50 protein-coding genes and 1 pseudogene (1 of these 51 only partly in view) are annotated in these 56,676 nt (G+C 71.9%); 32 read left to right on the forward strand and 19 right to left on the reverse strand.

Annotated elements, in window-relative coordinates; all coding sequences use genetic code 11:
* Window positions 1-91 precede the first annotated feature (91 nt).
* From ABT158_RS39850 to sucC, 3 genes are all read right to left on the reverse strand, one after another.
* Window positions 92-1,729, reverse strand: a complete 1,638-nt coding sequence (locus ABT158_RS39850) for a cell division protein PerM (RefSeq protein ID WP_352362699.1) — start codon at window positions 1,727-1,729, stop codon at window positions 92-94.
* A gap of 201 nt (window positions 1,730-1,930) precedes the next feature.
* Entirely contained in the window at window positions 1,931-2,806 is an 876-nt protein-coding gene (gene sucD / locus ABT158_RS39855; RefSeq protein ID WP_125644468.1) for a succinate--CoA ligase subunit alpha, read from the reverse strand.
* Window positions 2,807-2,809: 3 nt separating this feature from the next.
* On the reverse strand, window positions 2,810-3,991 hold the full coding sequence (gene sucC / locus ABT158_RS39860) for an ADP-forming succinate--CoA ligase subunit beta (RefSeq protein WP_352323902.1): 1,182 nt from the start codon (window positions 3,989-3,991) through the stop codon (window positions 2,810-2,812).
* 353 nt (window positions 3,992-4,344) lie between these two features.
* Between sucC and ABT158_RS39865 the strand changes: the two genes are divergently transcribed.
* Genes ABT158_RS39865 through ABT158_RS39875 form a run of 3 tightly spaced genes read left to right on the forward strand, consistent with a single transcriptional unit; the run spans window position 4,345 to window position 6,880 of the window.
* On the forward strand, window positions 4,345-5,160 hold the full coding sequence (locus ABT158_RS39865; protein WP_352362701.1) for a hypothetical protein: 816 nt from the start codon (window positions 4,345-4,347) through the stop codon (window positions 5,158-5,160).
* 19 nt (window positions 5,161-5,179) lie between these two features.
* Window positions 5,180-5,947 carry a hypothetical protein gene (locus ABT158_RS39870; protein WP_352362703.1) on the forward strand — a complete coding sequence of 256 codons (768 nt, stop codon included), beginning with the start codon at window positions 5,180-5,182 and terminating at the stop codon, window positions 5,945-5,947.
* Window positions 5,948-5,995: 48 nt separating this feature from the next.
* Window positions 5,996-6,880 carry a hypothetical protein gene (locus ABT158_RS39875; RefSeq protein ID WP_352362705.1) on the forward strand — a complete coding sequence of 295 codons (885 nt, stop codon included), beginning with the start codon at window positions 5,996-5,998 and terminating at the stop codon, window positions 6,878-6,880.
* A gap of 75 nt (window positions 6,881-6,955) precedes the next feature.
* Here the strand turns inward: ABT158_RS39875 and galE are convergent, their stop codons facing one another.
* Window positions 6,956-7,933 (reverse strand): UDP-glucose 4-epimerase GalE, encoded by a 978-nt coding sequence (gene galE, locus ABT158_RS39880; protein ID WP_352362707.1) that lies wholly within the window; start codon window positions 7,931-7,933, stop codon window positions 6,956-6,958.
* A gap of 192 nt (window positions 7,934-8,125) precedes the next feature.
* Here galE and ABT158_RS39885 point away from each other — a divergent pair, with 192 nt between their 5' ends.
* From ABT158_RS39885 to ABT158_RS39910, 6 genes are all read left to right on the forward strand, one after another.
* Window positions 8,126-9,526 (forward strand): glutamate-cysteine ligase family protein, encoded by a 1,401-nt coding sequence (locus ABT158_RS39885; protein ID WP_352362709.1) that lies wholly within the window; start codon window positions 8,126-8,128, stop codon window positions 9,524-9,526.
* Entirely contained in the window at window positions 9,523-10,170 is a 648-nt protein-coding gene (locus ABT158_RS39890) for a neutral zinc metallopeptidase (protein WP_352362711.1), read from the forward strand. The genes ABT158_RS39885 and ABT158_RS39890 overlap by 4 nt, the downstream gene beginning before the upstream one ends.
* Window positions 10,171-10,236: 66 nt before the next feature.
* On the forward strand, window positions 10,237-10,494 hold the full coding sequence (locus tag ABT158_RS39895) for a WhiB family transcriptional regulator (RefSeq protein WP_352362713.1): 258 nt from the start codon (window positions 10,237-10,239) through the stop codon (window positions 10,492-10,494).
* Window positions 10,495-10,560: 66 nt separating this feature from the next.
* A complete protein-coding gene (locus ABT158_RS39900; protein ID WP_352362715.1) occupies window positions 10,561-11,274 on the forward strand; it encodes a CPBP family glutamic-type intramembrane protease in 714 nt (237 codons plus the stop codon).
* Between the two features lie 183 nt (window positions 11,275-11,457).
* Window positions 11,458-11,682 carry a type II toxin-antitoxin system VapB family antitoxin gene (locus tag ABT158_RS39905; protein WP_352362717.1) on the forward strand — a complete coding sequence of 75 codons (225 nt, stop codon included), beginning with the start codon at window positions 11,458-11,460 and terminating at the stop codon, window positions 11,680-11,682.
* Window positions 11,664-12,092 (forward strand): PIN domain-containing protein, encoded by a 429-nt coding sequence (locus ABT158_RS39910; protein WP_352362719.1) that lies wholly within the window; start codon window positions 11,664-11,666, stop codon window positions 12,090-12,092. The genes ABT158_RS39905 and ABT158_RS39910 overlap by 19 nt, the downstream gene beginning before the upstream one ends.
* Window positions 12,093-12,113: 21 nt before the next feature.
* Here ABT158_RS39910 and ABT158_RS39915 read toward each other — a convergent pair whose 3' ends face one another.
* Window positions 12,114-12,833 (reverse strand): PIG-L deacetylase family protein, encoded by a 720-nt coding sequence (locus tag ABT158_RS39915; RefSeq protein WP_352362720.1) that lies wholly within the window; start codon window positions 12,831-12,833, stop codon window positions 12,114-12,116.
* A 95-nt stretch (window positions 12,834-12,928) separates the two neighbouring features.
* On the opposite strand from ABT158_RS39915, the gene pcrA reads away from it, so the two are divergent.
* Window positions 12,929-15,181, forward strand: coding sequence for a DNA helicase PcrA (gene pcrA, locus ABT158_RS39920; RefSeq protein ID WP_502911607.1), 2,253 nt, complete (start codon window positions 12,929-12,931; stop codon window positions 15,179-15,181).
* 140 nt (window positions 15,182-15,321) lie between these two features.
* Here pcrA and ABT158_RS39925 read toward each other — a convergent pair whose 3' ends face one another.
* The 3 genes from ABT158_RS39925 to ABT158_RS39935 form a co-directional block, all read right to left on the reverse strand.
* On the reverse strand, window positions 15,322-16,212 hold the full coding sequence (locus ABT158_RS39925; protein ID WP_352362722.1) for a L,D-transpeptidase: 891 nt from the start codon (window positions 16,210-16,212) through the stop codon (window positions 15,322-15,324).
* A gap of 176 nt (window positions 16,213-16,388) precedes the next feature.
* The gene (locus ABT158_RS39930) at window positions 16,389-17,021 is read right to left on the reverse strand and encodes a response regulator (protein ID WP_352323887.1); all 633 of its coding nucleotides are present in this window, start codon (window positions 17,019-17,021) and stop codon (window positions 16,389-16,391) included.
* Entirely contained in the window at window positions 17,018-18,226 is a 1,209-nt protein-coding gene (locus ABT158_RS39935; RefSeq protein WP_352362724.1) for an ATP-binding protein, read from the reverse strand. Before ABT158_RS39935 ends, ABT158_RS39930 begins: the two co-directional genes overlap by 4 nt.
* Window positions 18,227-18,340: 114 nt before the next feature.
* Here ABT158_RS39935 and ABT158_RS39940 point away from each other — a divergent pair, with 114 nt between their 5' ends.
* The 8 genes from ABT158_RS39940 to ABT158_RS39975 all read left to right on the forward strand — a co-directional run bounded on the left by ABT158_RS39940 (window position 18,341) and on the right by ABT158_RS39975 (window position 28,621).
* Window positions 18,341-20,074 carry a PspC domain-containing protein gene (locus ABT158_RS39940; RefSeq protein ID WP_352362726.1) on the forward strand — a complete coding sequence of 578 codons (1,734 nt, stop codon included), beginning with the start codon at window positions 18,341-18,343 and terminating at the stop codon, window positions 20,072-20,074.
* The gene (locus tag ABT158_RS39945) at window positions 20,064-20,267 is read left to right on the forward strand and encodes a hypothetical protein (protein ID WP_352362728.1); all 204 of its coding nucleotides are present in this window, start codon (window positions 20,064-20,066) and stop codon (window positions 20,265-20,267) included. The genes ABT158_RS39940 and ABT158_RS39945 overlap by 11 nt, the downstream gene beginning before the upstream one ends.
* Before the next feature lie 72 nt (window positions 20,268-20,339).
* On the forward strand, window positions 20,340-20,822 hold the full coding sequence (locus ABT158_RS39950) for a (2Fe-2S)-binding protein (RefSeq protein WP_352362730.1): 483 nt from the start codon (window positions 20,340-20,342) through the stop codon (window positions 20,820-20,822).
* 50 nt (window positions 20,823-20,872) lie between these two features.
* Window positions 20,873-23,218, forward strand: coding sequence for a xanthine dehydrogenase family protein molybdopterin-binding subunit (locus tag ABT158_RS39955; RefSeq protein WP_352362913.1), 2,346 nt, complete (start codon window positions 20,873-20,875; stop codon window positions 23,216-23,218).
* Window positions 23,215-24,069: an FAD binding domain-containing protein gene (locus ABT158_RS39960; protein WP_352362732.1), complete on the forward strand. Its 855-nt coding sequence runs from the start codon at window positions 23,215-23,217 to the stop codon at window positions 24,067-24,069. Before ABT158_RS39955 ends, ABT158_RS39960 begins: the two co-directional genes overlap by 4 nt.
* 75 nt (window positions 24,070-24,144) lie before the next feature.
* On the forward strand, window positions 24,145-24,840 hold the full coding sequence (locus ABT158_RS39965) for an SRPBCC family protein (RefSeq protein ID WP_352362734.1): 696 nt from the start codon (window positions 24,145-24,147) through the stop codon (window positions 24,838-24,840).
* An 89-nt stretch (window positions 24,841-24,929) separates the two neighbouring features.
* Complete coding sequence (locus tag ABT158_RS39970) at window positions 24,930-27,563, forward strand: bifunctional glycosyltransferase/CDP-glycerol:glycerophosphate glycerophosphotransferase (protein WP_352362736.1); 2,634 nt, start codon at window positions 24,930-24,932, stop codon at window positions 27,561-27,563.
* A complete protein-coding gene (locus ABT158_RS39975) occupies window positions 27,560-28,621 on the forward strand; it encodes a glycosyltransferase (protein WP_352362738.1) in 1,062 nt (353 codons plus the stop codon). Before ABT158_RS39970 ends, ABT158_RS39975 begins: the two co-directional genes overlap by 4 nt.
* Here ABT158_RS39975 and ABT158_RS39980 read toward each other — a convergent pair.
* The 3 genes and pseudogenes from ABT158_RS39980 to ABT158_RS39990 form a co-directional block, all read right to left on the reverse strand.
* On the reverse strand, window positions 28,618-29,649 hold the full coding sequence (locus tag ABT158_RS39980; RefSeq protein ID WP_352362740.1) for a sulfotransferase family protein: 1,032 nt from the start codon (window positions 29,647-29,649) through the stop codon (window positions 28,618-28,620). The two genes, ABT158_RS39975 and ABT158_RS39980, sit on opposite strands and share 4 nt — an antisense overlap.
* A gap of 21 nt (window positions 29,650-29,670) precedes the next feature.
* Complete coding sequence (locus tag ABT158_RS39985) at window positions 29,671-30,528, reverse strand: CDP-alcohol phosphatidyltransferase family protein (RefSeq protein ID WP_352362742.1); 858 nt, start codon at window positions 30,526-30,528, stop codon at window positions 29,671-29,673.
* Between the two features lie 48 nt (window positions 30,529-30,576).
* A pseudogene (locus ABT158_RS39990) lies at window positions 30,577-32,046 on the reverse strand (glycosyltransferase family 2 protein); the annotation flags it as partial.
* A 127-nt stretch (window positions 32,047-32,173) separates the two neighbouring features.
* On the opposite strand from ABT158_RS39990, the gene ABT158_RS39995 reads away from it, so the two are divergent.
* The gene (locus ABT158_RS39995; protein ID WP_352362746.1) at window positions 32,174-32,683 is read left to right on the forward strand and encodes a GNAT family N-acetyltransferase; all 510 of its coding nucleotides are present in this window, start codon (window positions 32,174-32,176) and stop codon (window positions 32,681-32,683) included.
* Window positions 32,680-33,723 carry a pseudaminic acid synthase gene (pseI, locus tag ABT158_RS40000; RefSeq protein ID WP_352362748.1) on the forward strand — a complete coding sequence of 348 codons (1,044 nt, stop codon included), beginning with the start codon at window positions 32,680-32,682 and terminating at the stop codon, window positions 33,721-33,723. Before ABT158_RS39995 ends, pseI begins: the two co-directional genes overlap by 4 nt.
* On the opposite strand, the gene ABT158_RS40005 is transcribed toward pseI, so the two are convergent.
* Window positions 33,716-34,690: a PseG/SpsG family protein gene (locus ABT158_RS40005; protein ID WP_352362750.1), complete on the reverse strand. Its 975-nt coding sequence runs from the start codon at window positions 34,688-34,690 to the stop codon at window positions 33,716-33,718. The two genes, pseI and ABT158_RS40005, sit on opposite strands and share 8 nt — an antisense overlap.
* Complete coding sequence (locus ABT158_RS40010) at window positions 34,687-35,415, reverse strand: cytidylyltransferase domain-containing protein (RefSeq protein WP_352362751.1); 729 nt, start codon at window positions 35,413-35,415, stop codon at window positions 34,687-34,689. Before ABT158_RS40010 ends, ABT158_RS40005 begins: the two co-directional genes overlap by 4 nt.
* A gap of 105 nt (window positions 35,416-35,520) precedes the next feature.
* Between ABT158_RS40010 and pseB the strand changes: the two genes are divergently transcribed.
* Window positions 35,521-36,498 (forward strand): UDP-N-acetylglucosamine 4,6-dehydratase (inverting), encoded by a 978-nt coding sequence (pseB, locus tag ABT158_RS40015; protein WP_352362753.1) that lies wholly within the window; start codon window positions 35,521-35,523, stop codon window positions 36,496-36,498.
* Complete coding sequence (locus ABT158_RS40020) at window positions 36,498-37,625, forward strand: DegT/DnrJ/EryC1/StrS family aminotransferase (protein ID WP_352362755.1); 1,128 nt, start codon at window positions 36,498-36,500, stop codon at window positions 37,623-37,625. The genes pseB and ABT158_RS40020 overlap by 1 nt, the downstream gene beginning before the upstream one ends.
* Window positions 37,626-37,634: 9 nt before the next feature.
* Here the strand turns inward: ABT158_RS40020 and ABT158_RS40025 are convergent, their stop codons facing one another.
* The 3 genes from ABT158_RS40025 to ABT158_RS40035 are packed head-to-tail and all read right to left on the reverse strand — an operon-like array spanning window position 37,635 to window position 42,141.
* Entirely contained in the window at window positions 37,635-39,515 is a 1,881-nt protein-coding gene (locus tag ABT158_RS40025) for a glycosyltransferase (protein ID WP_352362757.1), read from the reverse strand.
* A 29-nt stretch (window positions 39,516-39,544) separates the two neighbouring features.
* On the reverse strand, window positions 39,545-41,209 hold the full coding sequence (locus ABT158_RS40030; RefSeq protein ID WP_352362759.1) for a hypothetical protein: 1,665 nt from the start codon (window positions 41,207-41,209) through the stop codon (window positions 39,545-39,547).
* Window positions 41,206-42,141 (reverse strand): hypothetical protein, encoded by a 936-nt coding sequence (locus ABT158_RS40035; protein WP_352362761.1) that lies wholly within the window; start codon window positions 42,139-42,141, stop codon window positions 41,206-41,208. Before ABT158_RS40035 ends, ABT158_RS40030 begins: the two co-directional genes overlap by 4 nt.
* 162 nt (window positions 42,142-42,303) lie before the next feature.
* Between ABT158_RS40035 and ABT158_RS40040 the strand changes: the two genes are divergently transcribed.
* The 10 genes from ABT158_RS40040 (at window position 42,304) to ABT158_RS40085 (ending at window position 53,424) form a co-directional block, all read left to right on the forward strand.
* On the forward strand, window positions 42,304-42,552 hold the full coding sequence (locus ABT158_RS40040) for an acyl carrier protein (protein WP_352362763.1): 249 nt from the start codon (window positions 42,304-42,306) through the stop codon (window positions 42,550-42,552).
* Window positions 42,527-43,285, forward strand: a complete 759-nt coding sequence (locus tag ABT158_RS40045) for an SDR family NAD(P)-dependent oxidoreductase (protein WP_352362765.1) — start codon at window positions 42,527-42,529, stop codon at window positions 43,283-43,285. The genes ABT158_RS40040 and ABT158_RS40045 overlap by 26 nt, the downstream gene beginning before the upstream one ends.
* Window positions 43,285-44,604, forward strand: coding sequence for an AMP-binding protein (locus ABT158_RS40050; protein WP_352362767.1), 1,320 nt, complete (start codon window positions 43,285-43,287; stop codon window positions 44,602-44,604). Before ABT158_RS40045 ends, ABT158_RS40050 begins: the two co-directional genes overlap by 1 nt.
* Window positions 44,601-45,629, forward strand: coding sequence for a LuxE/PaaK family acyltransferase (locus ABT158_RS40055; RefSeq protein ID WP_352362769.1), 1,029 nt, complete (start codon window positions 44,601-44,603; stop codon window positions 45,627-45,629). Before ABT158_RS40050 ends, ABT158_RS40055 begins: the two co-directional genes overlap by 4 nt.
* Entirely contained in the window at window positions 45,629-46,897 is a 1,269-nt protein-coding gene (locus ABT158_RS40060; RefSeq protein ID WP_352362771.1) for an acyl-CoA reductase, read from the forward strand. The genes ABT158_RS40055 and ABT158_RS40060 overlap by 1 nt, the downstream gene beginning before the upstream one ends.
* A gap of 43 nt (window positions 46,898-46,940) precedes the next feature.
* Window positions 46,941-49,115, forward strand: coding sequence for a hypothetical protein (locus ABT158_RS40065; RefSeq protein WP_352362773.1), 2,175 nt, complete (start codon window positions 46,941-46,943; stop codon window positions 49,113-49,115).
* A gap of 106 nt (window positions 49,116-49,221) precedes the next feature.
* On the forward strand, window positions 49,222-50,472 hold the full coding sequence (locus ABT158_RS40070) for a glycosyltransferase (RefSeq protein ID WP_352362775.1): 1,251 nt from the start codon (window positions 49,222-49,224) through the stop codon (window positions 50,470-50,472).
* The gene (locus tag ABT158_RS40075; RefSeq protein WP_352362777.1) at window positions 50,459-51,157 is read left to right on the forward strand and encodes a class I SAM-dependent methyltransferase; all 699 of its coding nucleotides are present in this window, start codon (window positions 50,459-50,461) and stop codon (window positions 51,155-51,157) included. The genes ABT158_RS40070 and ABT158_RS40075 overlap by 14 nt, the downstream gene beginning before the upstream one ends.
* An 85-nt stretch (window positions 51,158-51,242) precedes the next feature.
* Window positions 51,243-51,917, forward strand: coding sequence for a polysaccharide deacetylase family protein (locus ABT158_RS40080; RefSeq protein WP_352362779.1), 675 nt, complete (start codon window positions 51,243-51,245; stop codon window positions 51,915-51,917).
* 28 nt (window positions 51,918-51,945) lie between these two features.
* Window positions 51,946-53,424: a hypothetical protein gene (locus ABT158_RS40085; RefSeq protein WP_352362781.1), complete on the forward strand. Its 1,479-nt coding sequence runs from the start codon at window positions 51,946-51,948 to the stop codon at window positions 53,422-53,424.
* On the opposite strand, the gene ABT158_RS40090 is transcribed toward ABT158_RS40085, so the two are convergent.
* The 3 genes in view from ABT158_RS40090 to ABT158_RS40100 are tightly spaced (each overlapping or abutting the next) and all read right to left on the reverse strand, a layout consistent with a single transcriptional unit that may run on beyond the window.
* Window positions 53,421-53,885 carry a response regulator gene (locus ABT158_RS40090; RefSeq protein WP_352318742.1) on the reverse strand — a complete coding sequence of 155 codons (465 nt, stop codon included), beginning with the start codon at window positions 53,883-53,885 and terminating at the stop codon, window positions 53,421-53,423. The two genes, ABT158_RS40085 and ABT158_RS40090, sit on opposite strands and share 4 nt — an antisense overlap.
* Window positions 53,882-55,504, reverse strand: coding sequence for a sensor histidine kinase (locus tag ABT158_RS40095; RefSeq protein ID WP_352362783.1), 1,623 nt, complete (start codon window positions 55,502-55,504; stop codon window positions 53,882-53,884). Before ABT158_RS40095 ends, ABT158_RS40090 begins: the two co-directional genes overlap by 4 nt.
* Window positions 55,501-56,676, reverse strand: partial view of a PP2C family protein-serine/threonine phosphatase gene (locus tag ABT158_RS40100; RefSeq protein WP_352362785.1) — the 3' portion only. It continues 3 nt past the right edge of the window; only the last 1,176 of its 1,179 coding nucleotides appear in the window; the start codon falls outside the window, past its right edge; it ends in the stop codon at window positions 55,501-55,503. The genes ABT158_RS40095 and ABT158_RS40100 overlap by 4 nt, the downstream gene beginning before the upstream one ends.

Below are 56,676 nucleotides of genomic sequence, written 5' to 3' on the forward strand. Positions count from 1 at the left end.
CAACCCGCTACGACAAGCTCGCCGTACGCTACGAAGCCGTCGTCATCATCGCCGCGATCAACCAGTGGCTCAAAGCCTTATGAAACACGGCCTAGTCGCGGTCCCAGGCGTAGGGGTCGACGTAGATGACGTGACCGCCGCGGTCGTCGGACTCGTCCACGATGTCCCTGCGCGGCGGGCGGGCCGGGCCGTCCGAGGGCTCGGCCGCGCGTGGGCGGGCCTGGGCCAGGGTCTCGGCCTCGGCGGAGGCGTGCTCGTCCTGCCAGTCGTCCCTGATGACCGGGATCTCCTGGGTGTCGGCCTCGGTGGCGTCCATCCAGTGGCCGGGCAGCGGGCGCGGGTCGGACTCGGCCAGGCCCACCTTGCTGGCCGCCTTGGCGATGGCCGCCCCCGCCTTGCGGACCGGGGCGGCGGCCATGTCGAGCGGCGCGCGGGCCTTCTTGTTGAGCAGCAGCAGGTTGGCCACGCCCGCCGAGATGCCGGCCGCCACGCCCACCTCCAGGGCCACCGACAGGGCCACCTCCCAGGGGGACGGGCCGATCGCCGACAGCCGGCCGCCGCCGATGGGCCCGCCGGACAGCGCGGCCAGCAGGCCGGCGACCAGGCCGGTGGAGACGCCGGTCAGGAAGCCCCACAGGGGGGCGGCCTCGTACGAATGCGAGGGCGAGATCCGGGCCACGAACACGCCCGCCACCGCGCCCGCCGCGAACGGCAGCGCGATCACCGCCATCATCCACGCGGGCACGGGCCCGCTCTCGGGCAGCGCGCCCAGCAACGGCAGGCTCGGCACCGTGCCGAGCTCGACGCCGGTCGGGGCGACCAGCGTGTCCGCGCCGATGGCGAAGCCGGGGCCGGCGATGTAGGAGGAGGCCCAGATCACGGCGTTGAGCAGGTAGAGGAGCTGGAGCAGCAACAGCAGCACGCCGCCGACGAAGCCCGGCGCGAGCACGTTCGACAGGTCTCTGACCTGGCCGAAGTTCAGCGCGACCGCGACCAGCACCAGCCCCAGCCCGGACGCCAGCAGCGCCGTGGTGGCGACCGCCGTGCCGACCGTGACCGCCCGCAGCCGCTCGGGCAGCAGCTTGAGCATGATCCGCCACGGGCCGATCATGCGCGCGGTGGCCAGCGAGCCCGCCAGGAAGGCCAGCACGAAGTGGCTGAGCAGCGCCTCGCCGATGAACGGCTGGGTGATCTCGTTGCTCGCCACCAGTGCGATCAGCCCGGCCAGCAGCGCGTAGGGGGCCGCCAGCGAGACCCCGGCCTGGCCGACCAGGACGAGCTGCGCGCGGCGGCGGGCGTTGGCCTGCTCGCGCGGGCTGTTCTTGGGCAGCCGGGCGGGCAGGCGCAGCCGCAGGTCGGCGTCGCGGGCCATCCACCGGCCGGCCCGGTAGAGCAGGAAGGCGGGCAGCACCATCAGGCCGAGGGGCAGCAGCCCGACCCGGCCGCCGGGCATCGCGAACCCCGCGTGGTGCGCGGCCAGCCAGAGCTGCGCCGCCGCGCGGAACACGCCGGGCAGGCCCGCGCCGAGCGTGCCGCGCGGCGCGGCGATCCAGCCGACGAGGGTGAGCGTGGTGAGCACGGCCAGGCCGACGCCGAGCGTGCAGGCGGCGGCGAGCATGCCCGACACGGGTAGCGGCCGCCTCGTCTCGTCGTCGTCGGTCGAGACCCCGGGGAGCTTGCCGAGCACCGACTTGGGGGCGGTACGCAACTGGTCGAGAATGGCCGTCACAGATGCGATTTTCTCAATCTTTCCCAACCATCGCTTGGTTGACGCGCCGCAGTGGGTCCACTTTGTCGCTGTGAGACCCCCGCGAACGCCCCTCGCGCCCCTTTCCCCGCCCTTTACGCGCCGCCCGGCGGGCCCTGGGACGCCCCGCGGCATGGAAAAGCCCCGCATGGCGGCGGCCAGGCGGGGCTTTTCCACGCGTGACTAGCGGGACTGCATGATCTCGCGCATCAGGCGGGCCGTCTCGGAGGGGGTCTTGCCGACGCGGACGCCGACCTTCTCCAGAGCCTCCTTCTTGGCCTGGGCGGTGCCGGCCGAGCCGGAGACGATGGCGCCGGCGTGGCCCATCGTCTTGCCCTCGGGGGCGGTGAAGCCCGCGACGTAGGCCACGACCGGCTTGGTGACGTGCTGCTCGATGTAGGCCGCGGCCCGCTCCTCGGCGTCGCCGCCGATCTCACCGATCATCACGATCGCGTCGGTGTCGGGGTCGTCCTGGAAGGCCTGGAGCGCGTCGATGTGCGTGGTGCCGATGACCGGGTCGCCGCCGATGCCGACCGCGGTCGAGAAACCGAAGTCGCGCAGCTCGTACATGAGCTGGTAGGTCAGCGTGCCGGACTTCGAGACCAGGCCGATGCGGCCGGCGGTGGTGATGTCGGCGGGGATGATGCCGGCGTTGGACGCGCCGGGCGAGGCAATGCCGGGGCAGTTGGGCCCGATGATGCGGGTCTTGTTGCCCTTGGCCACCGCGTACGCCCAGAACTCGGTCGAGTCGTGGACCGGGATGCCCTCGGTGATCACGACGCAGAGCGGGATCTCGGCGTCGACGGCCTCCTTGACGGCGGCCTTGGTGTGGGCCGGCGGCACGAAGACGACCGACACGTCGGCGCCGGTCTGCTCCATGGCCTCCTTCACCGTGCCGAACACGGGCAGGCCCTCGTGCGTGATGCCCGCCTTGCGGGCGTTGACGCCGCCGACGACCTTCGCGCCGGAGGCGAGCATGCGGCGGGTGTGCTTGGTGCCCTCACCGCCGGTCATGCCCTGAACAATGATCTTGCTGTTCTCGGTCAGCCAGATAGCCATGACTCACGCACCTACCGCAGCGAGCTCGGCGGCCCGCTTGGCCGCGTCGTCCATCGTGTCAACCAGCTCGACCCGCGGGAGCGCGGCGTCGGCCAGGATCTGCCGCCCGAGCTGGGCGTTGTTGCCGTCGAGGCGGACCACCAGCGGGTGCGTCACGGCCTCGCCGCGGCTCTCCAGCAGCTTGAACGCCGAGACGATGCCGTTGGCCACGGCGTCGCAGGCGGTGATGCCACCGAAGACGTTCACGAAGATCGACTTGACGCTCGGGTCGGAGAGGATGATCTCCAGGCCCGCGGCCATGACCTCCGCCGAGGCGCCGCCGCCGATGTCGAGGAAGTTCGCCGGGGACGGCTTGCCGGGGAACGCCTCGCCCGCGTAGGCCACCACGTCGAGGGTGGACATGACCAGGCCCGCGCCGTTGCCGATGATGCCGACGTTGCCGTCGAGCTTGACGTAGTTGAGGTCCTTCTCCTTGGCCTTGGCCTCCAGAGGGTCCTCGGCGGCCTTGTCGGCCAGCGCCTCGTGGTCGGCCTGGCGGAAGCCGGCGTTCTCGTCGAGGGTGACCTTGCCGTCGAGGGCCTTCACCTGGCCGTCGGCCGACAGGATCATCGGGTTGACCTCGACCAGCGTGGCGTCCTCGTCGACGAAGCAGTGCCACAGCTTCTCGATGAGCTCGGCGGCGCCGTCGAGCGACTTCTCGGGCAGCCCGCCGGCCACCGCGATCTCGCGGGCCTTGGCGCGGTCGATGCCGTCGAGGGCCGAGACCGGCACCTTGGCGACCTTCTCGGGCGTGCTGTGGGCGACCTCTTCGATGTCCATGCCGCCGGCGGCGGAGCAGATCGCGAGGAAGGTACGGTTGGCGCGGTCGAGCAGGAAGGAGAAGTAGTACTCCTCCGCGATCGCGCTGGCCTCCTCCACGAGCACCTTGTGGACCGTGTGGCCCTTGATGTCCATGCCGAGGATGGCGGTGGCCTTCTCGACCGCGTCGGCGGCGTCGTCGGCCACCTTCACGCCGCCGGCCTTGCCGCGACCGCCGGTCTTGACCTGGGCCTTGACGACAACGCGGCCGGTCAGCTCCTCAGCCGCCGCCCGCACCTCCTCCACGGTGTTGGCGACGATGCCGCGTGGCACCGGGATGCCGTAGTCAGCGAAGAGCTCCTTCGCCTGATGTTCGAACAGGTCCACGAGGGTCCGTCCTTGCTTATCCGACTGATGTTCGACGGCCCGGGCAACTGCGCTGACGGTCGCGTCCGCTCGCCGCTCGTGTCGGCTTCGTGCCTCGCTCTCTCACGGCGAGCTCCTACGCTCAGGGGTGCGTGCCGGGCGTTTCCGCCAGTGAAGCCTAGCCCCAAGCTTGACCTGCACAGGTCATCGGGGCACGGTTCTTCCGCTATGTGACGGTGATCTCACTTCACCATGTCCCTCTCTGCACCGAAAGTGCACCAATTCGCTGCCTTATGCGGTGTCTGTCGATATATGGTCGTGATCTTCAATTGGCAGGATTCCTGCTCCCCTCATTCTTGATCTGAAGGAATCGGATGAAGCGAATTATCGCGGGCCTGGCCCTGGCCTCCGCAGCGGCGCTCGTGACCGCGACCCCGGCCCAGGCCGCGCCCGCGGATCCGGCGAAGGCGCTGAAGAAGCAGTACGTCGCCGGACACGGCGTACGGTTCACCGAGACGTCCCGCTCCTCGATGGACGGCAAGAGCACCGGAACGATGAAGACGTCCGGCGTTCTGGAGTTCGGCAGGTCCGGAATCGTCGCCTCGGACGTACGCAATCGCAGCACCGGCAAGAACGCCGACCTGTACGCGTCGCTGATGCCGTCGCGGACCATCACCGTGGGCAAGCACGCATATGCGCAGGGCGGCCTTTACAGCGAGGGCCTGCCCGAGGGCAAGAAGTGGGTCCGCTACCCCAACACCGGCCCGCGGATGAGCACCTCCAACCAGATGCTGGACGTCTTCGAGCCCAAGGTGCTGAAGATCCTCCTCTCCCACGCCGCGAGCACCAAGGGCGGGATCTACCGCGGCTCGGTCACGGTGAAGGAACTCGGCAAGATCTACGGCCAGAGCGTCGACAAGAAGGTCGCCAAGGTCAAGGTCTCGTACCTGCTCGCCGTGAACTCCAAGGGCCTGGTCACCAGGGTCGTCAGCGACTGGACCCTCGACTTCGGCATCCTCGGCGCCAGCCACAGCACGACCGAGACCCGCTTCACCGGCTGGGGCGCCAAGGTCAAGGTCAAGGCCCCGCCGGCCGACCAGGTGGCCGACATCGCCGACCTCGGCGACGACAGCGCCGTTCCGCAGGACATCCCGGACGGCTCCCTCAACTCCCTGGGCAGCATCAGGTAGCCCCCTCCTAAGGACACTCATGAAGCGATTGCTCGCGGCCGCGGTGACGGCCGCGGCACTCATCCCGGCCGTCCCCGCACAGGCGGCCGTGGACCCGGTCACCGCACTGAAGCGGCAGTTCGTCCCCGGCCACGGGGTGACGATCTCCGAGACCGCGCGGACCGAGTCGAAGCGCCCGCGCGACGGCGAGGTCACCCGCATGGCCGGCTCCGTGGAGTTCGGCGCGTCCGGGCCCGTCGCGGCCGACGTCGTGTTCAGGACGATCGGCGACGACGACAGCCGGCAACGCTGGATCAGCGTCGGCGGCAAGGTCTACGTGCAGGCGGCCGACCTGGCCGACGACCTGCCCCTGGGCAGGACGTGGGTGCTCATGGAGCACCTCAAGGGCAAGGTGATCACCTCGGCCCAGCCGGTCGACGTGCTGGCGCCCAGGACGGTCAAGGCCCTGGTCTCGCATGCCGGCCTCAAGGACGGCCTCCGCCAGGGCGCGCTGACCCTCGCGCAGGCGCGCGGGGCCGGCGCGCACGAAGGGTTCCGCTACCAGCTGGGCCTGAACGCCCAGGCGTTGCCCGACCGCGTCGTCACCGGCCAGAGCCTCACCCCGGGCTCGCGGAGCGTCGTCGAGACCCGGCTCTCGGGCTGGGGCGCGAAGGTCAGCGTCAAGGCCCCTCCGGTGGACGAGGTCATCACCTACAAGGAGCTGATGGCCGAGAAGCGGGCGAGAGCCGAGAAACTCCGCCAGGCCATCCCCGACGGTTCCACCAGCTCGCTCGGCCTGTTCGACTGAGCCGCCGAGCTGTCGACAATCCCCCTCGAAACAAGGACACAACCGCACATGAAGCGAACCCTCACCGGCGTCGCGCTGGCGACGGCCGCCGCCCTGGTGGCCGCCACCCCCGCGCTGCTCGCGGCGCCGGCCCAGGCGGCCGCGCCCAAGAACCCCGTGACCGCCGTGAAGAAGCAGCTCGTCCCCGGCAAGGGGGTGAAGTTCAGCGAGCGCATCAGCGTCACCGACGGCACGCGCAGCGAGGTCTTCATCCGGCGCACGGGAACCTTCCAGTTCAGCAGGTCGGGTGTCGCCGCCTCGGACATCACGGGCAAGTTCGCCCTCAACATGTCCGACCTGGGCGACGAGCCCTCGGAGGAGCTCAAGGCCCTCGCCACGCCCGAGCGCACGATCCGGATCGGCACGACGTCGTACCTGTCCGGCGGCATGTGGACCACGGTCCTGCCCGAGGGCGAGACCTGGTTCAAGGCCCCGCACGGCCCGACGGGCGGCATCACCGGCACGTTCGGCCAGCCGGTGAACGTCGCCGAGCAGGCCACGCTCAAGACCCTGCTCAAGACCGCCAAGCCTGTGAGCGGCGGCTACGCCGGCACGATCACCGTCCGCGACCTGCGGAAGGTCTCGCCCTGGTACCGGGCGACCGCGATCGACCCGCGGCCCACGGCCAAGGCGCTGAAGAGCGTCATCAGCTGGAAGCTCACCCTTGACGCGGCCGGCCTGCCGGTGCGCCTGGTGGCCACGTTCCCGCAGACCGCGATCACCGGCTCCGGTTCCAAGAAGGACGGCGTGCGGGTCGACACCCGCTTCACCGGCTGGGGCGGCGCCGTGTCGATCAAGGCTCCGACGGCTGAGGACGTCTCCAGCGAGTTCGAGAACGGCAAGGACGACATCTCCTCCCTCGACCTGCCGTTCGGCGTGAGCGTCGCCAAGTAGCACCCGCCCGTGCCCGTCCCGTCGCCGCTCGGCGGGACAGGCGCGGTGCCCGGCCCGCGCCCGACCGGGCGCGGGTCAGGCGAGGCGGGAGTCGCGCAGGGCGGCCCACTCCAGGGAGTGCCTGATGCCCTCCTCGACGGTGAACCTGGTCTCCCAGCCGAGCAGCCGCCGCGCCCGGTCGCTGCGCGTGTACGCCCCCGCCACGTCACCGGGCCGGGCGGGCGCCTCGACCACGTCGATCGGCCGGTCGACGACCCGGTTGAACGCCTCGGCCAGCTCGCGGACCGTCGTGCCCGCGCCGGTGCCGAGGTTGATCACGTCGGCGTCCAGGGAGTCGAACCGGCGCAGCGCCGCCACGTGCGCGGCGGCCAGGTCCCAGACGTGGACGTAGTCGCGGATGCCCGTGCCGTCGCTCGTCGGGTAGCCGGTGCCGGTGATCGCGAACGGCACGCCGTCCTCGTACGCCTCGATCATCTTGCCCAGGGCGTGGCTGGGACGGCGCAGTTGCAGGCCCGTGCGCATCGCCGGGTCGGCGCCGATCGGGTTGAAGTAGCGCAACGACAGGATGCGGATCGGCCGGGTGGCGGCGATGTCGGCGAACATGGCCTCGCAGACCGCCTTGGTCCGGGCGTACGGGCTCTGCGGGGCGAGCGGCGAGCTCTCGTCCACGGTGTGGTCCGCGCCGGCCTGGTAGATCGACGCGGACGAGCTGAAGATCATCCGTTCGCAGCCGTTGCGCAGCAGGTGGTCGGCGAACTCCAGGCTCTTGGCGACGTTCGCGCGGTAGTAGCCGACCGGGTCCGCGACGGAGTCGGGCACGACGATCAGGGCCGCGCAGTGGACGACGGCCTCGATGTCGGGGTGCTCGGCGAAGATCTTGTCGACGAGGGCGCCGTCGCCGATGTCGCCCTCGTAGAAGACCCGTCCGTCGGCGAACTCCCTGCGGCCCGTCACGAGGCTGTCGAGGATCACGGGCTCGATGCCGGCGTCGAGGCACGCCGACCCGATCGTGCTGCCGATATAGCCCGCCCCACCGGTAATCAATACGCGCATGCCCGAACCCTACGGGGATGTCACGGGGGTCGCGCGCGGTCTGGATGATCTTCGCGTGGTCCGGCCCGCGGGGACATCGTGTCGATCTCCGGCTGGTCATGTCGGCCCAGCCGTGCGACATTTCCTGGTATGGGCAGGGACGTGCCAGTCGTCGTGTTCAGCCGGGACGATCGCCGGAAATATCGGGAAAAGGTGCGTCGATGTCTCGACGTCTTCGCCCAGATGTTGCGCGAGTCCCGCTTCGAGTTCGACCGCCCCCAGGCCGGCCTGGAGATCGAGCTCAACATCGTGGACGCCCGTGGCGAGGCCGCCATGCGCAACGCCCAGGTGCTGGCCGCGATCGAGCAGCCGGACTGGGCCACCGAGCTGGGCCAGTTCAACATCGAGATCAACGTCGAGCCCCGGGAGCTGACCGGCGACGGCCCGCTCCACCTGGAGGCGGACGTACGAAGGCGGCTCAACCACGCCGAGGAGCGCGCCCGCTCCCAGGACGGGCACCTGGTGCTGGTCGGCATCCTGCCCACGCTGCGCGAGCAGGACATCAGCGAGGGCACCCTGTCGGCCAACCCCCGCTACCGCCTGCTCAACGAGCAGATCTTCGCCGCCCGCGGCGAGGACCTGCACCTGTGCATCGAGGGCGTGGAACGCCTCGACACCCACGCCGACAGCGTCGCGCCCGAGGCCGCGTGCACCAGCGTCCAGCTCCACCTCCAGGTCAGCCCGGAGGCGTTCGCGCCGCACTGGAACGCCGCCCCGATCATCGCGGGCCCCCAGGTCGCCGTCGCGGCCAACTCCCCCTACCTGTTCGGCAAGGAGCTGCACCGCGAGACCAGGATCGCGCTGTTCGAGCAGGCCACCGACACGCGTCCGGCCGAGCTGAAGACGCAGGGCGTGCGGCCGCGGGTGTGGTTCGGGGAACGCTGGATCACCAGCGTCTTCGACCTGTTCGAGGAGAACGTCAGCTACTACCCGGCGCTGCTGCCGCTGTGCGAGGAGGAGGACCCGCGGGCCGAGCTGGACCAGGGGCGCATCCCCCAGCTGCACGAGCTGACCCTGCACAACGGCACCATCTACCGCTGGAACCGGCCCGTCTACGCGGTCGTGGACGGCGTGCCGCACCTGCGCGTGGAGAACCGCGTCCTGCCCGCCGGGCCCACGGTGGCCGACATCGCCGCGAACGCCGCGTTCTACTACGGCCTGATGCGCGTGCTCCCGTCGGCCGAGCGGCCGATCTGGAGCCAGATGTCCTTCCGCACCGCCGAGGACAACCTCGCCGCCGCGGCCCGGCACGGTCTGGACGCCCGGCTGTACTGGCCGGGGCTGGGCGAGGTGCCGGCGGCCGAGCTGATCCTGCGCCGGCTGCTGCCCATGGCACGCGAGGGCCTGGCCGCGTGGGGGGTGCACACGCCGGTCGCCGACCGGCTGCTCGGCATCATCGAGGGACGCTGCCTGACCGGCCGCACGGGCGCGACCTGGCAGGTCGAACGGGTGCGCGCGCAGGGCGGCGACCGCCACGAGGCGTTACGCGCCATGACGTTGGACTACATCGACCGCATGCACGGCAACGATCCGGTGCACACTTGGGACGTGTGAACCTCGTGCGACCCCGCCTCCTCGTCCTGGCCCTCGTCCTGCTGCTGGCCGGCTGCGGCCTCACCCGGCCCGCGTCCAGGGACGTCCAGGGGGCCGACACGTTCGAGGACGACATCCGGGCCGCGCGCACGCTCACCGAGTCGTTCTGGACGGAGTTCTTCGACCAGCAGGGGATGACTTATCGGCCTATCGCCGACTTCATCCCTTACTCCGGGAGTTCGGGGCCTTCCTGCGGCGGCGAGCCGTCCGTGCCGAACAACGCCTTCTACTGCCCCGAGGGCCATTTCATCGCCTACGACCAGGCCTGGATGGAGTCGCTGTGGAACGACATGGGCGACGGCTCGGTGTACGTGATCATCCCCCACGAGTTCGGGCACGCCGTCCAGGCCCAGCTCAGGACCGGTTTCGAGCTGAACGTCCAGGCCGAGCTGCAGGCCGACTGCTACGCCGGCGGGACGCTGGCGGCCCTGGTCGGCTCAGGCTCCCTGCGCGCCCAGCCCGGTGACGAGGACGAGCTCATGACCAGCCTGGAGGCCGCCGGCGACCCCACGGACGACTGGCTGAACCCCGCCGCCCACGGCACCGCCGAGCAACGCCAGGCCTCCTTCGCCGGCGGCTACGAGGACGGCGTGCGCGCCTGCTGAGGGTGTACGCGCGGGTCAACCCAGAGGATGATGTGTCTGATCATGACCTGCCTCTACGGTGGAGGCATGCCACTGGAGGAGATCGGCTGGCTGCGCAGAGGCGCGTGCAGGTCCAGCGACCCTGACCTCTTCTTCCCGCTCGCGCCCTCACCGTTGCAGGAGTCCCGCGCGAAGGCGGTCTGCGCCCGCTGCCCGGTCATCGACGAGTGCCGCTCCTACGCCTTACGCGAGGGCGAGACGGAAGGCATCTGGGGCGGCCTCACCCCCCAGGAACGCCGCCGCACCCGCTTCCCCGCCGGCTGGCGCAACTCCGCCGCCTCCTGACCCACCCACCGACCACCCCGCCCCCACCGGACGCCGACGTTCCGCGGTGCGACGTAGCCTGCAAGGGTGCTGTTGCGCTCGATCGCCGTCCTCACCGCCGCCAACGTCCTCAACAACAAGATCGCTCCCAGGCTCGCCCCCCTGACGTCCGCCGCCGCCACCGCCGCGCTCGTGGCCATGGCACGCGGGCACGGGGTGTCGTGGCGTGAGCTGGGGTTCGAGAAGGCGTCCCGTGGAGCGGCCGTCGGCGGCGCGCTGGCGACGGCCGTGGCCGCCGTCTACACCGTGGGCATCGCCGTGCCCCGCACCAGGCCGCTCTTCCACGACGAGCGCGCCCTGTCGCTCTCGCGCGCCCGCGCCCTGGAGGAGGCCCTGCTCCAGGTCCCCCTGGGCACGGTCCTGCTGGAGGAGGTCGGGTTCCGCGGCGCGCTGCACGGCATGCTGGCCCGCCGGCACGGCCCGGCCGCCGCCACGGCGCTCTCCTCGGCCCTGTTCGGGCTCTGGCACATCCTCCCGGCGATCGACATGGCCCGCGCCAACCCGGCGCTCGGCGCGCTGACCGCGGGCGAGTCGCCCGCCCGTCTCGACGTCGCGCGGGTGGTGGCGGGCAGCGTGGTGTCCACCGCGGCGGCGGGGGTGCTCTTCTGCGAGCTCCGGCGGCGCGGCGGGCTGCTGGCGCCGTCGATGCTGCACCTGGCGACCAACTCGCTCGGTTACCTTTTCGCGAGGATCTCGGTGAAGGCCGGGCGCGACGGCCGGAGGAAGACTTCCTCCGGCTGAGGATGAGATTTCCACCTCGGAAGATGAGAATTCTTCCTCTGTCCTTGGAACGGTCCAGGAAGTTCGCCTCGATGCCTTTACCTTCACCCCAGACGGGCATCGCGGGAGCTCTCGTGGCTCCCTGAATGCGTACATCAAGATCAGAAGCCCTGATATGCGGTGGAGGTACGGAGGTGGTGCTGCATGCGTACGGTGATCGACATCGACACGGAGCTGCTGGAGACCGCGCAGGCCAGGCTGGGCTCGCCGACCGTGAAGGAGACGGTGCGCGCCGCGTTGCAGGCGGTCGTCGACCGGGGCCGGGAATGGGCCGGCGCAGTCGAGGCATTCGAGTTCTGGCGTACGGAGGGGAGCCCGGATCTTCCGGACCCGGAGATCCGGCAGCATGTGTGGCGACCACAGGACTGACGTACCTGCTCGACAAGAGCGCCCTCACCCGCATCCGGACGAGCGACGTGGTCGCCAGGGCCCTTCACCCGCTCTATGCGGCGCGGGTCGTCGCGACCTGCGCCGTCATCGATCTGGAGGTGCTCCACGGCGCCCGTGACCTCGCCCATCACCAGCGCATCCTGCGTGCGCAGCGCCAGTGCGTCAGCCTGCCGCTGAACCAGGAGGTGCAGTCGCGGGCCATCGCGGTGCAGCGGCAACTGGTCGGGATCTCCCGCCACCGTGGCATCGGGCCGGGCAACCTGCTGATCGCCGCCTGTGCCGAGGTGCATCAGGCGACGATCCTGCACTACGACCGGGACTTCGACCTCATCTCCGAGGTCACCGGGCAGCCCGCGCTCTGGGTGGTGCCGCCGGGCTCGATCCCCTGAGCCGGGAGCGGAACAACCGGGTCAGGCCGTGGGCACGACCTGGAAGCCCTCCGCGTAGTGGCCCTCGCCGAAGCCGGCCTGCTCGGCCCAGGCGGCGAAGCGGCCACGGACGAAGTCGACGAAGCCCTCGACGTGGGCGACCTGGCTGACGTGCGACTGCAAGGCCGCGAGCTTGCGGTCCATGACCGCGGTGACGTCCACCCAGTGGTTGGGGGTGGGGCCGCCGTTCAGCCAGACCTCCCTGACCGTCCACGCCTCCAGGCCCTCCTCGCGCAGCAGCTCGGGGAAGGCGTAGGGGTTGCGGGCGTCGGGGTAGACCGCGTCGAGCGCGGCCCCGCCCACGGCCCGGTGGTCGGGGTGGCTGGGGGCGACGAACTGGTAGTTGCGGTCGGGGTGGTGGGTGATGACCAGGTCGGGGCGTACCTGGCGGATCACCCGGGCGATGTCGCGCCGGAGGTCGAGCGAGGGCACCACCCGGCCGTCGGAGTAGCCGAGGAAGCGCACGTCCGTCACGCCGACGGCCTTGGCCGCGGCCAGCTGCTCGGTCCTGCGGAGCTCGGCCATGCCGGAGTTGTCCAGGGTGCGCTCGTTGCCGCCGGCGTCACCGTCGGTGACGAGCAGGTACGTGACCTCCACGCCCCGCTCCACGAACAGCGCCACGCTTCCCGCCGCCGCGAAGTCGACGTCGTCGGGATGCGCGGTCACGACAAGTACCCGGTTGATCTCGGCTTCCGGCAGCATGGCTTCCCTTCCTGGACCCTGTACGGAGGACAACCGGCACCCCGTCGGAGGCATTCCGGGCGCCGTTTGTCGGTGGCGCGTCTTAACCTAGGTGGGTGCCGACCCAAGTCTCTGTTGACCACCCCTTGCTCGACGGCCTCAACCCCCAGCAGCGCGAGGCCGTGATCCATCATGGCAGCCCCCTGCTCATCGTGGCGGGGGCGGGGTCGGGGAAGACGCGGGTGCTCACCCACCGCATCGCCTACCTGCTGGCCGAGCGCAACGCGCATCCGGGCGAGATCCTGGCCATCACCTTCACCAACAAGGCCGCCCGGGAGATGAAGGAGCGCATCGACAAGCTCGTCGGGCCGCGTTCCAAGGCGATGTGGGTGATGACGTTCCACAGCGCCTGCATGCGCATCCTGCGGCGCGAGGCCAAGCGGCTGGGCTTCCCGTCCAGCTTCTCGATCTACGACCAGGCCGACTCCCAGCGGCTGATGGCGATGGTCTGCAGGGAGATGGAGCTCGACCCGAAGCGCTACCCGCCGCGTTCGTTCTCGGCGCAGGTCAGCAACTTCAAGAACGAGCTGGTCGACTACGAGACCGCGCTCGATCGGACGGGCTCGCACCTGGAGAAGACGCTCGCGCAGGCGTACAAGGCCTATCAGCTCAAGCTGACCGAGGCCGGCGCGATGGACTTCGACGACATCATCATGAACACGGTGACGTTGTTCCAGCTCTTCCCCGAGGTGGCCGAGCACTACCGGATGCGCTTCAGGCACGTGCTGGTCGACGAGTACCAGGACACCAACCACGCCCAGTACATCCTGATCCGCGAGCTGGTGGGCCATCCCGAGCTGCGCACCGCCGACGGCGACGTCGTGCGTTCGGGCGCCGACATGTCCGAGCTGTGCGTGGTGGGCGACGCCGACCAGTCGATCTACGCCTTCCGCGGCGCCACGATCCGCAACATCCTGGAGTTCGAGCGCGACTACCCCGACGCCCGCACGATCCTGCTGGAGCAGAACTACCGCTCCACCCAGAACATCCTGGCCGCGGCCAACGCGGTGATCGCGCGCAACGAGGGCCGCAAGCCGAAGAACCTCTGGTCCGACCAGGGCGACGGTCCCAAGATCGTGGGCTACGTCGCCGACAACGAGCACGACGAGGCCATGTTCGTGGCCCAGGAGGTCGACCGGCTCAGCGACGAGGAGGGCGTCAAGCCGAGCGAGGTCGCGGTGTTCTACCGCACCAACGCCGCCTCGCGCGTGTTCGAGGAGATCTTCATCCGCACCGGGCTGCCGTACAAGGTGGTCGGGGGCGTGCGCTTCTACGAGCGCAAGGAGGTCAAAGACCTGCTGGCCTACCTGCGGGTGCTGGCCAACCCGGCCGACGTCGTGTCGATGCGGCGCATCCTCAACGTGCCCAAGCGCGGCATCGGCGAGCGGGCCGAGGCCATGATCGAGGCGCTGTCCTCGCGCGAGCGCATCTCGTTCTGGGACGCGCTGCGCCGGGCCGACGAGGCGTACGGCATGGCGACGCGCTCGCTCAACGCGGTGCGCGAGTTCGTGGCGATGCTGGAGGAGCTGATCGCCAAGGCCGAGGGCGTGCCGCCGTCGACGCTGGCCGAGGAGATCCTGGTGGCCACCGGCTACCGCGCCGAGCTGGAGGCCTCGGAAGACCCCCAGGACGAGTCCCGCCTGGAGAACCTCAACGAGCTCGTCTCGGTGGCCTCGGAGTTCGAGGAGGCCAACCCGGAAGGCACGCTGGTGGAGTTCCTGGAGCAGGTGTCGCTGGTCGCCGACGCCGACCAGATCCCCGACGCCGACGGCGGGCAGGGCGTCGTCACGCTGATGACGCTGCACACGGCCAAGGGGCTGGAGTTCCCGGTCGTGTTCCTGACCGCGATGGAGGACGGCGTGTTCCCGCACGTCCGGTCGCTGGGCGAGCCGAAGGAGCTGGAGGAGGAGCGGCGGCTGGCCTACGTCGGCATCACCCGGGCGCAGAAGCGGCTCTACCTCACGCGGGCGGCGGTGCGCAGCTCGTGGGGGTCGCCGTCGTTCAACCCGGCCTCGCGGTTCGTCAACGAGGTGCCGGGGCAGCTCATCGACTGGCGTACCGACCCCGAGAAGTCGGCGTGGAGCGCGGCGACGCGGCGGGAGCCGGCTGCGCGGCCGGCGCCCAGGAGCGGCGGGTCGCGGCAGATGTTGTCGCTGACGCCCGGCGATCGGGTGACGCACGACAAGTGGGGGCTCGGCACGGTGGTGGCCGTGGACGGGGTGGCGGAGAAGACCAAGGTCAAGATCGACTTCGGCGCCGACGGGGAGAAGACGCTGCTGCTGGCGTACGCCCCCCTGGAGAAGCTCTGACCCCTGAGGGTCAACGGGCGCCCACCTCTCGACGGAGGCCGGGCGCCCGACGGCGCGGGGCGGATCAGGGGGGTGGCGCATCTGGTTTGCGGCGGTGAGGGCAGGGCGCCTGGAGGCGGCCCTGCCGCTCTGCTTCCGGGTCAGGGCTTGAGGGCGCTGCCCTGCTTCCACTGGGTCCAGTTGAGCTGCCAGTAGCTCCAGCCGTTGCGCCAGTCGAGCTTGCGCTTGGTGCCGGTGATCTTGACGACGTCACCGCGCTGGGCGATGCCGTAGAACCACTTGGCGCCCTGCGGGGTGGCCCGCACGCAGCCGTGGCTCTGGTTGGAGCGGCCGAGGTACTGGTAGTAGCCGGCGCTCTGGTGCACGTACTCGCCGCTGTCGGAGATGCGCACCGCCCAAGGGATCTCCTCCTTGTAGTAGCGCGGGTCCTTGGGGTCGGTCACCCCCATCCAGGACGACGTCATCGTCTCGACGGACTTCTTGCCCATGGTGAGGTGCACGCCGCTGGTGGTGAGGTAGACGTCCACGCCGTTGCGCATGAGCCCGCCGCGGCCGGCGCTGATCGCGATCTTCTTGGCGATCCTGCCGTCCCGGTAGACCTTCATCTGGTGCCTGCGGGTGTCGACGACCGAGATGTTCGCGGTGCCGACGGCGAAGCGGCGGGTGACGTCCTCGGCCTTGTTGCCGGGCAGCTGGCTGAGGCGCGCGGTGAACAGCACCTTCTGGTGCGGCTTCCAGTACGTCTTCGTCCGGTAGATGACCTTGCGGGCCGACACCCAGCGCCAGGCGCCCTCGACCGGTTTGTCGGCCTGGACCTCCAGCAGCGCCTCCACGGCGGCCTTGTCCTTCACATCCCGGTCGAACGTGACGATGATCGGGAAACCGACACCGACTTTCTCCGCCGTCTCCGCCATGGGCGTGATGTCGGCGATGTCGAGCTTGACCTTCTTGGCCGGAGCCGCGACGTGGGCAGCCGCGGCGACGCCCACGGAGGCGGTCGTCCGGACCGCCGGGGCCTGCGAGGCTGGCACGCCTTCTGCCGAACAGGCCGCAGCCGAGACCAGTGCGACCATGGCAAGCAACCGGGGGACGCGATTCAAGGGGGTTACTCCTGGATTATGTGCTTCTCCTTCCATGTGTGACTACTGAGACGCCTGATTCGTCTACCGATCGCCGTAACGACCTTGTAACGGTCCAGAGGGCAAGGTCAGACGAGGCGGCGCGCGGTGGCCCAGCGGGACAGCTCGTGCCGGTTGGAGAGCTGGAGCTTGCGCAGCACGGACGACACGTGCGTCTCCACGGTCTTGACCGAGATGAACAGCTCCTTGGCGATCTCCTTGTACGCGTAGCCGCGGGCGATCAGCCGCAGCACCTCGCGCTCGCGCTGGGTCAGCGAGTCGAGCTCGGGATCGATCGAGGGCGCCTCGGAGGAGGCGAAGGCGTCGAGGACGAACCCGGCCAGCCGCGGCGAGAAGACCGCGTCGCCATCGGCCACCCGGCGGATGGCGTCGGTGAGCTCCTTGCCGCTGATGTTCTTGGTGACGTAGCCGCGCGCGCCGCCCCTGATGACGCCGATGACGTCCTCGGCGGCGTCGGAGACCGACAGCGCGAGGAAGCGCACCTGCGAGCCGGTGCTGAGGACGCGGCGCAGCACCTCCTGGCCGCCGCCGCCGGGCATGTGCACGTCGAGCAGGACCACGTCGGGCTGGTGCTCGGCGATGGCCTTGACCGCCGTCTCGACGTCCTCCGCCTCGCCCACGACCTCGATCGAGTCGCCCAGCTCCGCGCGTACGCCGGATCTGAACAGCCGGTGGTCGTCGACGATCAACACGCGTGTCATTGCTTGTCCACCTTCATCGTCAGCATCACTTCCGTGCCCTCGCCGGGCTCGGTGCGGACCCTGGCCGTGCCGCCGTGACGTTCCATTCTCCCGATGATGGACTCCCTGATGCCCATTCTGTCGAGGGGCACCGACTCAAGGTCGAAGCCCTTGCCGCGGTCCTTCACGAAGATGGTCACCTCCAAGCCCTCCACCTCCGCGTAGACGGAGATGGCCGGGCTCTCAGAATATTTCGCCGCGTTGACCATCGCCTGCCTGGACGCCGCGAGCATCGCCGCCAGCTTGCCCTGCGGGTCGAGGTCGATGTCGCCGACGCAGACGACCTCGATGGGCACGCCGTGCGAGTCCTCCTCCTCGGCCGCGATCCGGCGGACGGCGGCGGCCACGGTGGCGTCGGCGTCCTGGGCGGGCTGGTAGAGCCAGTTGCGCAGCTCGCGCTCCTGGGAGCGGGCCAGCCGGGTGACCTCGCGGGGGTCGTGGGAGACGCGCTGGATGAGGGTGAGGGTGTGCAGCACCGAGTCGTGCACCATGGCGGCCACCTCGGCGCGTTCCTCCTGCCGGATGCGCTCGCGCCGTTCGAGCTGCAGCTCCTTCCACAGGCCGGCCAGCCAGGGCGCGGCGATGACCGCGATGCCGCCGACCACGACGACGGTGAACAGCAGACCGGGCCTGGCCTGGGCCAGCTCGCCCTGGGCGTACAGGAAGCCGGCCGCGCCGATGACGACCAGCGTCACGCCGAGCAGCGTGCGCACCCGGTTGGTCCGGATGCTCTTGGTGGCGCCGCTGACCCAGTTCTTGCGGCGTTCCGGGTCGGCCTGCTGCCACAGGATGAGCGCGCCGATGCCGCCGACGGCGAACGGCAACATGCCGATCCCGCCCTTCGAGGCCCCGGTCAGCCAGCCGAACGCGGCCAGCGCCACGCCGATCGCGCTGAACGCGGCCAGCTGGCTCCAGTCGCGCTGCGGCGGCGGCCCCTCGTACGGCTCCCGCGGAGTGATCATCCACAGCACGGCGTACGCCACCATGCCGACCCCGTCCACGACGCTGAGCAGCACGAACATCAGCCTGATCACGACGGGATCGAGGGAGAGCTGCGCCGCCAGCCCCTGGGCCACGCCGCCGAGCAGGCGGCCCTCCATGGGGCGGAGCATCCGGCGATAGGGTCGATCGCCGGTGGGCTCGGCAAGTGTCTTCTGGTCTGCCATAACATCGCCATCGTCACATGTCGCGGGCACTTCGGGCATCAGGGAACAACCCCCAGGGTCGAGTCAGGGGTCTCCCGGATGCGGCCACCCCGCCCGACGGTCCACGATGGTTCCATGACAGAAGCTCCGCCCAGGCAACCCGCCGCCCCGCCCCGGGAGCTGCGACGCAGCAGCGAGGGGCGCTTCCTCATGGGTGTCTGCGCCGGTCTCGGGCGGCACACCGGCATCGACCCCGTGGTGTTCCGCGTGGCGTTCGCCGTGCTCCTGCTCGGTTCGGGCATCGGGATCTTCCTGTACATCGCGGCCTACCTGCTGATGAAGGAGCCCAACGGCGGGCCGGGGATCATCGAGCAGTGGACCCGCCGCGACCTCGACGCCGAGGCCGTGATGGCGCTGCTCACGGCGGTGCTCGGGTTCGGCCTCGCGCTCAACCTCGCGACCGTCTGGCTCGACACCGGCACGCTGGTGGTCGGCGTGCTGCTGGCCGTCTCGCTGCTCGCGGCCCACTCCAGAGGCGTCGACCTGCTGGGGCTGGCCCGCTCGATGCCCGAGCGGCTCGGTCGCCGGCGCTCCCCCGACGCGGAGCCGTCCGCGCCGCCCTACGCGCCGCCCGCGTCCGCACCTCGGGTGCGTCCCGCCGAACCCGGCTGGTCCGGCCTCGGCGACACCGTGGCGGCCCACCCCGAGTCCCCGGCCCCGGCCCCGGCCCCGGCCCCCAGGCTGACGGCCGCCGCGCACGCCGAGGCCGTGGCCGCGCGGCTGCGGGCGATGTCGGCCGGCCGGCAGGCCGAGACGCCCCGTACGGACCGGCCCGAGACCCCTGAGGCGGGACAGGCGGAGGCCGGCCGGGCCGAGATGTCGAAGATCGAGGCCGCACAGGCGATGGAGTCCGCCGGCGCCGTGACGGCGGAGCACCAGCTCCCCCGCGACGCGACCCGCCAGGAGCGGACGCCCGGCACAGAGGCCCCTGAGGCCCCTGAGGCCCCGAAGACGCAGGTCGAGGCCCCGCAGCCGCAGCCGCGGCCGCAAGCTGAGGCCCAGGCGGCGTCGCGGCAGGAGCCGCCCGCCTACCGCCCCCAGCCCAGGACCGCGATCGACTACAGCGGCTACGGCGAGCCCTTCGCCCCGAAGGGTCCCTACCGCCCGCTCGACCCGGCCAGGCGGCCCGGCCAGTCGCCCTACGACCCCGCACTGTACGGCCGCCCGGCCCCCGCCCCGGCACCCCGGGCCCGACGCCCCAAGTCGTTCATCGGCGTCATCACCATCTTGCTCGCGATCATAGTGGGAGGGATCGTCGTGGCGGTCCAGGCCAGGTCGGCCGCGGGCGTGAGCCCGACCATCGTCGGCGGCGCCGTGCTCATCACCATCGGCGCCGGGCTGCTCATCGCCGCCTGGTGGGGCCGCGGCGCCGGTCTCGTCGCGGCGGGCACCACGGTCGCGCTGCTGATCGGCGTGGGGCTGATGCTGGGCGGCCTGCCGCGCAACTTCGGCGACTCCACCTGGTACCTGACCAAGCCGTCGGAGGCGGGCAAGGTCTACGACGTCGGCGTCGGCGACGGCCGGCTGGACCTGACGGAGCTGAAGGCGCTGCCGGGGACGAGCCTGACGTTCGACGCCCGGGTCTCCGTGGGCGAGCTGACGGTGATCGTGCCGCCGACGGCCAGGGTCGAGGTGCACGCGATGAACAAGGTCGGCGACATCAAGGTCGACCAGTCGATCAGGGGCGGCGTGGACGTCAAGTTCGACAAGGTGCTGGAGCCCGAGGTCAGGTCCGGGGACGAGGAGTTCACGATCGTGCTGAACCTGCGGGGCGGCCTCGGCGACATGGAGGTGCGGCGTGGCGCGTGACGTCGAGCGGGTCCGGCGCCTGCACCGGACCGACTGGATGGCCCTGCTGAGCGGCACGTTGTTCGTGGTGCTCGGCATCCTGGTGGTGACCCGCGTGCTCACGGACGCGCTGGTCCTGGTGGGGCTGACCGTGGTGGGGCTGGCCTTCGCGGGGGTGGTGGCGATCATCGCTCGGGTGGTCCGCGGCAAGTAACCCTTGACCGGGAAAAACACCGGCGTAGTTTCGGGTGTGTCCGCCTTTCCCCCTGCTCCTGAGGGAGGACGTATGCCCCGAATCACCGTCACCGTCGACGGGATCAAGTACGAGGAGGACGTCGAGCCGCGGCTCCTCCTCGTCCATCTACTACGTGAGCGGCTCGGCCGGACCGGCACCCCGGTCGGCTGCGACACCAGCAACTGCGGCGCCTGCACGGTGCTGCTCGACGGCAAGAGCGTGAAGAGCTGCTCCGTGCTCGCCGTGCAGGCCGACGGCGGCGACGTCGTCACCGTCGAGGGCCTGGGCGCGAACGGGTCGATGCACCCGATGCAGCGGGCCTTCCACGAAGAGCACGCGTTGCAGTGCGGCTACTGCACCCCCGGCATGGTCATGGCCGCGATCGACCTGGTCCGTGAGGACCCGGAGCCGTCGGAGGAGTCGATCAGGCACGGCCTGGAGGGCAACCTGTGCCGCTGCACCGGCTACTGCAACATCGTGCGCGCGGTGAAGCGCGGCGCGCAGGAGATGGGGCAGGCGGTGAGGACGCAGTGAGCGAGCTGAGCCCCGAGGCCGTCGCCGGGCAGATCGCCGGCAGCGGCCAGATCAACGAGCCGGCCGGCGTGCACGAGGTGGGCCGGCCGCGCCGGCGCAAGGAGGACGCCAGGCTGCTGACGGGGCGTACGCGCTGGACGGACAACCTCTCCAGGCCCGGCACGCTGCACGTGATGTTCCTGCGCAGCCCGATGGCCCACGCCCGGATCACCCGCGTGGACGTGTCGGCGGCCCGCGGCCTGCCCGGCGTGGTGGCCGCGTTCAGCGGCCAGGACTTCGCCGCCGAGCAGGGCAGCCTGCCGTGCGCGTGGCCGGTGACCGACGACGTCGTCATCCCCGACCACCCGCCGATGGCCACCTCCGAGGTCCGGTACGTCGGCGAGGCCGTGGCCTGCGTGGTCGCGACCGACCGGTACCGGGCGGCCGACGCGCTGGAGGCCATCGAGGTCGACTACGAGCCGCTGCCCGCGGTGCTCGACATGACCGAGGCGCTGTCGCCGGACAGCCCGAAGGTGCACGAGGCGGGCAACCAGGCGTTCTCCATGAAGATCACCTCGGGTGACATCGACGCGGCGTTCGAGGGCGCCGCCGTCGTCGTGGACCGGACGTACGTGCAGCAGCGGCTCATCCCGACGGCGATGGAGCCGCGGGCGGTGCTGGTGGACACCGACGGCGACTCGTTCACGATGTGGACCTCCACCCAGATCCCGCACATCCTGCGCGTCATGCTCGCGGTGGTGACCGGCATCCCCGAACACGACCTGCGGGTGATCGCCCCCGACGTGGGCGGCGGGTTCGGCTCGAAGTTGCAGGTCACCGCCGAGGAGGTGCTCTGCCTGCTGATGGCGCGCCGGCTGGGCCGCCCGGTCAAGTGGACGGAGTCCCGCTCCGAAGGCAACCTGACCGTGCACCACGGCCGCGACCAGCTCCAGCACATCCGGCTCGCGGCCGACGCCGACGGGCGCATCCGGGGCCTCCAGGTCGACCTGCTGGCCGACATGGGCGCGTACCTGATGCTCGTGACGCCGGGGGTGCCGCTGCTCGGGGCGTCCATGTTCAACGCGATCTACAAGATGGACGCCTACGAGTTCGGCTGCCGGGGCGTGTTCACCACCAAGATGCCCACGGACGCCTACCGGGGCGCGGGCCGTCCTGAGGCGACGTTCGGCATCGAGCGGACGATGGACGAGCTCGCCGCCGAGCTGGGCCTGGACCCGCTGGAGGTGCGCCGGCGCAACTGGATCAGGCACGAGGAGTTCCCGTACACGACGATCTCGGGGCTGACCTACGACTCGGGCAACTACGAGGCGGCCACGGAGCGGGCGCTGTCGCTGTTCGGCTACGACAAGCTGCGGGCCGAGCAGGCCGACCGGCGGGACCGGGGCGATCCGGTGCAGCTCGGGATCGGGGTCAGCACGTACACGGAGATGTGCGGGCTGGCGCCGTCGAGGCTGCTCGGGGCGGCCAGGTTCGGGGCGGGCGGCTGGGAGCACGGCTCGGTGCGCATGCTGCCGACCGGCAAGGTCGAGGTCATCACCGGCACGTCCCCGCACGGCCAGGGGCACGTGACGGCGTGGAGCCAGATCGTGGCCGACGCGCTGGGCGTGCCGTTCGAGGACGTGCGGGTGCTGCACGGCGACACGGCCGTCGCGCACAAGGGCATGGACACCTACGGCTCGCGCTCGCTGGTCGTGGGCGGCATCGCCGTGCTCCAGGCGTGCGAGAAGGTCAGGGAGAAGGCCAGGAGGCTGGCCGCCCACATGCTGGAGTGCTCGCCCGACGACCTGGAGTTCGACGGCGGCGTGTTCAAGGTGCGCGGCACCGGGTCGGGCCGCACGATCCAGGAGCTGGCCTACGCCGCGTTCCAGGCGCACGACCTGCCCGACGGCGTGGAGGCGCGGCTGGACTCCGAGGCCACCTTCGACCCGGACAACTACTCCTTCCCGCACGGCACGCACCTGTGCGCGATGGAGGTGGACACCGAGACGGGCATGACCAGGATCCGCTCGTACGTGGCCGTGGACGACGTCGGCAAGGTGGTCAACCCGCTGATCGTCGAGGGCCAGGTGCACGGCGGCATCGCGCAGGGCGTGGCGCAGGCGCTGTTCGAGGAGGCCGTCTACGACTCCGAGGGCAACCTGCTGACCACGACCATGGCCGACTACCTGCTGCCGTCGGCGGCGGACCTGCCGTCGTTCACCACGGACCGCACCGAGACCCCCGCGACCGGCAACCCGCTGGGCGTCAAGGGCGTCGGCGAGGCGGGCACGATCGCCTCCACCCCGGCGGTGGTGAACGCGATCGTGGACGCGCTGCGGCCCTACGGCGTCGGCGACATCCGGATGCCGTGCACGCCCGAGCGTGTCTGGCGAGCGCTGGAAGGAGCGCGGCGATGATCCCCGCACCGTTCGACTACGTGCGTCCCGACTCGCTCTCGGCGGCCTGCGCGGAGCTCGCCGCCGACGAGGACGCCAAGGCGCTGGCCGGTGGGCAGTCGTTGCTGCCGTTGTTGCGGTTGCGGCTGGCGTATCCGTCCAAGCTGGTGGACCTCGGGCGGCTGCCCGGCCTGAACGGCGTGCACGACCGGGGCGACCACGTCTTCATCGGCGCGCTGGCCACGCACGACGAGGTCATGCGGTCGCCGGTGGTGAACGCCGGCGCCCCGCTGGTGGCGCTGGCCACGGCCAGGGTGGCCGACCGCGCGATCAGGCACCGGGGCACGTTCGGCGGCTCGCTGGCGCACGCCGACCCGGCCGGTGACCTGCCGGCCGTGGTGCTGGCGCTGGACGGCGTGATCGTGGCCGCGTCGGCGGGGGGCGAGCGGGAGATCCCGGCCGCCGAGTTCTTCGTCGACTACCTGGAGACGTCGCTGCGCGCCGGGGAGATCCTGGTCGGCGTGAAGCTGCCGAAGCTGGGCGAGGGCTGGGGCTTCCACTACGAGAAGTTCCACCGGACCGCGCAGTCGTGGGCGATCGTCGGCGTGGCGGCCGCGGTCAGGCGGGCCAACGGCTCGATCGCCGAGGCCAGGGTCGCGCTGACGAACATGGGCCCGACCCCGGTGCGCGCCCGCGCGACCGAGAACGCGTTGCGCGGCGTCGAGCTCGGCGACCGGGTGCGGCAGGCGTGCGAGGAGGCGGCGGAGGGCACCTCGCCCCCCGCCGACCTGCACGCCCAGCCCGACTACCGCCGTCACCTGGCCCGGGTGCTGACCCATCGGGCAGTGCGCACGGCCGCCGGGACCCCCTGAGTGAGGCGGGGGCGCCTCTTCCGGGCGCCCCCGCCCCGACGTAGTGTCGCAACCAACCTCGGAAGGAGCGGATCGATGGCGATGCGGTTCGAGCACGAGTTCACTGTCCCGGTTCCGGTCGAGCAGGCGTGGGCGGTGCTGCTCGACGTCGAGCGGGTCGCGCCGTGCCTGCCCGGGGCGACGCTCGACATCTTCGAGGGCGACGAGTTCACCGGCCGGATGAAGGTCAAGGTCGGCCCGATCACCGTCACCTACCGGGGCTCGGCCAGGTTCGAGGACGTCGACAAGGATTCCCACACGCTGGCCATCCAGGCGTCGGGCAAGGAGGCCAGGGGCTCCGGCACGGCCTCGGCCACGGTCAGGGCGCGCATGACGCCGGCCGAGGGCGGCACGTCGGTGGCCGTGGAGACGACGTTCAACGTGACCGGGCGGCCGGCGCAGTTCGGGCGCGGGGTCATGGCCGAGGTCGGGGCCAAGCTGATCGACCGGTTCGCCGGCAACCTTGCCCAGCTGCTCTCCGAGCCCATGGTGGAGCCGGTCGCACCCCAGGAACAGCCCCAGGAGGAGGAGCGGCACCTGAGCGCGGTGACCGTCCCCGAGCCGGACGTGCGGCCCGCGGGCACGCTGCGGACCTCGCGCACGCCCGACGAGGAGGCGCTCGACCTGATGGAGATCGCCGGGCAGCCGCTGCTCAGGCGGCTTGCGCCGATCGCGGGCGGCCTGCTGGCGCTCACGATCCTCATCTGGGTGGTTCGTCGCCTTATGCGCTGATTTTCAGCAAAAACAGCATAAAGTCCGGTCACTCCCCGCTATCGGGGGGAAGTGCCATTCCCGCAGGTCATTTCTGGGGGGACATGGGCATGCCGGACTGCAGCGTCGTCGTGATCTCGTACAACGACGCGGCCCGCCTGCCCAGGGCCGTGCGTTCGGTGCTGCGGCAGACGTTGCGCGACCTGGAAGTGATCATCTCCGACGACGCGAGCACGGACGGCACGCCCGAGGTGGCCGCGCGGCTCATGGCCGAGGACCCACGGGTGCGCTACCTGCGCAGGCAGAGCAACAGCGGCGGCTGCGGAGCCCCGCGCAACGACGGCATCGACGCGGCCAGGGCGCCGTACGCCATGTTCCTCGACAGCGACGACGAGCTGCCCAGGCACGCGTGCAAGAGCCTGCTCACCGAGATCGAGCGCACCGGCGCCGACTTCGTGTCGGGGCAGATCTCCCGGCTGTTCGAGCGGGACGGACGGCTGCGCCCGTACTATCCGTCGTTGTTCGCCCGGCGGCGGGTGGTCGAGGGCATCCGCGCGGAGCCCGAGCTCTTCCTCGACTCCTTCAGCACCAACAAGCTCTACAACGTCGCCTGGCTGCGCGACAACGTGCTGCGCTTCCCCGAGGACATCTACTACGAGGACCACGTCTTCGCCACCGAGCTGTACGCGCTGGCCCGCCGGTTCGCGATCGTGCCGTGGGTGGTCTACCACTGGCACCGGGCGAGCTCGAACGAGTCGATCTCCCTGAGCATCGACGAGATGGACAACGTGCGGCAGCGGGTGATCGCGGCCCGGCTGAGCGACGACATCCTGCGCGGCTACGGCGCCCACGACCTGGTGCCGCACCGGCAGTACCGGTTCCTGCGGCAGGACCTGCGGGTCTACCTCAATCCGCTGCCCGCGCGCGACCTGGTGTGGGTCAAGGAGTTCGCCTCGGTCGTGCGGCCGTACCTGGAGGAGATTCCCGGCGCGGTGTTCGACCGGATCGAGCCGATGGACCGGGTCTGCTGCCGGCTCATCCTGGACGACCGGATCGAGGACCTGCGCGTGGCGGCCGGCTCGCTGACCGGCCCGCGGGCCGCGCCGCGGGCGGCAGTGCAGGTGGACGGCCGCACGTACTGGGGCACCACGGCCGCGCCGGGGCTGGACATCACCGCGCTGCGCCTGGCCGAGCTGCCCTACACCGACTCCCGGCTGCGGCACGAGGTGACCGGCCTGGCCACGAACGGCGAGCGGGTGCGGATGACCGTGCGCACCTACGACCCGTTCGGCGTGCTGCCGGCCGAGTGGGACGCCTTCCTGGAGGCGGGCCGGGAACGGGTGCCGATCCAGCCGGTCCCCTCGGACGACGGCGGCTACGTCAGCGAGGTCGTCTTCGCGCCCTGCGGCAGGAGCGACCCGCGCATCGGCTTCCGGCGCCGCTCCGACGGCCACGTCACCACCGACCGGCTGATCGTGGACCCCAACCTGGAGCCGATCGAGCTGCCCGGCTGCACGGTGAAGGCCGAGGGCTACGCCGCCTACCTGTGCGTGCGCACGCATTCGCGCACCCGCTCGGCGCTGCGGCGGGCGCGGCGGCTGCTGCTCAGCAAGCTCAACACGCCGCGCGCCAAGCTGTGCGCGTACAAGCTGCTGATCAGGGTGGTGCCGCGGCGCGACGACCTCGCCCTGTTCGAGTCGGACGTCGGCAAGGGCTACAACGGCAGCCCCCGCGCCATCTACGAGGAGGTGCGGCGGCGCGGCCTGCCGATCGAGGCGGTCTGGTCGGTCGCCAAGGGCCGCAAGAACTTCCCCGCCGACGTGCGGCTGGTCCGCCGGGGCAGCTGGCGCTACCTGTGGACGATGGCCCGCGCCGGGATCTGGGTGGACAGCCACGGCTTCCCGCTGGACTACCCCAAGCCGCCCGGCACCCGCTACCTGCAGACCTGGCACGGGCAGGGCATCAAGTCGATCGGCTTCGACGCGCCCGACCTGCGCGGCGACTTCGACCGGCCGCGCGAGCAGTGGCGGGCCGCCGTCGCCCGGTGGGACGCGCTGGTCTCACCGAGCGCCGAGTTCTCACGGGTGTTCCTGCCCTCCAACGGCTACGACGGCAAGGTCTACCGGTGCGGCACCCCGCGCTGCGACGCGCTGGTGCGGGCGGAGGCGGCCGGCGACGTGCGGGCCCGGCTGGAGATCCCGCCGGGGCGCAAGGTCCTGCTCTACGCGCCCACCTACCGCGACCGGGACAGGACGAGCGGCCGTTCGGTACGCGCCGACCTGGACCTCATGGCCGCGGAGCTGGCCGGCGAGTGGGTGGTGGTGCTGCGCACGCATCCGGTCGAGAAGTACGACCCGCCCGAACGGCTCAGGCACTTCGTGCGGCCGGCCGCGTCCTATCCGGAGATCAACGACCTGATGCTGGCCTCCGACGCGCTGCTGACCGACTACTCGTCGGTGATGTGCGACTACGCGCTGACCGGCCGGCCGATGGTGTTCCTCATCGACGACTGGGACGACTACCGGCTCTCCGAGCGCGGCGTCTACCACGACCTGCCCGCCATCGCCCCGGGCCCGTGCGTGACGACCACGGCGGAGCTGGTGGACGTGCTGCGGAACCTGCCCGAGGTGCACGCCGCCTTCGCCGCCAAGTACGCCGCCTTCCGCGCCCTGTGGTGCGCCGACGAGCACGGCGACGCCTCCGCCCGCATCGTGGACGACTTCTTCGAAGGGCGCACGCGATGACCGTCGTCTTCGCCTGCCTGGACGCCGACACGCTCGGCGGCGTCCAGCAGGTCACCCACACCCTGGCCCAGGGCCTGGCGGAACGCGGCCACGAGGTGCACGTCGTCGGCCTGCACCGCGCCGCCGCGCCCTTCCGCTACGTGGACCGGCCGCTCTACCGGCAGCACGTCGTGGGCGGCCCGCCCGGCGAGCAGGGCCCGCTGGCCAGGCGGGTGGCCGACCGCAGGGTGAAGGAGCTGCTGCGCGGCGTGCGCCCCGGGTACGCGGTGCTGACGTCGCCGTCGGTGGTGGCCAGGCTGTCGGGGCTGCTGCCCGCCGGGTTCCGCTCGATCGGCCAGTACCACGGCTCCTACGGCCACGCCCGCGACTGCTGGCACCTGGCCTCGATCAAGAAGCACTACCCCGACCTCGACCAGGCGCTCTTCCTCAGCGACGACGACGCCTGGGCCTTCGCCGAGCACGCCCTGCTGCCCAACGCCTGGACGCTGCCCAACCCGCTGGGCGCCTGGCCGCGGGAGACGTCGGCGCTGGACGTGCCGCGGGTGCTGGGCGTGGGGCGGCTGGAGGGCGTCAAGCGGTTCGACCGGCTGATCAGCGCGTTCGCGCGGGCCGAGGCGCCGCCGTCCTGGGAGCTGCACCTGATCGGCGACGGCGCGGAACGGGAGCGGCTGCGGGCGCACGCGGCCCGGGAGGGCGTCGCGGACCGGGTGGTCTTCCGCGGCCTGGTGCCCGCTCGTCGGATGCGGGAGGAGTACCTGAACGCCTCGCTGGTGGCACTGACCAGCGAGCACGAGGGCCTGCCGGTCGTGCTGCTGGAGGCGTGCGCCCACGGGGTGCCGTCGGTGGCCTTCGACGTGTCGGGCGGCGTGCGCTCGGCGGGCCCGGTACGGGTGCCGCCGGGGGACGTGGACGCGTTCGCCGCCGAGCTGGCCGCGCTGATGGGGTCGGCGCCGGAGCGGCGGCGGCTGGGGGCCGCCGCCCGGGCACGGGCCGAGGCGTTCCGCCTCGACCACGTGCTGGACCGCTGGGAGCGGCTGTTCGCCCACATCGAGCGCTAGACGGTCACCTCGGGACGCTGCTGCGGGATGCCGGCCAGCGACTTCTGCGTGGAGGTGAGCAGCGCGCCGACCGGGCTGGGCTCGCGCAACCGGTTGAAGCGGTCCCGCATGGCCTTGCGCGACCGGCTGGCCTTGCGCTTCTGCATGGTCTTCTGGCAGGCCGTCACGTGCTCCTTGGCCGGCCTGGGCGCGCCGGTCAGCTCGTACCCGTTGGCCTGGAGACGCTCGCCGAGGACGTGCTCGCAGAGCGCGATCTCCCAGTCGTCCAGGCGGTTGGCCCAGCTCCCGACGCGGCTGCGGGTGACCTCGCGGTGGGTGTTGCTGTGCCAGACCTTGTGCTGCGGTACGGCCTGGACGGCGGCCTCGCGGGGGGAGATCATCGACGGCGCGAAGTCCTCCTCCAGGAAGTGGCAGAGCTTCTTCATCTCGGTCATCGGGTCGTCGGTGAGGTCTTCGTAGCGCAGCTCGTAGTAGGTGTCGTCGGGCAACGTGCGCCGCAGCCGCTCGCCGGCGTCGATGGCCTCGGCCCAGGTGGAGATCGCGTGGAAGGAGTCCAGCGTGTACCAGGGCATCTCCTTCAGCGAGGCCACGCAGTCGCGGCCGTCCCTGATCAGGTGGATGAACTGGGCGTCGGGGAAGAGGCGCAGCAGCAGGTCGGTCTGCTTGACGTAGCTGGGCCTCTTGTCGCCCCAGCGGGCCTTGTCGAAGCGGTCGGCGTACATGCGGAAGGCGGTGCCGATGACCGAGCCGAGCGAGCCCGGCCCCTCCACGGCCTGCCGGATGAACTCGTCCTTGTCGATCTTGAGCTCGCGGAACTTCGTGCTGCGGTCGGTCGCGATCCACTGCGCCAGTGCCTTGCGCCGCTGGGGGACCCGCAGGTCGCCCCATGTGCGGCGCCGGTAATAAGCGGGAACGAGGAAGCGCGTCTCCGGCGGCACCGCCATGCGCGGGTGCGAGTGGAGCATGAGCTGGAGCATCGTGGTGCCGGATCGCGGGCATCCAATGACGAAGACTGGCCGGTCGGACATTTCGTACTAACCCCCGAAAACTTAGACGAGAACGTGCTCTCGGCTCTCCTGGGAGGGCACGCTGTGCCTGCGCGTGAAGAGCCACATCCGGTAGACAAGGAAGATCTCGTTGGCCAGGAGCAGGACGCCGGCGGCCATGGCGAGCGGGATCAGCGCCCACGCCCCCGCGAGCGGCGCCACCACGAAGACCGCGGCGTGGAACTCGATGCCGCTGATCAGGTGCGAACGCACCCGGTGCCTGGCCAGGAACCTGTTGAGGCGCCTGAAGAAGGAAGGCAGCCGCCGCCTGCGGCCGCCGGGGCGCGGACCGCGCTCCACGAGCAGGTGCAGGTCGAGGTCCGCGGGCGCACACTCCAGCGGGACGGTGTCCTCGCCGGGCAGCTCCGGCTCGCCCCGCTCCTCCCTGACCGCCTCGCGCACCCGCTTCATCTGCGGGGCGTTGACGTACCTGAACAGGTCGAGCACGGCCACCGCCGCGCCGAGCACCACGTAGCGGACATCGCCCGTCAGGACGTACTGCCCGTACGCCAGCCCCCCGGCACACAGGACGACCCTGACCCGGTCCCCCACGTAGTCCAGCCAGAGGCCGAAGGGCGTCCCCGTGCCCTTGAGCCGGGCTATCTTGCCGTCCACGCAGTCGATGGTGAAGCTCAGGTAGAACATCAGGGCGCCGGCGACGAGCTGGTCCAGCGCGAAGCAGGCCGCCGACACCATGCCGAGGACCAGCGAGAACACCGTGAGCCCGTTGGGCGTGATCCGGGTGCGGTTGGCGACGGGAAGGGCGACCCGGCAGGCGACCGGATCTACGAAATACACGGTCCACCAGGAGTCTCTCCGCTTGCGTGTCTCGTAGACGTCATCCAGCGAATAGGTCCTCATGGATCCCAGCATGGCTACGGACCGCCGTCTGACGATTACTGTCTGGAACTACTGGGGGATGTCCATGCCGCTTCTTGACCAACCCTGCAGGGAAAACCGCCACGCACCGTGCGCGTCTCCATCCCGGAACGAGCCCTTGAGCACCAGCCCCCGGGTCTCGGCCTTGACCAGGAGCCGCCAGGTCGGGCCGCCGCCTTCGAGCGCCCTGGGGTCGATGTCGGCCACCACGCCGTGGCGGCCGGTGCGCCGGACCTCCAGGGGCACCCGGCGGCGGCCGTCGCTCAGCCACACGTTGACCTTGCCCACCTTGCGCTCGACCCGGTGGATGGCCACCTCGCCGCGCAGGCGGTAGGCGGCGCCCGTCCAGGAGCAGTCGTCCACCCTGGCGATCAGCTTGAGCTCGTCGCGGGCGTCGTAGACGTCGTCGGGGATGCCGAGCCGCCGTCGCCGCCGGAAGTAGGGGTAGTCGCCGTACCAGTTGACGGTGCGGAAGCCGCGGGGGCGCACCCGGGTGCCGTCCGCGCGGCTGCGGCGGAAGTCGCGGACCGCGCGCAGCTCGTCGATCATGCCGCGCCGGACCAGGTGTAGCTCCAGGCGGCGCAGCGAGGGCGCGCCGGCCAGCGCGCGCGGGCTCAGCTCGTCCAGCCAGGCGTCGGCCAGCCCCAGCAGCGGCACCAGGTCCTCGCCCGCCTCCCGCGCCGACTCCAGCGCCTGGAACAGGAAGACGATGTCCTTCTCCAGCACCAGGGCGTCGAACTCGGGCAGCAGCTCCGGCGCGCCGTCGTCCAGAAAGGCGCGCACCGCGCGGATGGCGGCCAGGCGCTCGTGCAGGTTGGGCAGCTGCGAGCGGCGTTGCGTGATCGAGGTCTCCCCCTCGTCGCGCCGGCGCCAGTGGTAGACGACGTCGTCCACCATGTCGACGCTGGTGGCCAGGACGTGGGCCTGCATGGCGACCGGCACGTCCTCGTAGATGCCGGCGGGGAAGCGCAGGCCGTGCCGCCGCCAGAAGTCGGCGCGGTACACCTTGTTCCACACCGTACGGTCCCTGACCAGCACCTTCTTGTCGGTGATGTGGGTGCACAGCACCGGCCGCCGGAAGACGCGCTCGTGCAGGATCGACTCCTCCAGCACGCCGTCCACCATGCGCCTGACCGCGCCGCACGCCAGGTCGGAGCCGGTCTCCCCGAGCTTGGCGATCAGCACCTCGTACGCGTGCGGCGGCACGACGTCGTCGCTGTCGGCGAAGGCCAGGTAGGTGCCCCTGGCCCGCCTGACGCCCTCGTTGCGGGCCGGCCCCGGCCCCAGGTTCTGCTGCTCGACCAGCGTGAAGCGGGGATCTCGGGCCACGAAGTCGTCGGCCAGCCGCCGGCTGCCGTCGGCCGAGCCGTCGTCGACCATGATGACCTCGAAGTCCTCCATGGTCTGGGCGGCCAGCGATTTCAGGCACTCCGTCAGGTACGGCTCCACGTTGTGGACCGGGACGACGACACTGAGCAGGGGGATCATGACGCTCCTTGGCTTTCGTGGAAGGCGGTCGAGGGCAGCATGCCGTGGCCGCCTCGCTTGTTCCGCGTTCGATGCCCGTCCCTGATGAGCTCTTTACCCGGCATCGAATCCGCTACGTTGTGCAATGAGTCGAGCACGAATGGTAGGGGGAGCGGTGCTGAGACGCGTCCGGAACGATGATCTGCCCGTTATGCGCCACTGGCGCAACCATCCGAAAGTGCGCGCCGCCAGCTTCACCGGCCACGAGATCTCCGAGGACGAGCACGCCCGCTGGTGGTCCGCCGTCCGCGCCGACCCGGCCAGGCAGGTGCTGATCTACGACCACGCCGGGGCCCGCGCCGGGGTGGTGACGTACTCGGAGCTCGACGGCGACAGCGCCTCCTGGGGCTTCTACCTCGACCTCGACGGCCTCGAACGGTCCGGCGCGGTGCTGAGGGCGTGGGTGGGCCTGGAGCGGGCCGCCATCGACCACGCGTTCGGCCCGCTCGGGCTGACGACCCTGCGCGGCGAGGTGCTGGCCGACAACGAGTCGGTACGGCGGCTGCACAGGCGGTTCGGGTTCACCGAGGTCGCGACCTACCGGATGCCTGTTGACGGGGTGCCGCGCGAGGTCGTCGCCGTCCAGCTGACCAAGGAGGAGCAAGGATGATGTCCATCGGAGGGCGGACGATCGGGGCCGACCGGCCGCCGTTCGTGATCGCCGAGATGTCCGGCAACCACAACGGCAGCCTGGAGCGGGCCCTCGCCATCGTCGACGCGGCGGCGGCCGGCGGGGCGCACGCGCTGAAGCTGCAGACCTACCGGCCCGACACGATCACCGTCGACGCCGACGGCCCCGCCTTCCGCCTGAACGACGGGCACGCGCTGTGGGGCGGCGAGAACCTCTACCGGCTGTACGAACGCGCCCACACCCCCTGGGAATGGCACGAGCCGATCTTCGAGCGGGCCCGCGAGCACGGCCTCCTGGCCTTCTCCGCGCCCTTCGACCCCACGGCCGTGGAGCTGCTGGAGAAGCTCGACACGCCGGCGTACAAGATCGCGTCGTCGGAGATCGTCGACCTGCCGCTGATCAGGCTGGCCGCCTCCACCGGCAAGCCGCTGGTCATCTCCACCGGCATGGCCACGGCGGGCGAGATCGAGGCGGCGGTGACGGCGGCCCGCGAGGCGGGCTGCACGCAGCTCGCCGTGCTCTCCTGCACCGCCTCCTACCCCGCCTCCCCCGCCGAGAGCAACCTGCGCTCGCTGCCGCTGCTGGCCGCGCTCACCGGCGCCGAGGTCGGCGTCTCCGACCACACCCCCGGCATCGGCGCCGCGCTGGCGGCGGTCGCGCTGGGCGCGTGCCTGATCGAGAAGCACGTGACGCTGTCGCGGGCCGACGGCGGCGTCGACGCGGCCTTCTCACTGGAGCCGCCCGAGCTGGCGGCGCTGGTGGAGGAGAGCGAGCGCGCGTGGCAGTCGCTGGGCCGGCCGGTGCTCGGGCCGCGCGAGTCCGAGCGCGAGGGCCTGCGCTTTCGCCGCTCGCTCTACGTGGTGCGCGACGTGCGCGCGGGCGAGGCGGTGACCAGCGAGAACGTACGGTCGATCCGCCCCGCCGGCGGCCTGCCCCCCGACGCCGCCGACGAGGTGACCGGCCGCCGCTTCACCCGCGACGCGCCCCTCGGCACGCCGCTGACCTGGGACCTCATCTGATCCACAGGTCGAGGAAGGCGTCGGCGACGCGTTCCCTGCCCTTGCCGTCGACCAGCCCGCCGCCCCGCCTGCCGTGCTCCTCGCGCAGCGCGGGGTCGGCGAGCAGCCGGGCGAGCACGCCGACGGCCTCGGCGTCGGCCGCCCGGCCCAGCCCGGCGGCCACCCCCCGGCCCACCAGCGCCCGGTAGCCGGCGAGCTGGTTGTCGGCCACCCAGCTCAGCGCCGTGGGCACGCCGAGGTGCAGCAGCTCCCAGATGGCCGACCCGGCGGCGGTGACCACGAGGTCGGCGGCCGCCATCAGCTCGGGCAGCCGGTCGGTGGGCGGGATCACGGTGATGCCCTCGCCCGCCTCGAACGGCTCCGGGCTGACCAGCGTGGCCTGGAACGGCACGCCCGTGCAGGCCAGCGCCTCCGCCCAGGCGGGGGCCACGCCCGCGCTGTCGGTGCCGCCGAAGAAGCACAGCACCCGCGGCACCGGCCCCGGCTGCCGCACCCTGCGCCGCCCCCGGACGCTGTCGCGCAGCAGCGCGTACCGGGTGCCCGCGAGCCGCCAGGAGTCGCGCGGCAGCGGGAAGGGCCGGTCCTCGGCGCCCAGGTTCTGGTCGAGGTAGAGGTCGGCCTCCTGGCCCAGCGGGTCGCCGTCGACGATCGCCAGCACCGGGAAGCCCGTCGCCCGCAGCGCCCCGCCGGTGCCCTCGGGCAGCTCGTAGGAGTCCAGCACCACGGCGTCGAGCCGCAGCTCGCACGCCAGCGCGGCGAGCCGGTCGGGCCGCCCGGGGGCGGCCACCAGCGGCAGGCCACGGCTCCTGAGCTGGTCCATGGCCCATTCAGAACCGGAGACCGCGCCGAGGAAGACCACCTCGACGCCCCGCGCGCACAGCTCCTCGGCCAGCGCCACGCACCGCACCAGATGTCCGGCCCCGCTGCCCGCCGCGGCGTCGCAGCGCACGCCCACCCGCCCGCTCATGCGTCCTGCAGCTCCTTCTGGCGCACGTGGGCGTTGAGCTCGCAGACCTCGGGCCGGGCCCGCAGCCAGCTCACCAGCGTGCGCACCGGGACGCAGGCGTCGCCCAGCTCCTCGACCACGCGGGCGATGAGCCGCCAGTCGTCCTCGGTGTCGAGGGTGACCCGCAGGTCGTCGGCCGCGGGCTGGTGGGCGAGGCCGAGCAACCGCGACTCGCCCGGGTGCGCGTAGACGTGAGAGGTCACGTGGGTGCGGTGGAATCCGGTGGCCTCGGCGTCGGCGCGCTCCAGGGCCGCCCGGCCGACGATCTCCACGTCGAGCCCGCGCGGCAGCGTCCTGGCCAGGCTCGTGCTGAGGTAGTCGAGGCCCGGGACCGCGCGGAAGACCAGCGCCGCCTCCCTGATCACGACGGGGTCGAGCAGCGGGCAGTCGGCCGTGAACCGCATCACCGCCTCCGCCTCCCGGCCGGCCAGCGCCTGCACGAACCGGGTGAGCACGTCGTCGACGGGCCCGCGATGGCAGGCCACGCCGAGCCGGTCGCACTCGGCGGCCACCGCGTCGTCGGCGTCCTGCGTCGTCGTGGCCACCACGAGGTCGTCGAGCGCCCGCGACTCGCGCGCGGCGCGCACGACCCAGCCCAGGACGGAACGCCCCCCGAGGTCGCGCAGCACCTTCCCGGGCAGCCGGGTGGACCCCATCCGAGCCTGGATGATTCCGACAATACGCATCAAAACCACATTCCCCCGTGTGACCATACGTGGTTGATCGATCGCGCTATGCTACCGGCCAGCTCTAACGACCACAGTTCGTCAGCGCGATTTTCAGGGGGCCGCGTGAGCATTCTCAGTGGATCGTCCATTCTGATCACCGGAGGCACGGGGTCGTTCGGGAAGGCGTTCATCCGCCACGCGCTCGACTCGCTCGGGGTGCGCCGCCTGGTGGTCTTCTCCCGCGACGAGCTGAAGCAGTACGAGCTCAAGCAGCTCTTCCGCGACGACGACCGGCTGCGCTGGTTCATCGGCGACGTACGCGACCGCGACCGGCTCACCCGCGCCATGCACGGCGTCGACCACGTCGTCCACGCCGCCGCGCTCAAGCAGGTCGACACCGCCGAGTACAACCCGTTCGAGTACGTCCGCACCAACGTCGCCGGGTCCCAGAACGTGGTGGAGGCGGCCATCGACTGCGGCGTGCGCAAGGTCGTCGCCCTGTCCACCGACAAGGCGTCCAGCCCGATCAACCTCTACGGCGCCACCAAGCTGGTCGCCGACAAGCTGTTCGTCTCGGCCAACCACTACGCCGCCGCCCACGAGACCCGCTTCGCCGTCGTCCGCTACGGCAACGTCGTGGGCAGCAGGGGCTCGGTGGTGCCGTTCTTCCTGCGCCTGGCCGAGCAGGGCGGCAGCCTGCCGATCACCGACAAGCGCATGACCCGGTTCTGGATCACCCTCGACCAGGCCGTGCGGTTCGTGGTCGACTCCTTCGACCTCATGCAGGGCGGCGAGCTCTACGTGCCGCGCATCCCCAGCATGCGCATCACCGACCTGGCCGAGGCGCTGGCCCCCGACAGCCCGGTCTACGAGATCGGCATCAGGCCGGGCGAGAAGCTGCACGAGGAGATGATCGGCCCCGACGACGGCCGCCGCACCCTCCGCCTGGCCGACCGCTACGTCGTCCAGCCCACGATCGCGACCTGGGGCTACCAGGCGCCGCAGACCGGCGAGCTGCTGCCCGAGGGCTTCTCCTACCGTTCCGACACCAACGACCGGTGGTTGTCCGTGCGCGACCTGCGTGACATGGTGGCCGGCTGATGCTGCCCTACGGACGGCAGTCCATCATCGAGTCCGACATCGAGGCGGTGGCTGAGGTGCTGCGCGGCGACTGGCTGACCACGGGCCCCGCGGTCCGGCTGTTCGAGGACGAGCTGGCCCGCTGGACCGGCGGCGTGCCCTGCGTGTCGGTCACGTCCGGCACGGCCGCGCTGCACGTCGCCTACGTGGCGGCCGGCGTCGGCCAGGGTGACGAGGTGATCACCTCGCCGCTCACGTTCGTCGCCACGGCGGCCACGGCCGTGCTGCGCGGGGCGCGGGTGGCCTTCGCCGACGTCCAGCCCGACACCGGCAACATCGACCCCGACGCGGTCGCCGCGCTGGTCACCCACCGCACGAAGGCCGTCACCGGCGTCGACTACGCGGGCCATCCCGCCGACTACGACGAGCTGCGCACGGTCGCCGAGCGGGCCGGCGCGGTGTTGGTGTCCGACGCGGCCCACTCGATCGGCGCGTCGTACAAGGACCGGCCGGTGGGGTCGGTGGCCGACCTGACGACGTTCTCGTTCTTCCCGACCAAGACCGTCACGACCGCCGAGGGCGGCGCGGTGGCGGTGGCCGACCCCGGCCGGCTCGAACGGGCCGCCCGCTTCCGCAACCACGGCCTGGTCCGCGACCCGGCCGGGCAGCGCGACCCCGGCCATGGCGGCTGGCACCAGGAGGTGCACGAGTTCGGCCTGAACTACCGGCTGCCCGACGTGCTCTGCGCGCTGGGCGTCAGCCAGCTGCGCCGCCTCGAACGGTTCCGCGCCCGCCGCGCCGAGCTGGTCGCCCGGTACGACACGCTGCTGCGCGACGTGCCCGGCCTCACGCTGCCCGGCCGGCGGGCCTACGTCACGCCGAGCTGGCACCTCTACCCGGTCAGGGTGCGCGACGGCCGCCGCCGGGAGGTCTACGACCGCATGCGGGCCGCGGGCATCGGCGTGCAGGTCAACTACATCCCGGCGTACTGGCACCCGGTGTTCGAGGACCTCGGCTACCGGCGTGGGCTGTGCCCGCGCGCGGAGGCGTACTACGCCGAGGAGCTGTCGCTGCCGCTGTTCGCCGACCTGACCGACGGCGAGCAGGACCTCGTCGTCGAGACCCTCACCTCGATCCTCGCCGGATGAGCCCGGCGCTCAGCGTTCGGCCAGCAGCAGGCAGCCATCCTCGCTGCGGTCGATGAGGAAGCGCCGGTCGTCCACGGTGGCGACCTGGCGCCCGGCCCGCCGCACCAGCGGGCGGATGGGCCGGCCCTGGTCGATGACCACCTCCCACCACGACTCGCGGCCGACGCTCTCGTCGATGCCGGCCAGCGGCACCCGCGCCGAGAAGTCCTGGCCGGTCAGCGCGACGGGGAAGTACATCTCCTCGCCGTCGCTCTTGCGCCGCAGCCGCACCACCGGCTCGCCGTCGCCGAGGTCGTTGATCCGGCCCGAGAACACCAGGTCACCGTCGTCCACGCGGCACTCGCCGATGAGCGCCTGGGCGTTGCGCAGCCGCAGCCCCCACCCGCCCTTGGAGCCGCGCGCCGGCACCAGCCACACGCCCGACCTGCGGCGCGGCGCGGGCACCTGCGGCGGCAGCCAGCGCGGCCCGGCCACCCTCGCGTCGAGCCTCAGCCCGTGGCCCCGCAGCTGCACGCGCAGGTCCCAGTGGCCCCGACGGGCGAGCTGGACGGGCGTGAACACCGCGGGATCGACCGCGAAGGCGAACGGGAAGGCGTGCTCGGGCGCCTCGACGCCCTCCTCCAGCTCGACGGTCTCCCAGACCGGGGCGCTCCGCTCGTCCGACAGGCGGATGACCTCGCCGGTCGCGCGCTCGGCCAGCCAGGCGCGCAGGCGCACCCGGCGCAGCGCGCCGGCGTCGAAGCGGCCCAGCGCGGCCCGGCCCGCGCCGGTCAGCACGCCGTCGCGCCACTCCAGCGACACCAGGCGGGCGGTCAGGGCCAGCTCCTCCGAGACCTCCGACAGGTGCGCCGGGATCGCCGGGTGGCGGCCGTACCAGCGCCTGCGCAGCAGGCCCGCCGGTCTGACGCGGGGTTGCAGCCGGCCCTCGCGGGCCTGCTCGTGCACCCCGGCCAGCTCCTGCAGCCGCCGCCGGTGCAGCAGGTGCACCTGGATCCGGTGCTCGAACGGGACGCTCAGCCAGGACTCGCGGGACACGCCGTCGAGGTAGCGGACCATGAGGTCGAGCAGCTCGGGCCGCATCCCCGTCGTGGCGGCCGCCTCGACCGCCACCGTCATGTCGATGTCGAGCGTGTCGCGGTCGAAGTCGGGCTTGAGCCCCGGCGCGTCGCGGGCCAGCAGGTCGGCGGTCTGCAGCACCGACAACATCCGGTCGCGCAGGTTGCCCGGCTCCAGGCGGCGCTGGGTGATCGAGGAGCCGGGCTCGTCGCGCTGCCGCCAGTGGTAGACGACCTTGGACAGCACGTCCACCGAGCGGGCGCCCACGTGGGCGGCCATGGCGACGGGCTGGTCCTCGTACATGCGCTCGGGGAAGCTCAGGCCCAGCCGGTCCCAGAAGGACCGGCGGTAGACCTTGTTCCACAACATGCGGTCGCGGATCAGCAGCGGGTGGCGGGTGATATGGGTACGCCTCATCGGCGTCGCGAACGCCTCCCGATGGGCCCAGGAGGGGATGAGCAGGTTGCGGTAGAGCCGCATGACGTTCCCGCAGGCCAGGTCGGAGCCCGTGGACTCCAGCGAGGACACCAGCCGCTTGAACGCCTCCCGCGGCACGGTGTCGTCGCCGTCGACGAAGGCCAGGTAGCGGCCGGTGGCCTGGGTCAGGCCGACGTTGCGGGCCTTTCCGACGCCCTGGTTGGGCTGCCTGATGAGACGGATCCGGGGATCGGCCGCCTGCCTGGACTCGACCTCGGCGCAACCGTCGTCGCGGCTGCCGTCGTCGACGCAGATGACCTCCAGGTCGGACATCGTCTGGCCGGAGATGGAGTCCAGGCAGGGGCCGATGTACTTCTCGACGTTGTGGAACGGGACGATCACCGAAAGAACCGGCACATGCACTCCTCAGCGTTGTCGTCGGCTCGTCAGCCGGACAGCAGTCGGAAGACCCGGCGGGCGACCTTGCGCGGGCGGGCCAGACGGCGGGAGAGGCGGTACCCGAGCGTGCGCCGGTAGGCGGCGGTCTTGCGCTGGGTCCTTCTCAGCTTGGACCTGGCCCGCACCAGCTCGCGCTCGCGGTAGGAGAGCTTGGTCTCCAGCCGGGAGATCCTGGCCAGGGCGGCGGTGAGCTGGTCGGTCAGGCGGTCGCGGGCGCCGAGCAGGTCACGGTAGGTGGGCGGGTCGGCGTGCTCGGCCGGGTGGCCCAGCTCGGCGTCGAACTTGCGGGCCAGGTCGAGGTCGCCCTGGTCGCAGGGACGTCCGGCCATGCCGCAGAGGGTCAGCGTGAGCTGGTCGGCCTCCAGCGGCCACGGCCACGGATGGTGGTGGCCCGCCGCGAGCAGCCGTACGGCGAACCGCCACAGGACCCTGCACAGCACCACGCGCGGCTCGGGCGGCACGGCCGGCGCGGCGGTCTGGACGATGGCGGCGAACCGCTCGCCGTCGTGGACCAGGCCGTCGGCGGTCACGCAGGGGCCGCCGTCGGTCTCCAGCCAGTCGGCCAGCGCCGACAGCAGCTCGCGCACGGCCCTGGTGTCCTCGCGGGCGCACGCCTCGACCAGGATCTCCTCGACCACCCGCCCGGCCGGGACCGGACGCTCGGCGCCGTCGGGCAACCGCCGCATGCCGCCCCTGGTCAGCTCGTGGACGACGGCCCCCTCCTCGATCAGGCCGAGCGGCAGCTCGACCGCGCCCTCCGCGCCCTCCGCGCCTTCCTCGCCCTCCGCCTCTTCCGCGCCCGGCGGGTGCGGGGGCGACGGCGGCCGGGTGGCGACGGCGAGCCACAGCGGGGCCAGCTCCTCCCCCAGCCGGTGGCGGAACACCAGCCGGGTCAGCCGCAGCGGGTCGGCCACCAGCACGCGGTCGCCGCCCTTGGCGCTCAGCGGGAACGTGATCGCCTCCGGCAGGTCGAAGGCGAGCGCCTCGCGCGCCAGCAACGCCCGGGGGGCCTGCCGCCCCGGATAGGCCGCGTAGCAGCGCTCGACGCTCAGCCCCGCCCCCTCAAGGGCGCCGTCGAGCGCGCCCGGCCCGCTCGGGTGGCTCGGGTCGAACCCGTGCGGGGCCCACTGGTCGTCGCCGCCCTCCCGGTCGGCGGGCCTGGCCTCGATGAACCGGTCGACGCCCAGGTCGTTGCGCACGCCCAGCACCAGCCGCCCGCCGGGCGCGACGAGGGCCGACAGCGCGTGCAGCGAGTCGATCCACGCCGCCGCCGGCGCCTCGGCCGAGTGCGTGCGCAGCAGCCCGTCGAGCGCCAGCACCAGCTCGTACGGCTCGTCCGCGTCGAACAGGTCGAGCCGCCCGCAGTGGACGGCGAGCCGCGGGTGGCGTTCGCCGAGCGCGCAGGCGTCGGGGTAGGACCGCAGCAGCACGGCCGTCTCGCCGGCCCGGTCCACCACGTCGTCGACCAGCACCTGCGGGTGCGGCCCGACCAGCAGCACCCGGCCGGTCGCCGGGATCACGCGGCTGACCAGCTCCAGGGCCGCGCCGCGCCAGTCGGTGACGCCGGCCGCGTTGGACAGGTCCGACCACAGCAGCATCTCGCCGCCGATCAGGCGCACGTTCGCGGGCGCCTCGCTCACGCGCTCGCTCATGACGTCACCCCGTGGAGCGTGCCGGGCCGCCCGGAGGCGGTCGCCCTCGCCCAGGGCCCGGGACGTCCGGCTCCCGCCGCGCCTCCTCCTGCCGGCGTCCCCCCGGGCACCCGCTTCCATCCGAACATTCGCCGTAGCTCCTCCGGTGTCGCCTGATATTCGAATCCCAGCTCCTGCCGCGCCACCTCGGCGGCCAGTTCGGGATCGACGTGCGTGCCGTGCAGCTCGGGCCAGAGCCGCATGCGGCGCGCCGTGCCGCCGTACTCGGGGCGCTCGTCCTCGTACTGCATCGGGTCTCCGTAGACGGCGACCTCGCAGCCGACGGAGGCGCCGTAGAACAGCGCGCTGCCGAGCCGGTTGGAGGCCACCCTGCGGTGGCGCCGCAACTGGATCAGCTGCCGGCGCAGGAAGTCGCGCCCCTTGCTCTCCCACCGGGAACCGCGCTCGCCGTGACAGATGACCTTGAATCCCCTCGATTCATACGCCCGCCGAATGTCCGGATTCGCATATTCCAGCCAGTAAAGACAGACAGTTACCGGTTCGGTCTCGACATTTCGGATTTCGTCGGCGAGAAGGGCATGATCCCCGGTCACGGACGACTTCTCCCAGCCATGAAAGGGATACCAGATCGTACCCTTGCGTTCGGAGACCACGCCGAGCTCAGGCTCCAGGTGAAGCAGGTAGATCCAGGGCGCGCCGATGAGGTAGTGGCCGCGTCTGCCCATCGACCAGCCCCGGCGACGAAGCACGTCGGACCAGACGAAACGGGGATAACCGGGACTGCACCAATGGTCGTTCGGGGGAAATCCGTGGAGATAGTTCCATCCGTGTTGAAGGAAGCCCTGGATTCGCTTCGGCGTCTCGTCCGGCAGCTCGCAGTACCTGCCCAGAATGCGCGAGTGCCCGTACCAGTGATTGGATTCGTCCATCATTCCCCCTGTAGCGGTTGGCGCGCCCCTTGGGACATTCCCAGCCCCGAACGACGGCCACGCGCCGTTATACGCTTCCATTACTCACGTCGGGGGTTTGGTTTCTCCTGCCACCGCAATCCCCGCTACACTGCGTCGTGGCTTGAGGACAGAGAGTGAGACATCATGAGTCATCTCGACCGCCTGCGGGCCGTCTTCCGCACGGCGCTCAACCTGCCGGCCGACGCACACGTCGACGGTCTCGAATACCGCGGCATCCCCCAGTGGGACTCCCTGGCCCACATGGCGTTGATCGCGGCGATGGAGGACGAGTTCTCCATCATGATCGACACCGACGACATGATCGACATGAGCTCGTTCGCCAAGGCGGGCGAGCTGCTGGAGAAGCATGGAATCGGCGCAGCGGCGGTCTGAGGCCCGCGTCGCCCTGGTCACGGGGTCGACGAGGGGCATCGGCCGGGCCATCGCCACCACCCTGGCCGCCACCGGCCACACCGTCGTGCTGCACGGCCGCGACGCCGAGCGCGCCGAGAAGGCCGCCGCCGAGGTGGCCGCGGCGACCGGCGGCCGCACGTGGTCCGTCCACGGCGACGTCGCCGACCGGGCCGTGGTCGCCGGCCACATGCGCGAGATCGGCCGGCGCCACGAGCGGCTCGACGCCCTGGTGGTCAACGCCGGCGTCTACGCCTCCGGCCCGCTGGCCATGACCCGCGCCGAGACCCTCGACGAGCTCTACCGCACCAACGCCCTGGCCCCGGCGCACACGCTGCAGCTGGCCTTCCGGCTGCTGCTGCGCGGGCAGGACCCCGCCGTCGTGCTGGTCTCCTCGCTCATGGGCCGCGCGGGCGGCGCCAACCAGGCGGCCTACTCCGCGACCAAGGCGTCCGTCATCGGCCTCACCCTGGCCGCCGCCAGGGAGATGGGCCCGGCGGGCATCAGGGTCAACGCCGTGGCCCCCGGCTACGTCGAGACCGACATGCTGAAGACGCTGCGGCCCGACGACCGCGAGACGGCGATCTCGGCGACCCCGCTGCGGCGCATCGGCCGGCCCGACGACGTCGCCCAGGCGGTGGCGTTCCTGCTCTCGCCCGGCGCGTCGTACATCACCGGCCAGGTGCTCGGGGTCGACGGCGGGCTGGTGCCGTGATGTTCCCGTCCCGGCAGGCCGGGCTCGTCGTCGCCGGCGACCAGGAGGGGCTGGCCGGCGACGAGCTGGCCCGGCGCGTCGCCCGCGTGGCCGACGCCCTGTCCCGGCTGCGGCCGGGGCCGCTGTTCTGCGGCATGCGCAACAACCTGGCGTCCGTGCTGCGTTATCTCGCCGCCTGGCAGACCGGCAGGCCGATCGCGCTGCTCGACCCCGACCTGTCGGCCGCGGCCCTGGCCGACCTGGTCAGCCGGTTCCGGCCCGCGGCGCTGGTGGGGTTCACCCACGCGCCCGACGGGCCGCCCGGCGCCCGCGGCCAGGCCCCCGACCCGCATCCCGACCTGGCCGTGCTGCTGGCCACCTCGGGCTCGACGGGCAACCCCAAGCTGGTGCGGCTGTCCCGGGAGGCGGTCGCGGCCAACGCCGCCGCCATCGCCTCGGCGCTGTCGATCATGCCCGGCGAGATCGCGCCCACCAGCCTGCCGCTGCACTACAGCTACGGCCTGTCGGTGCTCAACAGCCACCTGCACGCGGGGGCGACGGTCGTCCTGACCGAGGCCGGGCTGCTCGAACGGTCCTTCTGGACACACCTCGACGAGCACAAGTGCACCTCGCTCGCCGCCGTCCCCTACCAGTACGAGATGCTGCGCAGGCTGCGCTTCGACCGCGCCGAGCATCCCACGATCCGCACGCTCACCCAGGCCGGCGGCCGGCTCAGCCCCGAGCTGGTGTCCCTGTTCGCCGCCCAGGCCGACCGCTTCTTCGTCATGTACGGGCAGACGGAGGCCACGGCCCGCATCGCCGTCCTGCCGCCCGACCGGCTCGCCGACAAGCCGGGCTCGGCCGGGCAGGCCGTCCCCGGCGGGCGGCTGACGATCGACGGCGGCGAGATCGTCTACCACGGGCCCAACGTCATGATGGGCTACGCCGAGACCGCCGCCGACCTGGCCGGGCCCGACGAGCTGGGCGGGGTGCTGCGCACCGGCGACCTCGGCCGGCTCGACGACGAGGGCTTCCTCTACGTCACCGGCCGGCTCAGGCGCATCGCCAAGATCTTCGGCGTACGGGTCAACCTCGACGACGTCGAGCAGCTGCTGCGCGACACCGTGCCGGTCGCGGCGACCAGCGGCGACGACCGGGTCACGGTGTGGGCGGAAGGGCTCGACGCGGCCGGGTGCCGCAACCTGGCCCGCCGGCTGGGCGCCGAGCTGCGGCTCCACTGGAGCGGCTTCGACGTGCGCGCCGTCGAACGGCTGCCGCTGCTGCCCACCGGCAAGATCGACTACCGGGCGCTGGAGTCGGCCGCGGAGGCCGGGCGGTGAGCGTGTTCACGCTCGACGCGGCCGCGCGGGAGGAGGTGCTGGCCGGGGAGCTGGCGGCGCTGACCGAGCGGCACCGGCGGGCCTGCCCGCCCTACCGGCGGATCCTCGACGCGATCGGCGCCCGTCCGCCCTACGAACGGGTGGCCGACCTGCCGTGGCTGCCGGTGCGGCTGTTCAAGACCCACGAGCTGCGCAGCGTCCCGTCCGAGGCGGTGTTCCGGGTCCTGACCTCCAGCGGCACCACCGGGCAGCGGCCGAGCCGGGTCTACCTCGACCGGGAGGCGGCCGCCGCGCAGCCGCGCATGCTGGCCGCGACCCTGCGGGCGGTGCTGGGCGAGCGGCGGCTGCCGATGCTGATCGTCGACGGCCGCTCGGTCGTCCGCGGCCCGGCCCTCAGCGCCCGGGGGGCCGGGGTGCTCGGGATGATGAACTTCGGCAGAGACCACACCTTCGTCCTCGACGAGCAGGGCGAGGTCGACGCGGCGGCCGTCGAGGCGTTCCTGGCCCGCCATGGCGGCGAGCCGTTCCTGGTCTTCGGGTTCACGTTCATGGTCTGGCTCCACCTGCTCGGCCTGGGGGCCGACCTGTCCCAGGGCGTGCTGATCCACTCGGGCGGCTGGAAGCGGCTGGCCGAGCAGGCGGTCGACAACGACGCCTTCCGCCGGCGGCTGGCGGCCGAGTGCGGGCTGACCAGGGTCCACAACTTCTACGGCATGGTCGAGCAGATCGGCACGGTCTTCCTGGAGGGCCCCGACGGCGACGGGCTCTACTGCCCCGACTTCGCCGACGTCGTCATCCGCGACCCCGGCACCTGGCGGGAGGTGCCGCCCGGCGAGCCGGGGCTGATCGAGGTGGTCAGCACCCTGCCCACCTCCTATCCCGGCCACGCGCTGCTGACCGAAGACCTCGGCGTGGTGCACGGCGTCGACGACGGCCACTGGCCGGGCAAGCGGTTCACCGTGCTGGGCAGGTTGCCGCGGGCCGAGGCGCGCGGTTGCAGCGACACGTTCGGGCAGGGCGGCTGATGACCGATCGATCGATCACCACCCGGATCCCGCGAGTGGGCGACGCGGGCGGGGTCGTGGTGCGTTTTCCGCCCGGCGGCGCGCCCGTGCCGGTCGAGGAGCTGGTCGCGCAGGTGCGGCAGGGCGCGCCCCTTGAGGTGGGCGACGAGCGGATGCGCGCGTTCCTGGCGGCGTTCGGCAAGCGGCTGCTGCGGCCCGCGCTGGCCCGCCGCCATCCCGAGCTGGGCTCGCTGGGGTTCTTCCTGCGGCCCAGCGAGCTGGCCCGCACCCTCGAAGAGCTGCGCACCCCGCACGTACGCGTGCCGCGCGGCCTGGTCTTCCATCTCCCGCCGGCGAACGTCGACACCGTCTTCGTCTACTCCTGGGCCCTGTCGGCCCTGATGGGCAACCGCAACGTGGTCCGCCTGTCGCCGCGCGCGGGGGCGGTCGCCGCGGTCGTCCTCGACACGCTCCGGGAGGCGCTGGCCGACGCCGATCCGGTCGTGACGGCCACGCAGCGCATCGTCTCCTACGACCGGCGTGCCGAGGCGGTCACCGCCGCCCTGTCGGCGGCCTGCGACCTGCGGGTGATCTGGGGCGGCGACGACACCGTACGCGAGGTGCGCCGCCACCCGCTCGCGCCGCACGCCCGCGACCTGACCTTCCCCGACCGCTCGTCCTTCGCGGTGGTGAACGCGGCGGCCTGGCTGTGCGCGCCGCGCGCGGCCAGGGTGGCGGCGGCCGAGGGGTTCGTCAACGACAGCTACTGGTTCGACCAGGCCGCCTGCTCCTCGCCCCGCACCGTGTTCTGGGTGGGGGCCGACGACGACTGCGAGGCGGCGCGGGCCGACTTCACCGATCAGGTGGCGCGGGTGCTGGCCGGGCGCGGCTGGGACGTCGACGCGGCGATGGCGGTGGAGAAGCGGGTCTCGGTCTACGGGCTGGCCGCCGACGGGCTGGTCGATCTGATCGAGTTCCGGGGCAACGCGCTGGCCAACGTGACGCTGGCGGCGGCGGCCGCCATGCCGCGGCGGTGGCTGGGCGCGGGCACGTTCGCGCACGCGCGGGTGCGGACCCTGGCGGAGCTGATCCCGATGGTCGAGCGCAAAGACCAGACGTTGACCCACTTCGGCTTCTCGCTGGGCGAGCTGGAGGAGCTGGCCCGCGAGCTCGCCGGGCGCGGGGTCGATCGCATGGTGCCGGTGGGCAGCGCGCTGAGTTTCCACCGGGTGTGGGACGGCGTCGACCTGCCGGGCGAGTTCACGCGACTGGTGACCGTGGTCAGATGAGCCCTCATCGGACGAACCGGCCACGCACGAGGCCGCAGCACCGATGACGGCCGTGGTGGCGGAGGCCGCGGTCAGCGGGCGGCGGGCGCCGGGGTGGGCGCGGCGGCTGTTCGCGGGGTGGCTGCCGGCCGGGACGGTGCTGGTCGGGGCGGCCTGGGTGTTGCTCTGGTGCGGGGTCCCGGCAGGCGATCTGGCGGCCTTCGGCGCGTACCTCCTGCTCGGGGTGGCGCTGCCGGGGACGTTGCTGTGGCGGGCGCTCACCGGCGGCGGCCGGTCGTTCGCCGAGGACGTGGCCGCCGGGCTGGCCCTCGGGTACGCGGTCGAGGTCCTGGTCTACATCCCAGCCCGCGCGGCCGGCCTGCCGCTGCTCGTCCTGGGCTGGCCGGTCACCGCCGTCGCGTTGTTCCTCGCGGTGCCGCGGTTGCGGCGCCACTGGCGGGGCCGGGCCGAACGCGAACGGATGCCCTGGTGGTGCGCCTGGTCGCTGGCGGGGGTCGCCGGTTACCTGCTGGCCTTCTGCGCCCGGTCGCTCTACCGCGTGCCGATCACCGACGCGTACGTCGACATGCCCTACCACCTGGCCCTGCTCGGCGAGGTCAGGAACCACGTGCCGCCCACGGTGCCGTCGGTGCTGGGCGAGCGGCTGTCCTACCACTGGTTCGTCTACGCCGAGATGGCGGCCACGAGCTGGGTCACCGGGATCGAGCCGGTGACGCTGGTCTACCGGCTGTCCACGTTGCCGATGACGTTCGCGACGGTCGTGCTCGTGGCGGTGCTCGGGCGGCGGCTCGGCGGGCGGTGGGGCGCGGGGCTCGCGGCGGTCGGCGTCACGTACTTCCTGTTCGCGCCGGTGTTGCAGGAGGGCGTGGTGTTCACCTCGCGGTCGATGTTCACCGCGTGGGCCAGCCCGACGCAGACGTTCGGCGCGTTGTTGTTCGCGCCCGTGATGCTGGTGCTCACCGCCATGCGGCCGAGGGGGTGGGCGGCGGTGGCCGTGCTGCTGCTGGCGCTGACCGGGGCGAAGGCGACGTTCCTGCCGTTGCTGCTGGCCGGGCTGGTGTTCGTGCTGGTCGTGCGGTTGCCGGTGGACCGGCGGCTGCGGCGGGAGTGGCTGGTGCCGGCGGCGATCACGTCCGGCTGCCTGCTGATCGCGCAGTTCGTGGTGTTCGGGCGGGGGGCGCAGGGCACGGTGGTGGCGCCGTTCGCCACGATGCGCACGTTGTGGGGGGTGGTGGCGGACGTGCAGCCGCCCGCGCTGGCCGCCGAGCCGTGGGGGCCGGTGCTGGTGTTCGCCGGGGTGCACCTGTTCTGCCTGCTCTGCGTGTGGGGCGGCGCGGTGGCGCTCAAGGCCCGGCTGCTGGACCCGGCGGTGCTGCTGCCGGTCGGCGTCGGGCTGGCGGGCATCGGCGCGATCATGGTGCTCGGTCATCCGTCCGACGCGCAGCTCTACTTCCTGGAGGGGGTGCGGCCGTACCTGTCGGTGGCCGCGGTGTGCGGGGTGGTGGCGGCCATGGAGCGGCGGCGGGTGCCGTGGGCGGTGGTCGCGGGCCTGGCCGGGGCGGGGGCGGCGGTGGCCGTCGCGGCCTCGCGGCTGGTGCCGCCGGGTGCGGCGCTGGTGCGGGTGCTGGTGCCGTACCTGGTGCTGGCGGGGGTGGCCGTGGTGGTGGTGGCGTTCCGGCGGCGGGGGTTCTCGCTGGCGGTGGTGGCGCTGCTGGCGGGGTACGCGGTGCCGACCTCGCTGCGGGAGGTGGTCGTGCACGTCGCGCCCGAGCCGTGGGAGCGCGAGCGGCTGATCCCGGCCGGGGCGCTGGAGGCCGGACGGTGGCTGCGCGACCATTCCGCGCCCGGCGACGTGGTGGCCACCGACCTCCACTGCCGCAACCCGGCGCCCCGCCGTACGTGCGACAGCAGGCACTTCTGGGTCTCGGGGTTCACCGAGCGGCGGGTGCTGGTCGAGGGCTGGGCGTACGCCGAGAGCACGCTGTCGCGCGCCGAGATGTTCGTGACCCCCTACCTCCAGGTGCCGTTCGCCGACCAGGCCAGGCTGGCGGACAACGACGCGGCCTTCCGCGAGCCGTCGGCCGCGAACGTCGGCAGGCTCCGCCGGAAATACGGCGTCAAATGGCTGTTCACCAGTAATGATCCGGCGTTGGAGACATACGCCGAACTGCGCTTCCGCAACGCCGACGTCTCCGTGTACGAGCTCACGGCCGGGTAAAGCTTGTCCCCGTTCATGGAATGGTGAGCAGAAACGGCACGCGCCCCGCTGGACGCCCCCAGCACCATTTCCGTGAACCTACCGCCGCAAGCGATCAGGGAATTCTATGGACACGCGTGCCGCCATGGACCCGAGCCCCAACGTCCTGGACACCTCGGCCGGCCTGGCGACCGTCGACATCGTCATCCCGGTGCTCAACGAAGAACGGGCGCTGCCGGGCTGCGTGCGCACGCTGACCGGGTTCCTGGAGGACAGGTTCCCGCTGCCGTGGCGCATCACGGTCGTGGACAACGGCAGCACCGACGACACCTGGCCCATCGCCACCCGGCTGGCCGCCGAGCACGACCGGGTGCACGCCCGCCGGCTCGACATCCGGGGCCGCGGCGCCGCGCTCAAGGCGGCCTGGCGGGAGAGCCCGGCCGACATCGTCGCGTACATGGACGTCGATCTGTCCACCGACCTCGGCGCGCTGTTCCCGCTGGTCGCGGCGGTGGCGAGCGGGCATTCCGAGATCGCCATCGGCACCCGGCTCGCGCACAGCGCCCGCACCCTGCGCTCGATCCGCCGCGAGGTGGTCTCGCGCAGCTACAACGCGCTGCTCAGGTACGGGTTCGGGGTCAGGTTCAGCGACGCCCAGTGCGGGTTCAAGGCGGCCAGGACCGACGTGGTCCGGCCGCTCATGGACAAGATCGAGGACGACGCCTGGTTCTTCGACACCGAGCTGCTGCTGCTGGCCGAGCACAACGGCCTGCGCGTGCACGAGGTGCCGGTCGACTGGATCGAGGACACCGACTCGCGCGTCCGCGTGGTCAGGACGGCGATCGACGACCTGAAGGGCCTGGCCAGGGTCGCCTGGTCGATGTCCATGGGCCGGGCCGACGTCGAGGTGGCGCGTTCGGAGCTCACGCCCACGCATCCCGACGCGGTGGTCGCCCGGCCGAGGGCGGTGACGCTGGCGAAGTTCGCCTCGTTCGCCGCGATCGGCGTGTTCTCCGTCCTGCTGTACGCGCTCATCTACCTGCCGTTGCGCGGCGTCTGGGCGCCCGCGCCGGCCAACCTGGGCGCGCTGGTGCTCTCCGGGTTCGTCAACACCGAGGCGAACCGGCGCTGGACGTTCAACCGGCTGGGCGGACGGCGTACCGCGATGCACTTCCGGGCGGCGCTGCTCTTCCTGGCGAACTACCTCCTGACCACCTCCGCCGTGCTCGGCCTGCGCAGCGTGTCGCCGGGGGCCGGGCGGCTGATGGAGATGAGCGCGGTGGTCGCCACGTACGGACTGCTCACCCTGATCCGCTTCACCGCTCTGGACCGCTGGGTCTTCTCCCGCACAAGGAACCAACCACATGGAAACCACTGAGATCCGCCGGCTGCTCGACCTTGAGGACACCCACTGGTGGTACCGGGAGCGCCGGGCGATCCTGCGCAGGGAGCTGCGTGACCTGGGCCGTCCCGGGCGGGCCCTCGACGTCGGCGCGGCCGGCGGCGGGAACACCCGGGTGCTGGTCGAGGCCGGCTGGGACGCCACCGCGACGGACTACTGCGAGACGGCGGTCGAGGTCGCCAGGGAACGCGGGCTCAAGGCCGTGCACGCCGACGCGCGGGCGCTGCCGTTCGAGTCGTCGAGCATGGACCTGGTGACCGCGTTCGACGTGCTCGAACACATCCACGAGGACCATCTCGTCACCGAGGAGATCGCCCGGGTGCTGGCGCCCGGCGGGCACGCGCTGATCGCCGTCCCGTGCGACATGGCGCTGTGGTCGGCGCACGACGACGCCGTGGGGCACGTACGCCGCTACGGCCGGGACACGCTGACCGTCGTGGTGGAGAAGGCCGGGCTGCGGGTGGACCGGCTGTGGAGCTGGAACGTGCTGCTGCGTCCGCTGGTGGCCCGGCACCGGCGGCGATCGAGGGGCAGCGACCTGCAGCGCACGCCCGCGGTGGTCAACGCGGGCCTGTCGATGGTGGTGCGCGCCGAACGCTACCTGCCGGTCAGGTCGCTGAAGGGCGTGACGCTGTTCCTGCGGGCCAGGCTCGGCAGGTGACGGGTTCCGAACCACAGGCCGGGGTCAGGTCTCAACTCGATGTCCGGTGACGCGGACGGCCCCGGATGGTTCTAGGCTGTCGCGTGTGGTGATTCACGCCCTCCTCGCGGCCACCCTGGCCCTGACCGCCACGCCCGCGGCCGCCGCCCCGAAGATCGACTGCGCCCGGCTCAAGTGCCTGGCGCTGACCTTCGACGACGGTCCCGGCGAGCACACGGCGACGCTGCTCAAGGTGCTCAAGAAGGAGGGGGCCAAGGCCACCTTCTTCCTCGTCGGCAAGCAGGTCGAGCGGCGTCCGGCGCTGGCCAGGCAGCAGGCCGCGGAGGGGCACGCGATCGGCGACCACACCTACTCCCACCCCTCGCTGCCGACGCTGCGCGACGACGACATCATCGAAGAGCTGCGCACCACCCAGGCCCTCATCCAGGACGCCACGGGCCGGCGGCCGACGATGTACCGCCCGCCCTACGGGCACACCGACGAGCGCGTGCTGCGGATGGCCGACCAGCAGGACCTCGCCGAGATCCTGTGGACGGGCACCACCCTCGACTGGAAGCTGCGCGACGCCAAGAAGATCAAGGCGACCGTGCTCAAGCTGGCCAAGCGCGACGGCGTCATCCTCATGCACGACACGGTCCCGCAGACCGTCAAGGCGATGCCCGAGATCCTCAAGGAGCTCAAGAAGCAGGGCTACACCCTCGTCACCGTCCCGACGCTGCTGCGCGGCAAGGGGCCCGAATCCGGACTGAGCTACTTCTGAGCACGTCCCCCTCCTGAGTGCTGGAACCATGGAGAGCGTCAGCCCCGCCGCCGCACGTCCCAGGCCGTGGGTCGCCCTCGTCACCTTCCTGATCATTCAGGCGGTGCTCGCCTGCTGGTGGGCGGCCTTCTACCCCGGGCTGTTCAGCCGCGACTCGGTGCTCTATCTCAGCCACACGATCGTCGGCCCGTGGGTGAGCGATCACTCGGTGGCCTACGACGCGTTGTTGTGGCTGAGCTTCACCAGGACAGGTGACCTCGGGGCGGTCACGTTCGCGCAGACCACGGCGATGGCGGGGGCGCTGACGTACCTGGCGCGGTCGCTCGGCGCGCTGGGGGCGCCGCGGTGGGCCACGACGCTGGTGGCGGTGCTGGCGCCGGTGACGCCGACGGTGGGGGCGTTCACGGTCACGCTGTGGAAGGACGTGCCGTTCACGATCTGCGCGATCATGATCGCGGGGGTCTGCGCGCGCATGGCCGCGCGCCGGCGGGTCTCCCTGGCCGGGCTCGGCGTGCTCATGACGCTGCTCGGGCTGTTCCGCGCGAACGGCTTCCTGGTGGTCGGCATCGCCGTCGCCGTCCTGCTGGTGGTCGTCGCCACGCGGCGGGTACGGCTCGCGCTCGTCGGCACGGTGGCGGCCGCCGTGCCGCTGCTGCTCACGAACCTGCTGTTCCCGCGGTTCGGCATCACGCCGCCGTCCAGCACGTACGTCTACCACACGGCCTACGCCGACGTGGCGGTGGCGTTCAGGGAGCGTCCGGAGCTGTTCACCGAGCAGGACAAGGCGCTGATGACCTCGGTCGCGCCGCTCAGCAGGTGGTGGGAGGGCGGCACCTGCGCCACGGTCAACCTGCTGATCTGGCGTCGCGACTTCAGCTGGCCGGCCGCCGACGCGCACGCGGGCGAGCTGCTCGGCCTGTGGGAGCGGTTGCTGACCAGCGACCCCGGGATGATCGCCCGCACCCGCCTGTGCCGGGGGGCGATCGCGTGGAGCCCGGTGCAGGACCCGTACGTGGTCGGCGGGATGACGTACCGGTTCTCGCGGCGGCCCACCGCCGACACCTACGTGGGGCCCGGCAAGGTGCCGGACTTCGCCGGCCGGGGGGTGTTCTCGCTCCGGCCGCTGTCGGCCGAGCTGAACCAGGTGGCCGAGCCGTGGCTGACGGGGGCGCTGCTCCCGCAGTGGGACTGGGTGTTGTGGCGGGGGGCCTCGTGGGCCTACCTGTCGTACGCGGCGGTGGCGCTGGGGGCGCTGGCCCTGCGCAACCGCTACGTGGTCGGGGTGGCGGCGGTCGTGGCCGGGCAGCAGCTCGCCGTGCTGGCCAACATCTCGGCCCAGGACTTCCGGTACATGGCCGCGCCGATCTTCGTCGGGCTGCTGCTGGTGCCGCTGCTCCTGGCGAGCGCCGGGCGGCTGCTGCTCGCCGCGGCCCGGTGGGCGTGGCGCGCGCTGCGCCGGCCGGCCCCGCCCGCCGGCGAGACCGGGCCGGACGACCAGGGCGGCTAGGCCAGGCCCTGGCCGTCGGGCAGCCGGGTACGGCCCGGCAGCCGCACCACGGTGACGAAGAACTCGTCGATCTGCCGGATGACGGCCATGAACTGCTCAAGGTCGACGGGCTTGGTCACGTACGCGTTGGCGAACAGCTTGTAGCTGCGCAGGATGTCCTCCTCGGCCGAGGAGGTGGTCAGGACGACGACCGGGATCGCCCGCAGCTCCGGATCGCCCTTGATCTTCTCCAGCACCTGCCGCCCGTCGTACTTGGGCAGGTTGAGGTCGAGCAGGACGAGGTCGGGCCGCGGCGCGCCCACGTGCGCCCCGCGCTGGTAGATGAAGTCGAGCGCCTCCAGGCCGTCGCGCACGACGTGGAGGTTGTTGCGGATCTTGTTGTCCTCGAACGCCTCGCGGGTGATGAGCTCGTCACCGGGATCGTCCTCGACCAGGAGCACTTCGATGGGCTGGACGGTCATGCGGTTGCTCCTTCGTCGGTGACGGCGGGCAGGGTGAAGCTGATCCGGGCTCCCTCGGTGTGGCCGGTGTCGAGCCAGATCGTACCGCCGTGGTTCTCCACGATCTTCTTGCACATCGCCAGGCCGATGCCGGTGCCGCTGTAGGCCTCCCGGCTGTGCAGACGCTGGAAGATGATGAAGATCTTATCGGCGAACTCGGCCTCCACGCCGATGCCGTTGTCGGTGACCGAGAACAGCCACTCGTTCTCCCGCTGCTCGCAGGTGATCCGGATGCGGGGGGCGCGGTCGGGGGCGCGGAACTTCAGCGCGTTGCCGACGAGGTTCTGCCAGAGCATGCCGAGCATGGTGGGGTCGCCGATCACGTTGGGCAGCGGGTCGGGCCGCTCGATCTCGGCACCGGTCTCCTCGATCACCGCCGACAGGTCCACCAGCGCCTTGTCGAGCGACTCCGCCAGGTCGACCGGCTTGCGGTCGTCGTACAGGCGGCCGACGCGGGAGAAGGTGAGCAGGTCGTTGATCAGGACCTGCATGCGGGTGGCGCCGTCGACGGCGAAGTGGATGTACTGGAGGCCGCGCTCGTCGAGCACGTCGCCGTAGCGCTTCTGGAGGAGCTGGCAGAACGTGGCGATCTTGCGCAGCGGCTCCTGGAGGTCGTGGGAGGCGACGTAGGCGAACTGCTCCAGCTCGGCGTTCGACCGCCGCAGCTCCTCGGCCTGGGCGTCGAGGCCGGCCGCCTGCTCGCGCAGCACGACGTGCTGCTTGCGGAACTCTTCGAGGGCGAAGACGATCTTCGTCCGCATCGACTCCACGTCCCGTGCGACCTCGCGGATGTCGGCCGGCCCGCTGGCCGGGATCGCCCGGTCGAAGTCGCCGGCGGCGATGTCGCGGGCGGCCTCGCGTAGCTCGTCGAGCGGACGCCCGATCGCCCGCCGCAGCAGCACCGCCATCGCGACGCCGGCCACCAGGAACAGGATCAGCATGACGACGAAGGCCAGGTTGCGGACCTGCTCGACCTGTCGCAGCTCCTCCTGGGCGCGCTGCCGGGCGTCGGCCAGCCGGTCGTCCTGCCGGTCGAGCAGCGCTCTGATCTGGTCGAAGGCGTGCTTGCCGCTCTCGATGCGGCTGGCGGGGATGACCCCGTCGGCCCGCTTGTCGGCGGTGAGCGGCTCGGCGTAGTCGCGCCGCCAGGCGGCCGCCGCGTCCCTGACCGCGTTCAGCTCGCCGACCAGCTCCGGACGGTCGCCGATGAGCGCGGCGATGCGCTCGCGGCTGTGCCGCTCGGCCGCCACGCCCGCCGTGTACGGCTGGAGGAAGTCCTCGTTGCCGGTCAGCAGGAAACCGCGTACGCCGGTCTCCTGGTCGATCAGGGTGCTGCGCAACTGGGCGGCCTCGATCCTGGCCGGCGAGATGCGCAGGATGACCTGGTCGGACAGCCGCGCGGTGCGGTCGAGCATCACGGTGGCGACGACGACGCAGGTGACCACCAGGACCGACACGGCCGCGATCATCAGCACGAACCAGCCGTGGACGGTCAGCCGCCGCCAGCCCTGCTCGCCGCCACGCGTACGGGAAACCTTCTGCACTGCCTGCCTCTCCAGCACGGACGCCTGTTCGCTCACGATTCGTCCTTCCAGCGCAGGTGCACGACGGCGACGTCGTCGGCCGCCGCGTCGTGGACGGAGGCCGCCTCGACGTCGGCGAGGATCGCGTCGAGCAGTTCCTCGCTGCCCAGGCCCGTCCACCGGGAGGACAGCTCCAGCAGGCCCTCCTCGCCCAGCCACCGCGGCGTGTCGCCCGGCAGGCGGCGCTCGAAGAGGCCGTCGGTGTAGAGCGTCACGCCGCCGCCCTCGGGCAGCTCCAGGAGGTCCTCCTCCCAGTCGGCCTCGATGGGCAGGCCGAGCGCGGGCCCCTGCCGCGGGTCGGCGAGCAGCACGGAGTCGGCCGTGTGCACCAGCAGGCCGGGGTGTCCGGCGCGCCAGACGCGCATCGTGTGCCGGTCGGGCTCCAGAACCACCGTGGACATCGTGACGAAGATCTCGGAGCCGGCCCGTTCGGCCCGCAGGATGCGTTCGAGCTGGCGCAGCAGCGGGACGCCGGTCATGCCGTTGAGCACCAGCGCCCGCCAGGCGATGCGCAGGCAGACGCCGAGCGCCGCCTCGTCGGGCCCGTGGCCGCAGACGTCGCCGATCACCGCGTGCACGACCTTGTCGTCGGTCTCGACGACGTCGAAGAAGTCGCCACCGAGCGTGGCCGAGCCGCGGCTGGCCCGGTAGCGGGAGGCGACCTCCAGGGGCATCTCCTGCAGCAGCGGCGTCGGCAGCAGGCCGCGCTCCAGGCGGGCGTTCTCCTTGGCCCGCACCCGTGCGGTGTGCAGCGCCACGGCCGCCTGCTCGGCCTGCTTGCGCTGCATGGCGTAGCGCAGCGTGCGGCCCAGCCATTCGGCCTCCACCCGGCCCTTGACCAGGTAGTCCTGGGCTCCGGCGGTCACCGCGGCGAGGCCCGCGCTCTCCTCGGCCAGGCCGGTCAGCACGACGACGGCGGCGTCCCCGGCCTCCTCCAGCACCGACGACAGGGCGGAGAACTCGTAGGCGTCGGGCAGGCCGAGGTCGAGCAGCACGCACTGGGGACGCAGCCGGGCCAGCGCCCTGCGGGCCTCGTCCACCGAACGCGCCCACTCCAGCCGGACGGCAAGGCCGCTGTCCTCCAGCAGCTCCTGGACGATCAGCGCATCCTGCGGATCGTCCTCCACGAGCAACACCAACGGCTGCCGGACATCCTCACTCGCATGGGC

Origin of the sequence: Nonomuraea sp. NPDC001636 (assembly GCF_040298265.1) — a bacterium.
Taxonomy (GTDB): Bacteria; Actinomycetota; Actinomycetes; order Streptosporangiales; family Streptosporangiaceae; genus Nonomuraea.

What these genes read in the sequence shown, in the direction of transcription:
- sucD (WP_125644468.1), bottom strand. Translation starts at nt 2,806, where the DNA reads ATGGCTATCTGGCTGACCGAGAACAGCAAGATCATTGTTCAGGGCATG.
- ABT158_RS39865 (WP_352362701.1), top strand. Translation starts at nt 4,345, where the DNA reads ATGAAGCGAATTATCGCGGGCCTGGCCCTGGCCTCCGCAGCGGCGCTC.
- ABT158_RS39870 (WP_352362703.1), top strand. Translation starts at nt 5,180, where the DNA reads ATGAAGCGATTGCTCGCGGCCGCGGTGACGGCCGCGGCACTCATCCCG.
- ABT158_RS39875 (WP_352362705.1), top strand. Translation starts at nt 5,996, where the DNA reads ATGAAGCGAACCCTCACCGGCGTCGCGCTGGCGACGGCCGCCGCCCTG.
- galE (WP_352362707.1), bottom strand. Translation starts at nt 7,933, where the DNA reads ATGCGCGTATTGATTACCGGTGGGGCGGGCTATATCGGCAGCACGATC.
- ABT158_RS39895 (WP_352362713.1), top strand. Translation starts at nt 10,237, where the DNA reads ATGCCACTGGAGGAGATCGGCTGGCTGCGCAGAGGCGCGTGCAGGTCC.
- ABT158_RS39905 (WP_352362717.1), top strand. Translation starts at nt 11,458, where the DNA reads ATGCGTACGGTGATCGACATCGACACGGAGCTGCTGGAGACCGCGCAG.
- ABT158_RS39915 (WP_352362720.1), bottom strand. Translation starts at nt 12,833, where the DNA reads ATGCTGCCGGAAGCCGAGATCAACCGGGTACTTGTCGTGACCGCGCAT.
- ABT158_RS39930 (WP_352323887.1), bottom strand. Translation starts at nt 17,021, where the DNA reads ATGACACGCGTGTTGATCGTCGACGACCACCGGCTGTTCAGATCCGGC.
- ABT158_RS39935 (WP_352362724.1), bottom strand. Translation starts at nt 18,226, where the DNA reads ATGGCAGACCAGAAGACACTTGCCGAGCCCACCGGCGATCGACCCTAT.
- ABT158_RS39940 (WP_352362726.1), top strand. Translation starts at nt 18,341, where the DNA reads ATGACAGAAGCTCCGCCCAGGCAACCCGCCGCCCCGCCCCGGGAGCTG.
- ABT158_RS39950 (WP_352362730.1), top strand. Translation starts at nt 20,340, where the DNA reads ATGCCCCGAATCACCGTCACCGTCGACGGGATCAAGTACGAGGAGGAC.
- ABT158_RS39960 (WP_352362732.1), top strand. Translation starts at nt 23,215, where the DNA reads ATGATCCCCGCACCGTTCGACTACGTGCGTCCCGACTCGCTCTCGGCG.
- ABT158_RS39965 (WP_352362734.1), top strand. Translation starts at nt 24,145, where the DNA reads ATGGCGATGCGGTTCGAGCACGAGTTCACTGTCCCGGTTCCGGTCGAG.
- ABT158_RS39970 (WP_352362736.1), top strand. Translation starts at nt 24,930, where the DNA reads ATGCCGGACTGCAGCGTCGTCGTGATCTCGTACAACGACGCGGCCCGC.
- ABT158_RS39975 (WP_352362738.1), top strand. Translation starts at nt 27,560, where the DNA reads ATGACCGTCGTCTTCGCCTGCCTGGACGCCGACACGCTCGGCGGCGTC.
- ABT158_RS39980 (WP_352362740.1), bottom strand. Translation starts at nt 29,649, where the DNA reads ATGTCCGACCGGCCAGTCTTCGTCATTGGATGCCCGCGATCCGGCACC.
- ABT158_RS39985 (WP_352362742.1), bottom strand. Translation starts at nt 30,528, where the DNA reads ATGAGGACCTATTCGCTGGATGACGTCTACGAGACACGCAAGCGGAGA.
- ABT158_RS39995 (WP_352362746.1), top strand. Translation starts at nt 32,174, where the DNA reads ATGGTAGGGGGAGCGGTGCTGAGACGCGTCCGGAACGATGATCTGCCC.
- pseI (WP_352362748.1), top strand. Translation starts at nt 32,680, where the DNA reads ATGATGTCCATCGGAGGGCGGACGATCGGGGCCGACCGGCCGCCGTTC.
- ABT158_RS40005 (WP_352362750.1), bottom strand. Translation starts at nt 34,690, where the DNA reads ATGAGCGGGCGGGTGGGCGTGCGCTGCGACGCCGCGGCGGGCAGCGGG.
- ABT158_RS40010 (WP_352362751.1), bottom strand. Translation starts at nt 35,415, where the DNA reads ATGCGTATTGTCGGAATCATCCAGGCTCGGATGGGGTCCACCCGGCTG.
- ABT158_RS40020 (WP_352362755.1), top strand. Translation starts at nt 36,498, where the DNA reads ATGCTGCCCTACGGACGGCAGTCCATCATCGAGTCCGACATCGAGGCG.
- ABT158_RS40030 (WP_352362759.1), bottom strand. Translation starts at nt 41,209, where the DNA reads ATGAGCGAGCGCGTGAGCGAGGCGCCCGCGAACGTGCGCCTGATCGGC.
- ABT158_RS40035 (WP_352362761.1), bottom strand. Translation starts at nt 42,141, where the DNA reads ATGATGGACGAATCCAATCACTGGTACGGGCACTCGCGCATTCTGGGC.
- ABT158_RS40040 (WP_352362763.1), top strand. Translation starts at nt 42,304, where the DNA reads ATGAGTCATCTCGACCGCCTGCGGGCCGTCTTCCGCACGGCGCTCAAC.
- ABT158_RS40045 (WP_352362765.1), top strand. Translation starts at nt 42,527, where the DNA reads ATGGAATCGGCGCAGCGGCGGTCTGAGGCCCGCGTCGCCCTGGTCACG.
- ABT158_RS40050 (WP_352362767.1), top strand. Translation starts at nt 43,285, where the DNA reads ATGTTCCCGTCCCGGCAGGCCGGGCTCGTCGTCGCCGGCGACCAGGAG.
- ABT158_RS40060 (WP_352362771.1), top strand. Translation starts at nt 45,629, where the DNA reads ATGACCGATCGATCGATCACCACCCGGATCCCGCGAGTGGGCGACGCG.
- ABT158_RS40065 (WP_352362773.1), top strand. Translation starts at nt 46,941, where the DNA reads ATGACGGCCGTGGTGGCGGAGGCCGCGGTCAGCGGGCGGCGGGCGCCG.
- ABT158_RS40070 (WP_352362775.1), top strand. Translation starts at nt 49,222, where the DNA reads ATGGACACGCGTGCCGCCATGGACCCGAGCCCCAACGTCCTGGACACC.
- ABT158_RS40075 (WP_352362777.1), top strand. Translation starts at nt 50,459, where the DNA reads ATGGAAACCACTGAGATCCGCCGGCTGCTCGACCTTGAGGACACCCAC.
- ABT158_RS40085 (WP_352362781.1), top strand. Translation starts at nt 51,946, where the DNA reads ATGGAGAGCGTCAGCCCCGCCGCCGCACGTCCCAGGCCGTGGGTCGCC.
- ABT158_RS40090 (WP_352318742.1), bottom strand. Translation starts at nt 53,885, where the DNA reads ATGACCGTCCAGCCCATCGAAGTGCTCCTGGTCGAGGACGATCCCGGT.